Annotated in this window: 53 protein-coding genes (2 of these 53 cut by a window edge); 29 read left to right on the top strand and 24 right to left on the bottom strand. The window is 68.0% G+C overall.

What is annotated here, in order from left to right; genetic code table 11:
- Window positions 1-308 carry the 3' portion of a hypothetical protein gene (locus QTI45_RS24630; RefSeq protein ID WP_286374446.1) on the top strand. 61 nt of this gene lie to the left of the window's left edge, so the window shows 308 of its 369 coding nt (coding positions 62-369); its start codon lies beyond the left edge, outside the window; it ends in the stop codon at window positions 306-308.
- Window positions 309-312: 4 nt separating this feature from the next.
- Here QTI45_RS24630 and lolA read toward each other — a convergent pair whose 3' ends face one another.
- The 3 genes from lolA to QTI45_RS24615 all read right to left on the bottom strand — a co-directional run bounded on the left by lolA (window position 313) and on the right by QTI45_RS24615 (window position 4152).
- Complete coding sequence (gene lolA / locus QTI45_RS24625) at window positions 313-945, bottom strand: outer membrane lipoprotein periplasmic chaperone LolA (RefSeq protein ID WP_286656160.1); 633 nt, start codon at window positions 943-945, stop codon at window positions 313-315.
- 17 nt (window positions 946-962) lie between these two features.
- The gene (locus QTI45_RS24620) at window positions 963-3350 is read right to left on the bottom strand and encodes a DNA translocase FtsK (RefSeq protein ID WP_286656145.1); all 2388 of its coding nucleotides are present in this window, start codon (window positions 3348-3350) and stop codon (window positions 963-965) included.
- Window positions 3351-3477: 127 nt separating this feature from the next.
- Window positions 3478-4152 carry a Crp/Fnr family transcriptional regulator gene (locus QTI45_RS24615; RefSeq protein WP_286374444.1) on the bottom strand — a complete coding sequence of 225 codons (675 nt, stop codon included), beginning with the start codon at window positions 4150-4152 and terminating at the stop codon, window positions 3478-3480.
- 166 nt (window positions 4153-4318) lie between these two features.
- On the opposite strand from QTI45_RS24615, the gene trxB reads away from it, so the two are divergent.
- The 3 genes from trxB (at window position 4319) to rpmG (ending at window position 5880) form a co-directional block, all read left to right on the top strand.
- Window positions 4319-5269 (top strand): thioredoxin-disulfide reductase, encoded by a 951-nt coding sequence (trxB, locus tag QTI45_RS24610; RefSeq protein WP_286374443.1) that lies wholly within the window; start codon window positions 4319-4321, stop codon window positions 5267-5269.
- A gap of 192 nt (window positions 5270-5461) precedes the next feature.
- Window positions 5462-5695 carry a 50S ribosomal protein L28 gene (rpmB, locus tag QTI45_RS24605; RefSeq protein ID WP_028251282.1) on the top strand — a complete coding sequence of 78 codons (234 nt, stop codon included), beginning with the start codon at window positions 5462-5464 and terminating at the stop codon, window positions 5693-5695.
- A gap of 11 nt (window positions 5696-5706) precedes the next feature.
- Window positions 5707-5880, top strand: a complete 174-nt coding sequence (gene rpmG / locus QTI45_RS24600; RefSeq protein ID WP_007830291.1) for a 50S ribosomal protein L33 — start codon at window positions 5707-5709, stop codon at window positions 5878-5880.
- Between the two features lie 118 nt (window positions 5881-5998).
- On the opposite strand, the gene QTI45_RS24595 is transcribed toward rpmG, so the two are convergent.
- The 3 genes from QTI45_RS24595 to QTI45_RS24585 form a co-directional block, all read right to left on the bottom strand.
- Window positions 5999-7213: a DesA family fatty acid desaturase gene (locus tag QTI45_RS24595; RefSeq protein WP_286656144.1), complete on the bottom strand. Its 1215-nt coding sequence runs from the start codon at window positions 7211-7213 to the stop codon at window positions 5999-6001.
- 130 nt (window positions 7214-7343) lie between these two features.
- Window positions 7344-8615: an RsmB/NOP family class I SAM-dependent RNA methyltransferase gene (locus tag QTI45_RS24590; RefSeq protein WP_286369788.1), complete on the bottom strand. Its 1272-nt coding sequence runs from the start codon at window positions 8613-8615 to the stop codon at window positions 7344-7346.
- A gap of 12 nt (window positions 8616-8627) precedes the next feature.
- Window positions 8628-10484, bottom strand: coding sequence for a M48 family metallopeptidase (locus tag QTI45_RS24585; RefSeq protein ID WP_286369789.1), 1857 nt, complete (start codon window positions 10482-10484; stop codon window positions 8628-8630).
- A 35-nt stretch (window positions 10485-10519) separates the two neighbouring features.
- Between QTI45_RS24585 and QTI45_RS24580 the strand changes: the two genes are divergently transcribed.
- Entirely contained in the window at window positions 10520-10762 is a 243-nt protein-coding gene (locus tag QTI45_RS24580; RefSeq protein ID WP_286369790.1) for a DUF1653 domain-containing protein, read from the top strand.
- 19 nt (window positions 10763-10781) lie between these two features.
- On the opposite strand, the gene purN is transcribed toward QTI45_RS24580, so the two are convergent.
- Window positions 10782-11366: a phosphoribosylglycinamide formyltransferase gene (gene purN, locus QTI45_RS24575; protein WP_286369791.1), complete on the bottom strand. Its 585-nt coding sequence runs from the start codon at window positions 11364-11366 to the stop codon at window positions 10782-10784.
- A gap of 142 nt (window positions 11367-11508) precedes the next feature.
- Here purN and QTI45_RS24570 point away from each other — a divergent pair, with 142 nt between their 5' ends.
- The 3 genes from QTI45_RS24570 (at window position 11509) to QTI45_RS24560 (ending at window position 15300) form a co-directional block, all read left to right on the top strand.
- On the top strand, window positions 11509-12690 hold the full coding sequence (locus tag QTI45_RS24570) for an acyl-CoA dehydrogenase family protein (RefSeq protein WP_286656143.1): 1182 nt from the start codon (window positions 11509-11511) through the stop codon (window positions 12688-12690).
- A 25-nt stretch (window positions 12691-12715) separates the two neighbouring features.
- Window positions 12716-13831: an acyl-CoA dehydrogenase family protein gene (locus tag QTI45_RS24565; protein ID WP_286656142.1), complete on the top strand. Its 1116-nt coding sequence runs from the start codon at window positions 12716-12718 to the stop codon at window positions 13829-13831.
- 89 nt (window positions 13832-13920) lie between these two features.
- Window positions 13921-15300, top strand: coding sequence for an alpha/beta fold hydrolase (locus QTI45_RS24560; RefSeq protein ID WP_286369794.1), 1380 nt, complete (start codon window positions 13921-13923; stop codon window positions 15298-15300).
- Between the two features lie 14 nt (window positions 15301-15314).
- Here QTI45_RS24560 and QTI45_RS24555 read toward each other — a convergent pair whose 3' ends face one another.
- Window positions 15315-15872, bottom strand: a complete 558-nt coding sequence (locus QTI45_RS24555) for an HNH endonuclease (protein WP_286369795.1) — start codon at window positions 15870-15872, stop codon at window positions 15315-15317.
- 164 nt (window positions 15873-16036) lie between these two features.
- Here QTI45_RS24555 and QTI45_RS24550 point away from each other — a divergent pair, with 164 nt between their 5' ends.
- The 4 genes from QTI45_RS24550 to QTI45_RS24535 all read left to right on the top strand — a co-directional run bounded on the left by QTI45_RS24550 (window position 16037) and on the right by QTI45_RS24535 (window position 22238).
- Window positions 16037-17074, top strand: coding sequence for a bifunctional riboflavin kinase/FAD synthetase (locus QTI45_RS24550; protein ID WP_286369796.1), 1038 nt, complete (start codon window positions 16037-16039; stop codon window positions 17072-17074).
- Window positions 17075-17184: 110 nt separating this feature from the next.
- The gene (ileS, locus tag QTI45_RS24545; RefSeq protein WP_286369797.1) at window positions 17185-20028 is read left to right on the top strand and encodes an isoleucine--tRNA ligase; all 2844 of its coding nucleotides are present in this window, start codon (window positions 17185-17187) and stop codon (window positions 20026-20028) included.
- Window positions 20028-20525, top strand: a complete 498-nt coding sequence (gene lspA / locus QTI45_RS24540; protein ID WP_286369798.1) for a signal peptidase II — start codon at window positions 20028-20030, stop codon at window positions 20523-20525. The genes ileS and lspA overlap by 1 nt, the downstream gene beginning before the upstream one ends.
- Window positions 20526-20582: 57 nt before the next feature.
- Window positions 20583-22238, top strand: a complete 1656-nt coding sequence (locus QTI45_RS24535; RefSeq protein ID WP_286369799.1) for a Na/Pi cotransporter family protein — start codon at window positions 20583-20585, stop codon at window positions 22236-22238.
- Window positions 22239-22255: 17 nt separating this feature from the next.
- On the opposite strand, the gene QTI45_RS24530 is transcribed toward QTI45_RS24535, so the two are convergent.
- Window positions 22256-23236, bottom strand: a complete 981-nt coding sequence (locus QTI45_RS24530) for a quinone oxidoreductase family protein (protein WP_286369800.1) — start codon at window positions 23234-23236, stop codon at window positions 22256-22258.
- A 123-nt stretch (window positions 23237-23359) separates the two neighbouring features.
- Between QTI45_RS24530 and QTI45_RS24525 the strand changes: the two genes are divergently transcribed.
- Window positions 23360-24259: a DMT family transporter gene (locus QTI45_RS24525; protein ID WP_286369801.1), complete on the top strand. Its 900-nt coding sequence runs from the start codon at window positions 23360-23362 to the stop codon at window positions 24257-24259.
- 22 nt (window positions 24260-24281) lie between these two features.
- On the opposite strand, the gene QTI45_RS24520 is transcribed toward QTI45_RS24525, so the two are convergent.
- The 4 genes from QTI45_RS24520 to QTI45_RS24505 all read right to left on the bottom strand — a co-directional run bounded on the left by QTI45_RS24520 (window position 24282) and on the right by QTI45_RS24505 (window position 28702).
- Window positions 24282-25079, bottom strand: a complete 798-nt coding sequence (locus QTI45_RS24520) for an SDR family oxidoreductase (RefSeq protein WP_286369802.1) — start codon at window positions 25077-25079, stop codon at window positions 24282-24284.
- A 17-nt stretch (window positions 25080-25096) separates the two neighbouring features.
- Entirely contained in the window at window positions 25097-26014 is a 918-nt protein-coding gene (locus QTI45_RS24515; RefSeq protein ID WP_286656141.1) for a DMT family transporter, read from the bottom strand.
- Window positions 26015-26115: 101 nt separating this feature from the next.
- Window positions 26116-27729, bottom strand: a complete 1614-nt coding sequence (locus tag QTI45_RS24510) for a gamma-glutamyltransferase family protein (protein ID WP_286369804.1) — start codon at window positions 27727-27729, stop codon at window positions 26116-26118.
- A 1-nt stretch (window position 27730) separates the two neighbouring features.
- On the bottom strand, window positions 27731-28702 hold the full coding sequence (locus tag QTI45_RS24505) for a Bug family tripartite tricarboxylate transporter substrate binding protein (protein WP_286656140.1): 972 nt from the start codon (window positions 28700-28702) through the stop codon (window positions 27731-27733).
- A 97-nt stretch (window positions 28703-28799) separates the two neighbouring features.
- Here QTI45_RS24505 and QTI45_RS24500 point away from each other — a divergent pair, with 97 nt between their 5' ends.
- Window positions 28800-29726, top strand: coding sequence for a LysR family transcriptional regulator (locus QTI45_RS24500; protein ID WP_286656139.1), 927 nt, complete (start codon window positions 28800-28802; stop codon window positions 29724-29726).
- A 52-nt stretch (window positions 29727-29778) separates the two neighbouring features.
- Here the strand turns inward: QTI45_RS24500 and QTI45_RS24495 are convergent, their stop codons facing one another.
- From QTI45_RS24495 to QTI45_RS24475, 5 genes are all read right to left on the bottom strand, one after another.
- A complete protein-coding gene (locus tag QTI45_RS24495; RefSeq protein WP_286656138.1) occupies window positions 29779-31290 on the bottom strand; it encodes a tripartite tricarboxylate transporter permease in 1512 nt (503 codons plus the stop codon).
- A 10-nt stretch (window positions 31291-31300) separates the two neighbouring features.
- Window positions 31301-31789 carry a tripartite tricarboxylate transporter TctB family protein gene (locus QTI45_RS24490; RefSeq protein WP_286369808.1) on the bottom strand — a complete coding sequence of 163 codons (489 nt, stop codon included), beginning with the start codon at window positions 31787-31789 and terminating at the stop codon, window positions 31301-31303.
- A gap of 104 nt (window positions 31790-31893) precedes the next feature.
- Window positions 31894-33684 (bottom strand): type IV pilus assembly ATPase TfpB, encoded by a 1791-nt coding sequence (gene tfpB, locus QTI45_RS24485; protein WP_286656137.1) that lies wholly within the window; start codon window positions 33682-33684, stop codon window positions 31894-31896.
- A gap of 28 nt (window positions 33685-33712) precedes the next feature.
- Window positions 33713-34456 carry a class I SAM-dependent methyltransferase gene (locus QTI45_RS24480; protein ID WP_286369810.1) on the bottom strand — a complete coding sequence of 248 codons (744 nt, stop codon included), beginning with the start codon at window positions 34454-34456 and terminating at the stop codon, window positions 33713-33715.
- Window positions 34453-34986, bottom strand: coding sequence for a DNA-deoxyinosine glycosylase (locus QTI45_RS24475; RefSeq protein WP_286656136.1), 534 nt, complete (start codon window positions 34984-34986; stop codon window positions 34453-34455). Before QTI45_RS24475 ends, QTI45_RS24480 begins: the two co-directional genes overlap by 4 nt.
- A gap of 50 nt (window positions 34987-35036) precedes the next feature.
- Between QTI45_RS24475 and QTI45_RS24470 the strand changes: the two genes are divergently transcribed.
- Entirely contained in the window at window positions 35037-35867 is an 831-nt protein-coding gene (locus tag QTI45_RS24470; protein WP_286369812.1) for a mechanosensitive ion channel family protein, read from the top strand.
- A gap of 64 nt (window positions 35868-35931) precedes the next feature.
- Here QTI45_RS24470 and QTI45_RS24465 read toward each other — a convergent pair whose 3' ends face one another.
- Window positions 35932-36276, bottom strand: a complete 345-nt coding sequence (locus QTI45_RS24465; RefSeq protein WP_286656135.1) for a hypothetical protein — start codon at window positions 36274-36276, stop codon at window positions 35932-35934.
- A 124-nt stretch (window positions 36277-36400) separates the two neighbouring features.
- Window positions 36401-37261, bottom strand: coding sequence for a TatD family hydrolase (locus tag QTI45_RS24460; protein ID WP_286656134.1), 861 nt, complete (start codon window positions 37259-37261; stop codon window positions 36401-36403).
- 88 nt (window positions 37262-37349) lie between these two features.
- On the opposite strand from QTI45_RS24460, the gene QTI45_RS24455 reads away from it, so the two are divergent.
- The 10 genes from QTI45_RS24455 (at window position 37350) to QTI45_RS24410 (ending at window position 49388) form a co-directional block, all read left to right on the top strand.
- On the top strand, window positions 37350-38327 hold the full coding sequence (locus QTI45_RS24455) for a S1C family serine protease (RefSeq protein ID WP_286369815.1): 978 nt from the start codon (window positions 37350-37352) through the stop codon (window positions 38325-38327).
- Between the two features lie 25 nt (window positions 38328-38352).
- Window positions 38353-39363 (top strand): AAA family ATPase, encoded by a 1011-nt coding sequence (locus QTI45_RS24450; RefSeq protein ID WP_286369816.1) that lies wholly within the window; start codon window positions 38353-38355, stop codon window positions 39361-39363.
- The gene (locus QTI45_RS24445; protein ID WP_286369817.1) at window positions 39344-40336 is read left to right on the top strand and encodes a DUF58 domain-containing protein; all 993 of its coding nucleotides are present in this window, start codon (window positions 39344-39346) and stop codon (window positions 40334-40336) included. Before QTI45_RS24450 ends, QTI45_RS24445 begins: the two co-directional genes overlap by 20 nt.
- A gap of 55 nt (window positions 40337-40391) precedes the next feature.
- Entirely contained in the window at window positions 40392-41432 is a 1041-nt protein-coding gene (locus QTI45_RS24440; RefSeq protein ID WP_286369818.1) for a VWA domain-containing protein, read from the top strand.
- A 188-nt stretch (window positions 41433-41620) separates the two neighbouring features.
- The gene (gene aspT / locus QTI45_RS24435; protein WP_286656133.1) at window positions 41621-43333 is read left to right on the top strand and encodes an aspartate-alanine antiporter; all 1713 of its coding nucleotides are present in this window, start codon (window positions 41621-41623) and stop codon (window positions 43331-43333) included.
- Between the two features lie 90 nt (window positions 43334-43423).
- Window positions 43424-45112 (top strand): aspartate-alanine antiporter, encoded by a 1689-nt coding sequence (gene aspT, locus QTI45_RS24430; RefSeq protein ID WP_286656132.1) that lies wholly within the window; start codon window positions 43424-43426, stop codon window positions 45110-45112.
- Between the two features lie 93 nt (window positions 45113-45205).
- Window positions 45206-46837 carry a bifunctional aspartate transaminase/aspartate 4-decarboxylase gene (locus tag QTI45_RS24425; RefSeq protein ID WP_286656131.1) on the top strand — a complete coding sequence of 544 codons (1632 nt, stop codon included), beginning with the start codon at window positions 45206-45208 and terminating at the stop codon, window positions 46835-46837.
- Window positions 46838-46852: 15 nt separating this feature from the next.
- Window positions 46853-47611: an SDR family NAD(P)-dependent oxidoreductase gene (locus tag QTI45_RS24420; protein ID WP_286369822.1), complete on the top strand. Its 759-nt coding sequence runs from the start codon at window positions 46853-46855 to the stop codon at window positions 47609-47611.
- A gap of 131 nt (window positions 47612-47742) precedes the next feature.
- Window positions 47743-48549 carry a maleate cis-trans isomerase family protein gene (locus QTI45_RS24415; protein WP_286656130.1) on the top strand — a complete coding sequence of 269 codons (807 nt, stop codon included), beginning with the start codon at window positions 47743-47745 and terminating at the stop codon, window positions 48547-48549.
- Window positions 48550-48599: 50 nt separating this feature from the next.
- Window positions 48600-49388 carry a transporter substrate-binding domain-containing protein gene (locus QTI45_RS24410; RefSeq protein ID WP_286369824.1) on the top strand — a complete coding sequence of 263 codons (789 nt, stop codon included), beginning with the start codon at window positions 48600-48602 and terminating at the stop codon, window positions 49386-49388.
- 25 nt (window positions 49389-49413) lie between these two features.
- Here the strand turns inward: QTI45_RS24410 and QTI45_RS24405 are convergent, their stop codons facing one another.
- Window positions 49414-49806, bottom strand: coding sequence for a VOC family protein (locus QTI45_RS24405; protein ID WP_286369825.1), 393 nt, complete (start codon window positions 49804-49806; stop codon window positions 49414-49416).
- 160 nt (window positions 49807-49966) lie between these two features.
- On the opposite strand from QTI45_RS24405, the gene QTI45_RS24400 reads away from it, so the two are divergent.
- On the top strand, window positions 49967-50605 hold the full coding sequence (locus QTI45_RS24400; RefSeq protein WP_286656129.1) for a dioxygenase family protein: 639 nt from the start codon (window positions 49967-49969) through the stop codon (window positions 50603-50605).
- A 40-nt stretch (window positions 50606-50645) separates the two neighbouring features.
- On the opposite strand, the gene lolD is transcribed toward QTI45_RS24400, so the two are convergent.
- Both lolD and QTI45_RS24390 read right to left on the bottom strand, forming a co-directional pair.
- Complete coding sequence (gene lolD / locus QTI45_RS24395; RefSeq protein ID WP_286369826.1) at window positions 50646-51323, bottom strand: lipoprotein-releasing ABC transporter ATP-binding protein LolD; 678 nt, start codon at window positions 51321-51323, stop codon at window positions 50646-50648.
- The gene (locus QTI45_RS24390) at window positions 51316-52572 is read right to left on the bottom strand and encodes a lipoprotein-releasing ABC transporter permease subunit (protein ID WP_286369827.1); all 1257 of its coding nucleotides are present in this window, start codon (window positions 52570-52572) and stop codon (window positions 51316-51318) included. Before QTI45_RS24390 ends, lolD begins: the two co-directional genes overlap by 8 nt.
- 36 nt (window positions 52573-52608) lie before the next feature.
- Between QTI45_RS24390 and QTI45_RS24385 the strand changes: the two genes are divergently transcribed.
- From QTI45_RS24385 to QTI45_RS24375, 3 genes are all read left to right on the top strand, one after another.
- Window positions 52609-53574, top strand: a complete 966-nt coding sequence (locus tag QTI45_RS24385) for a hypothetical protein (protein WP_286369828.1) — start codon at window positions 52609-52611, stop codon at window positions 53572-53574.
- 2 nt (window positions 53575-53576) lie between these two features.
- Window positions 53577-55286, top strand: coding sequence for a single-stranded-DNA-specific exonuclease RecJ (gene recJ / locus QTI45_RS24380; RefSeq protein ID WP_286369829.1), 1710 nt, complete (start codon window positions 53577-53579; stop codon window positions 55284-55286).
- A gap of 122 nt (window positions 55287-55408) precedes the next feature.
- Window positions 55409-55759 (top strand): alpha/beta hydrolase, encoded by a 351-nt coding sequence (locus tag QTI45_RS24375; protein WP_286369830.1) that lies wholly within the window; start codon window positions 55409-55411, stop codon window positions 55757-55759.
- Between the two features lie 4 nt (window positions 55760-55763).
- Here QTI45_RS24375 and QTI45_RS24370 read toward each other — a convergent pair whose 3' ends face one another.
- Window positions 55764-55996, bottom strand: partial view of a PA4824 family protein gene (locus tag QTI45_RS24370; RefSeq protein ID WP_286656128.1) — the 3' portion only. It continues 433 nt past the right edge of the window; the window shows 233 of its 666 coding nt (coding positions 434-666); its start codon lies off the right edge, out of view; its stop codon occupies window positions 55764-55766.

Here is a 55996-nt window from a genome sequence, read left to right as displayed (position 1 = left end):
GCTACGGCCTGCTCTTCTCGGTCAATGGCGGCGCCTTCGCGATCGCCAAGCTGCTGACCGACGCGAAGGCCGTCGCGGTGCTGGGCGCGCTGACGCTGCAGCACCTGTCGGTGGGCATGATCCTGTTCACGCTGCTGATGACGCTCGACATCTTCCTGTTCGGCCGCAACCTTCGCAGCACGCTGCCCGCCGACGCCTTCGAGGAAAACGGCAGCACCGTGGCGATCTTCGGCCTGCCCGGGCAGTGCGTGCTGGCCCTGACCGGCCTGCTGATCTGCGCCGGCTGGTACCTGGTTGCCTGGGGCTGACGCCCTACTGGCGGACCAGGTCGGCGCCGCTCGGCACCTTGAACTGGAAGGTCGACGCAGGCAGCGACGGGTTGACCTCGACCTTGCCGAACTTGAGCACCGAGCGCTGCCCGAAGCTGTCGAGGATCTCAAGGGCGGACAGCGCGTCGCCCTGGAAGCCGACCTGCACGCTCTGCAGCTGGCCGTCCTTGCTCTTGGGCGTCGCCTTCACCCACTGCAGCCCGTCGCGCTCGGGCGCGGCCTCGAGCGTGAAGTCGGCCTGCAGGGCGCGAAGATCGGGCGCCGCGGCGATCAGCGCGGCGGGCGTGGAGCCCAGCGCCTGCGCCTGCTTGCGTTGCGTCACCTGGTTCAGGTCGGCGTCGTAGAGCCACAGCGTCTCGCCGTCGGCGACGATGCTCTGGACGAAAGGCTTCTTGTAGTCGAACCTGAATCGGCCCGGCCGCTGGAACTCGAAGCTGCCGGTCGAGACCTTGGCGCGCGACTCCTGGCCATCCTTCGGCGGCGCCGTCACCGTCTGGGTGAATTCAGCCCGGCCCGACTTCACGCCCTTCACGAAGGCTTCGAGGCTCTCCATGCCGCCGGCCGACGCGGCAACCGCGGCCAGGCCGAGCACGGCACCCGCGAACAGCTTCTTCATCGTCATCCTCGAATCGTTCATTCAGTCCTTGCAGGAACCAGGATCTCGCGCTGCCCGCTGCCGCTCATGGCACTCACCAGTCCCGCGTTCTCCATGTCCTCGACCAGCCGCGCGGCGCGGTTGTAGCCGATCTTCAAATGGCGCTGCACCAGGGAGATGCTGGCCTTGCGGTGCTTCAGAACCACCTCGACCGCCTGGTCGTACATCGGGTCCTTCTCGCCGCCGCCATCGCCGCCGCCATCGCCCAGCAGATCGCCGTCGCCATCGACCGTACCGCCTTCCAGCACGCCTTCGATGTAGTCCGGCTCCCCTTGCGACTTGAGGTAGGCGACCACACGGTGCACCTCCTCGTCGCTCACGAAGGCGCCGTGCACCCGCACCGGCAGGCCGGTGCCGCTCGGCATGTAGAGCATGTCGCCCATGCCCAGCAGCGCCTCGGCGCCCATCTGGTCGAGGATGGTGCGCGAGTCGATCTTGCTCGACACCTGGAAGGCGATGCGGGTCGGGATGTTGGCCTTGATCAGGCCGGTGATCACATCGACGCTGGGCCGCTGGGTCGCCAGGATCAGGTGGATGCCGGCCGCCCGCGCCTTCTGCGCCAGGCGGGCGATCAGCTCCTCGATCTTCTTGCCGACCACCATCATCAGGTCGGCCAGTTCGTCGATCACGACCACGATGTGCGGCTCGCGCGCCAGCGGCTCGGGGCTGTCGGGCGTCAGGCTGAAGGGGTTGTAGATGAACTCCTCGCGCGCCTTGGCCTCGTCGATCTTGGTGTTGTAGCCGGCCAGGTTGCGCACGCCGAGCTTGCTCATGAGCTTGTAGCGCCGCTCCATCTCGGCGACGCACCAGTTGAGGCCGTGGGCCGCCTGGCGCATGTCGGTGACCACCGGCGCCAGCAGGTGCGGAATGCCCTCGTAGACCGACATCTCGAGCATCTTCGGGTCGATCATGAGCAGGCGCACGTCGCGCGCCTCGGCCTTGTACAAGAGGCTCAGGATCATCGCGTTGATGCCGACCGACTTGCCCGAGCCGGTGGTGCCGGCCACCAGCACGTGCGGCATCTTGGCCAGGTCAGCCACCACCGGATTGCCGATGATGTCCTTGCCCAGGCCCATCGTGAGCATCGACTTGCCCTCGTTGTAGACCTGCGATCCGAGGATCTCGCTGAGCCTGATCGACTGCCGCTTGGCATTCGGCAACTCGAGCGCCATGTAGTTCTTGCCGGGAATGGTCTCGACCACGCGGATCGACACCAGCGACAGCGAACGCGCCAGGTCCTTCGCGAGGCCCACGATCTGCGAGCCCTTGACGCCGGTGGCCGGCTCGATCTCGTAGCGCGTGATCACCGGGCCCGGCGAAGCCAGCACCACCCGCACCTCGACGCCGAAATCCTTGAGCTTCTTCTCGATCATTCGAGAGGTCATCTCGAGCGTGTCGGCGGACACCGTTTCCTGGCGCGCCTGCGCGGCATCGAGCAGGTCGACCTGCGGCAGCTTGCTGTCGGGCAGCTCGCGGAACAGCGGCTTCTGGCGTTCCTTGGCGACCCGGTCGCTCTTCGGCACCTCGGCCAGCGCCGGCTCGATCTGGACCGGCGGCGATGGCGCTCGCCGCTTGGGCCGCGGCAGGATGCGCAGCTCTTCGTCGGGCACCTCGGGCTCGGGCCCGCTGTCGAACGCGGACACCTCTTCACGCTCGCGCACCGCCTGCTTGCCCATCGCGATGTCCTGGGCGATCTCGCGCTTTTCGCGCCGCGACTCGAACAGCGAATAGAGACGCGTGCCGATCCGTTCGGCGATCTGGCCCCACGAGAAGCGGAACACCAGTGCCGAGCCGATCACGCCGCCGGCGATCGCGATCAGCGCCGAGCCGGTGAAGCCCATCCACTTGACGCTGGCCGGCCCGACCAGGTAGCCCAGCACCCCGCCCCCATGCCCGGGCAGCCGGAATTCGAGCCGGTAGAGCCGCGACCATTCGAGCACCGCGCTGGCACACAACAGCAGGATCAGTCCGAACCAGAAGGCCAGCCGGCTGCGATTGAACGGGCCGCGCGGGGTCGGCTCGCCGGCCGCGGGCTCGCTGCCGCGCATCCAGCCGGCCAGTGAGGACAGCCATACGCGCAGGCCGGCCGCCAGGCACCACCAGACCGAATAGCCGGCCAGGAAATAGCTGGCGTCGGCCACCCAGGCGCCGATGCGGCCGCCCCAGTTCTTGACCTCGCCGCCGGTGCCCGAGGTCGACCAGGCGGCGTCCGAGGGCGTGAAGCTCAGCATCGCGAGCAGCCAGAACAGCAGCACCACGAAGCCGGCGATCAGCGTGATCTCGTGCGCAAAGCGCATCGCGCGCAAGCGCACCGGCTGCGCCTCGCCGGGCGCGGCGTTTTGAAGTGTATTGAGCGAATAGGTCATGAAAGGCAAGCCGTCCAGCCCGCACGGGCGGGCTGGAGATCCGGCAAAACTACAACGAAAACGCCCCCTGCCGCGTTGTCAGCGCCAGCGACGTCGTGGCCGGCCCGCGACGCCGCCGGCCTGGCGGTCAGGTGAGCGATGAGAGTCGTTCCTTGACGATCATCGAGCCATCGGTCTGGGTCTGGACGAAGCCGCGCTCCTCGAGATCCTTCATGACGCGGCTGACCATCTCGCGCGAAGCGCCGACCATCTTGGCCAGATCCTGGCGCGAGATCTTGTCGCGCACCTTGAGGTTGCCTTCGCCGTCGTCGACCGCGAACTCGAGCAGCGAACGCGCCACGCGGCCATAGACGTCCATCAGCGCCAGCGATTCGATCTTGCGGTCGGCATGGCGCAGGCGCGCCACCAGGCCGCGCATGATGTTGTACGACATCGACGAGTTCTCGGGCAGGCAGCGCGCGAAGGCTTCGCGGTCGAGCATCAGCACGTCGGTCTGGATCTCGGTGCGCACGGTCGCCGAATGCGGTTCGTCGTCGATCATGCTCATTTCGCCGACGTAGTCGCCTGGATGCAGGGTCGCGAGGATCACCTCGCGGCCGCGGCTGTCGGTGCTCATGACGCGGGCCCGCCCGGTCAGGATGATGTAGAGCGCATCGGACTTCTTGCCCTGCTCGACCACCACCTCGGCACGCTTGAAGCGCTTCTTGACGATCGCGTCGGCGATGCTCGCGGACTGGGAGGGTGTCAGCGCAGCAAACAAAGGCACGCGACGGAGCAACTCAAGATTGGACAGCATCGACATTCATCAATCCCCGATTCGACGCGATTGCACTACCGATGGATTCATACAATCGCGCCCATTGAAAGGAGTCGCCGGCCGGGCTTGAACCGAACGGTGATACTCCATATCTATCAAACACCCCGAAAATGTACACGCTGCTGTAGCGTCAATCCTAGGTTTTCTACTCATGTCCACCACTTCGCACGCTAAGGTTCTCATTCTCGGCTCCGGGCCGGCCGGCTATACCGCTGCAGTCTACGCGGCGCGCGCCAACCTCGAACCCATGCTGATCACCGGGATGGCCCAGGGCGGCCAGCTGATGACGACCACCGAGGTGGACAACTGGCCGGCCGACGTCCACGGCGTGCAGGGCCCCGACCTCATGCAACGCTTCCTGGAGCATGCCGAGCGCTTCAAGACGAAGATCGTCTTCGACCACATCAGCAAGGTCGACTTCAGCAAGCGTCCCTTCACGCTGACCGGCGACAGCGGCACCTACACCTGCGATGCGCTGATCATCGCCACCGGCGCCTCGGCCAAATACCTGGGGCTCGAGTCCGAGCAGCACTTCATGGGCCGCGGCGTCTCGGGCTGCGCCACCTGCGACGGCTTCTTCTACCGCGAGCAGGAAGTCTGCGTGGTCGGCGGCGGCAACACGGCGGTCGAGGAGGCGCTTTACCTGTCGAACATCGCGAGCAAGGTCACGCTGGTGCATCGGCGCGACAAGTTCCGCGCCGAACCGATCCTGATCGACAAGCTGCACGCCAAGGTGGCCGAGGGCAAGATCGAGCTCAAGACCCACAACACGCTGGACCAGGTGCTGGGCGACGATTCGGGCGTGACCGGCATCCGGCTCAAGAACACCCAGACCGGCGCCACCGAGGACCTGCAACTGAAGGGCTGTTTCATCGCGATCGGCCATCACCCGAACACCGACATCTTCCAGGGCCAGCTCGAGATGAAGGACGGCTACATCCTGACCCGCTCGGGCCTGCAGGGCTTCGCGACCATGACCAGCGTGCCGGGCGTGTTCGCTGCCGGCGACGTGCAGGACCATGTCTACCGCCAGGCGATCACCAGCGCCGGGACCGGCTGCATGGCGGCCTTGGACGCACAGCGCTTCCTCGAGCAGGAGTAAGCGCCAAGCGGGCTCGCTGGAGCCTGGGTGGTGTTTGGGCTATAATCCAAGGCTTTGCCGAAATTGACCCATGCGGTCGGGGCGGCAAGCCGGGGTACCGCCACCCGTTTTCTGGCGAGGTCAAGCTGCAAACCACCCACGCAACCCTGCTGCGTTGCCTTGGTGCCAGCTGTTCAAGAAAGAGTGTCCAACATGGCACGCGTCTGCGAAGTCACGGGCAAAGGCCCGATGGTCGGAAACAATGTTTCCCACGCCAACAACAAAACCAAGCGCCGGTTCCTGCCGAACCTGCAATACCGTCGTTTCTGGGTCGAAACGGAAAACCGCTGGGTTCGCCTGCGGGTTTCGAGCGCTGCCCTGCGCCTGATCGACAAGAACGGCATCGACGCCGTGCTCGCAGACCTGCGTGCACGCGGCCAAGCTTAAGGAGCTGAATCATGGCAACGAGCAAAGGCGGACGCGAAAAGATCAAGCTGGAATCCACCGCGGGTACCGGCCATTTCTACACGACCAGCAAGAACAAGAAGACGATGCCTGAAAAGATGTCGATCATGAAGTTCGACCCGAAGGCGCGCAAGCACGTCGAATACAAGGAAATCAAGCTGAAGTAATTCGGCGCTTTCCCATAAAAAACCCGCTGCGATCCAGCGGGTTTTTTGTCGCCTGTCAATTCGTGCAGGCAAGGAAAAGCCGGCTCGAAAGCCGGCTTTCAGTTGGGGCGCCGCGGCGTCAGGTGCGGGCGGCGCGCAGGCGGGTGGAGAACTCGCGCAGGCCGGCGATGCCGCTGGCCTCGGCGCGGTGGCACCAGGCAGCCAGGTCGGCCGCCAGCTGCTCGCGCGACTGCGAGGTGTTGAGCCACAGCTGGCGCAGCTCTTCGCGCATGGTGACCATCTTGTCGAGCACCGGGTGGGCGGCACGCGCCTGCACCAGGTTCGAGCGCGCAGCAGCGGGCACCTTGTCATCGTCGCGGTGCAGCCAGTTCTTGGCTGCCTTGAGCACCGACAGGTCGGCGCCCTTGGCCTTGAGCTGGTCGAGTTCGTCGCGGGTGGCACGGCGCATTTCGCGCGCATAGCCGGCCATCACTTCGTAGCGGTTGGCGATCACGGCCTCGAGGGTCTTCTCGTTGGCCACCGGCACCACGTCGCCCAGCTGCATCTTGGGCGGCAGCTTCTTGACCTTGGCCCAGCCGATCTTCTGCATCAGGCTGATGTAGACCCAGCCGATGTCGAACTCGTACTTCTTGACCGAGAACTTGGCCGAAGTCGGGTAGGTGTGGTGGTTGTTGTGCAGCTCCTCGCCGCCGATGATGATGCCCCACGGGATCAGGTTGGTGCTGGCATCGGTGGCTTCGAAGTTGCGATAGCCCCAGAAGTGGCCGATGCCGTTGACGACGCCGGCGGCCCAGAACGGGATCCAGAGCATCTGCACCGCCCACACGGTCAGGCCCAGCATGCCGAACAGCGCGACGTTGATGATCAGCATCAGGCCCACGCCCTGCCAGCTGTAGCGCGTGTACAGATTGCGTTCGATCCAGTCGTCGGGCGTGCCGTGGCCGAAACGCTCCATCGTTTCCTTGTTCTTCGATTCCTTGCGGTACAGCTCGGCGCCGCGCCACATGACTTCGTCGATGCCCTTGACCTGCGGGCTGTGGGGATCGTCCACGGTCTCGCACTTGGCGTGGTGCTTGCGGTGGATGGCGACCCATTCCTTGGTCACCATGCCGGTGCCCAGCCACAGCCAGAAGCGGAAGAAATGCGAGGGGATCGGACCCAGATCCATGGCCCGGTGCGTTTGCGTCCGGTGCAGGAAGATCGTGACCGCCGCGATCGTGATGTGCGTGGTGACGAGCGTGTACAACACGACTTGCCACCATGTGAGGTCCCACAAGCCGTTTCCGAGCCAGTCGATGGCCGCGCTCAGTACGGCAGAGTCAGGAAGCAACATTGAAATCAGTACTCCATGGCCACACGAAGGTGCAGCCTCCAGGTAACCCGCGATTTTAAAGGTTGGGGCCTGAAAAGGGGCCTAAATCCTTGATTTGTCGCAAGTTTTCCTATGCTTTGGAGCCTGCCGCCTATTTTCGGTTCCACACGGCGGCAAAAAAGCCGTCCGTGGCGTGCCGATGGGGCCACAGGCGGAGGTAGCGCGTCCCGTTTTCGCCTCCCGCGCAGAGCGTCTCGGCGCCCGCCACCTTGAGGCCGGCCAGCAGTTCCGAGGCGTCCTGCAGCTCGAAATCCGGGTTGGCGGCGCCAAAGGCTTCGGCGATGGCCTCGTTTTCTTCCGGCAGCACGCTGCAGGTGGCGTAGACCAGCCGGCCGCCTGATTTCACCAGCCGGGCCGCGCTTTGCAGGATCGCCGCCTGCTTGACAGTCAGCTCCTGCACCGATTGCAGCGACTGACGCCATTTCAGGTCGGGATTGCGCCGCAGGGTGCCGAGGCCCGAACAGGGCGCGTCGACCAGCACCCGGTCGATCTTGCCGGCCAGGCGCTTGATGCGGTCGTCGCGCTCGTGGGCGATCGCCGCGGGATGCACGTTCGACAGGCCGCTGCGGGCCAGCCGCGGCTTGAGCGCGTCCAGCCGGTGGGCCGAGGTGTCGAAGGCGTAGAGGCGCCCGGTGTTGCGCATGGTGGCCCCGATGGCCAGGGTCTTGCCGCCGGCGCCGGCGCAGAAATCGACCACCATCTCGCCACGCTTGGCGTCCAGCAGCAGGGCCAGCAGCTGGGAGCCCTCGTCCTGCACCTCGACCGCGCCGCGGGTGAAGGCCTCGAGCTTGTTCAGGGCCGGCTTGCCATCGACGCGCAGGCCCCAGGGCGAGAACGGCGTGGGCAGCGCCTTGATCGACGCCTTGGCCAGTTCTTTCTGCACCTCGGGCCGCTTGTCGCTGAGCGCATTGACCCGCAGGTCGAGCGGCGCCGGCTGCTGCAGGCTTTCCGCCAGGGGCCAGAACTGGTCGCCGAGCTGCGCCTTGAGCGGCGCCACCAGCCATTCGGGCAGGTTGTGGCGATGCCGCTCGAGCAGGTCGTCGGTCTTGACGGCGTCGCAGTTGTCGAGCCAGCGCTTCTCGGTGTCATTGAGGGCGCTCTTGAGGAAGTCGCGCGGGCCGTGGAAGCCGAGGATCGCCATCCGGCGCTCCTTCGGCCCGCTGCCGGAGGGCGAGAGATGGTCGAACAGCAGCTTCTTGCGCAGCACCGTATAGACCGTCTCGGCCAGGGTGGCGCGCTCGCGCGGCCCGAACTCGCGGTGGTCGCGGAAAAAGCGCGAAACGACCTGGTCGGCCGGGTGATCGAATTTCAGGACCAAGCCGACCAGGTCGGCAGTGGCGTCAAGCAGGGCTTTGGGGTGCATGCCCCCATTGTCTCAGGCAGCCCGGCTCCAGATCTCGCCGAAGGCCTGGCGCTCGATCTGCTCCAGCGTCGGCGAATGGCCGCCCCACAACACCAGCGCGGCGCCCGGCAGGCTCAGGGTCTGCTCGAGCTGCCGGCAGAGCTGCCAGCGCTCGTCGTCGCTCATCTGCGGCAGGTCGAGGAACACCACGTAGGCCCGGCGCCACGGGAACTCGCGCAGGTTCTTGCGCACCAGCCAGGCCCGCGAGACCGGCGCGCAGCGCACCAGGTCCGCCCGCAGTTCGCCGAGCTCGAACTCGCTCAGGTCGTGGCGCGTGATCTGGCTGAAGAAGGGCGTCGCGGTGATCTCTTCCCAGGCGCGCTGCTCGGCCTCCTCCGCGGTCCGGGCCCGTTCACGCCACAGCTTGAGCGCGCGCTCGTCGTGCCCGCCGCCGTCGGGGTCCTCGAGCAGGCCGACCGCCGTCTTGGCGGCCCACCACCGGCTGGCCATGCTCGATTCGTGCAGGCGTTCCAGCACAGCGAGCCGGGCGCCGCGATCCCGCACCGGCAGCAGCTGCGCCAGGCCTCGCAGGGCGCCCGCATGGTTTTCGGTCAGCTGCAAGGCGCGCTCGTAGTGGCCGCGGACGTCGGCGGCGGCATCGAGCCGGCGGCTGCAGTCGGCCCACTCGACCATCTCGTCGGCGTTGTTGCGGCCGGCGCTGGCCGCCAGCGAGGCGACCCGTTCGCGCACCCGCACGAGATAGGCGTGGTGCTGCTTCCAGTCGTTGGCGTGGTTGCGGCGCCATTCGTTGTCGAAATGCGCCGTCCATCGGGAGGGATCGGCGAGCAGGCCGAGCGACGATTTCGACGACCACGACGGCAGGGCCGCCTTTTCATCCAGGGCTTCGAGCCGGTCGCGCAGCACCGGATGGGTGTCGTCGACATCGCTGACGCTGCGCAGCGCCCCGCGCAGCGCCGCCCGGGCGAAGTCGGGCGCCATCGGTGCGCTGAGCTGCGGCGCCATGGCGGAGAAAGGCCCGGCCGGAATGGGCTCGTCGACCGCCCGCGCCCAATGGGAAGGCCAGAAGGTCTCGGCATACCAGGCGCTCTTGACCACGATCTCGGTCAACGCGCCGGCCACCACCCGCGTGCCGAGCAGGCGGGCCGCGACGCGGTCGGCTTCGTATTCGTCCTGCCGCGCCAGCGCGAAGGTCTTGGCGGCGAAACGCGGGAAGTACCAGCGGAAGAAGGCCTGCGAAGCGAAGGCCATCACGCCTTCGTCGCGCTGGAAACTGGCGTCCAGCTTGAGCCAGGACATCCGCGTCCGGTAGATCCAGGCGCTCAGCTTGCCGTGGTTGCCGCGCAGGTGCCCGTACTCGTGGGCCAGCACCGACAGCAGGCGCCGGCGGTCCAGCGCCATCAACAGCGGCAGGCCGATGCTGAGATGGTTGACCGCGCCGCCGAACAGCCCGAACCGGGGCAACTGCCGGATGCTGGCGTTGAATTCGCTGTCGAGGTAGATGCGGTGCACCGGAGGGCCGTCGATGCGCTGCCGGATGCGCTCCAGCGCCTCGAACAGCGCCGGCGCGTCCTCGCGCTCCAGCGCCTCGCCCTCGGGTTCGTCGAAGCTCACCCAAAGCGCGCGCAGCGTGGCCCAGAGCAGGCCCAGTGCGAACAGGAGCAGCCAGCCGCGGCCGAAACTGAAGCGCCCGCCCTGGCCGAGCGCGCCGGCCACCCAGGCGATGATGCCGATCGCCAGGCCCAGGCATCCGATCACCCAGAGGTAGCCCAGTGCGGCGAAGAAGGCGACGCCGCGCCGGTAGCCACCGCTGTCGTCGGCGCTGGCATGCTCGCTCATTCGCACGAGATGAACAAAATCCGCCCTATTCATCCCGACCTTTCAAGCCCTTGAAGGAAGTAACCCGCGTGAACGACGACGACCTGCCACCCCTGATCGAGACGCCTCCCGGACGCTACCGCCACTACAAGGGCGGCGAGTACGAAGTCCTCGGCACCGTGCGGCACAGCGAGACGCTGGAGCCGATGACGCTCTACCGCGCGCTCTACGGCGAGCGCGGGCTCTGGGTGCGCCCGGCCGCCATGTTCGGCGGCCTCGTAGAGATCGACGGCTCGTCACGGTTGCGCTTCGCAAAAATCGAAGAGTTGTAATCAGACTCTTCGGATTGTGTCATTTTGCTTCTCTCAACCATGCGGCAATCGCTTGCGGGTAAACCCGGTGTTCGTGCACAAGAACACGTTCCGCCAGGCTCTCGGCCGTGTCGTCGGGCAGGATCGGCACCACCGCTTGCGCCAGGATCGGCCCGTGGTCGAGTTCGACCGTCACCTGGTGCACCGTGAGCCCTGCCACCTTGCAGCCCGCCTCGATCGCGCGCTGATGCGTGTGCAGCCCCGGAAAGGCGGGCAGCAATGACGGATGGATGTTGAGCAGCCGTCCTGCATAGCGGGTCACGAAGCCCGGCGTCAGGATGCGCATGAAGCCGGCCAGCACGACCAGCGCCGGCGCGTGCGCATCGACGGCAGCGGCCAGCGCGGCGTCGAAGTCCTCGCGGCTGGCGAAGTCCTTGTGCGGGACCACCGCGGTCGCGATGCCGGCCGCGCGCGCGAGGGCCAGGCCCGCCGCGTCCGGCTTGTTGCTGATGACGGCGGCGATGCGGGCATCGAAACGGGCGGCCCAGCGCTCCTGCTCGGCGGCCCGCACGATGGCCGCCATGTTCGACCCGCCGCCGGAGATAAGGATCACAATATTCTTCATCGGACGCGGGATTATCCGTCGCGCATTTCCGCCGCCCGCGTTGTCGCGGCGCGGACACCCCGGAAGCGCACGACCGTGCTAAAACCGGCGGTCCGGAGACACGCCGCGTCCGCGGCGGATCGATCAACACAGCGAGGCACGCATGGATTTGAGCTTCACGCCCGAAGAACAGAAGTTCCGCGAAGATATTCGCGCCTGGGTCAAAGAAAACCTTCCCCAAGACATCTCGCACAAGGTGCACAACGCGCTCGAACTGACGCGCGACGACCTTCAGCGATGGGCGAAGATCCTCGGCAAGAAGGGCTGGCTGGGCTATGGCTGGCCGAAGGAATTCGGCGGCCCCGGCTGGACCGCGGTCGAGAAGCACCTGTTCGAGGAAGAGGCCGCGCTGGCCGGCGCGCCGCGCATCATCCCCTTCGGCCCCGTGATGGTGGCGCCGGTGATCATGGCCTACGGCAACCCCGAGCAGCACAAGCGCTTCCTGCCCGGGATCGCGAGCGGCGAGGTCTGGTGGAGCCAGGGCTACAGCGAACCGGGTTCCGGTTCGGACCTGGCCTCGGTCAAGACCAAGGCCGAACGGCAGGGCGACAAGTACATCGTCAACGGCCAGAAGACCTGGACCACGCTGGGCCAGTACGGCGAATGGATCTTCTGCCTGGTCCGCACCAGCAACGAGGGCAAGCCCCAGACCGGCATCAGCTTCCTGCTGGTCGACATGAAGTCCAAGGGCGTCACGGTGCGTCCGATCAAGCTGCTCGACGGCGGCTACGAGGTCAACGAGGTCTTCTTCGACAACGTCGAGGTGCCGGCCGAGAACCTGATCGGCGAGGAGAACAAGGGCTGGACCTACGCCAAGCACCTGCTCTCCCACGAACGCACCAACATTGCCGACGTCAACCGCGCCAAGCGCGAGCTGGAGCGCCTCAAGCGCCTGGCCAAGAGCGAGGGCGTCTGGGAAGACGCCCGCTTCCGCGACGAGATCGCCAAGCTCGAGGTCGACGTGGTCGCGCTCGAGATGCTGGTGCTGCGGGTGCTGTCGGCCGCCACCTCGGGCAAGAACTCGCTCGACATCGCGGGCCTGCTCAAGATCAAGGGCAGCGAGATCCAGCAGCGCTACTCCGAGCTGATGATGCTGGCCGGCGGCCCCTACGCGCTGCCGCTGATCCGCGACGCCATGGAAGCCGGCTGGCAGGGCAACTTCCCGGGCGGCCATCCGCAGCTGGCGCCGCTGACCTCGACCTACTTCAACATGCGCAAGACCACCATCTACGGCGGCAGCAACGAAGTGCAACGCAACATCGTCGCCCAGACGGTGCTGGGTTGAAAGCGAACTGACAAGGATCAAGCACATGGACTTCAATTTCAGCGACGACCAGCAGCAGCTTCGCGACGCGGTCGCCAAGTGGGTCGAAAAGGGCTATGGCTTCGAGCGCCGCCGCGGCATCGAGGCCGCCGGCGGCTTCTCGCGCGAAACCTGGGACGAACTGGCCGAACTCGGGCTGGGCGGCCTTTACATTCCGGAAGACGAAGGCGGCCTGGGCATGGGCCCGGTCGAAGGCATGGTGGTGATGGAAGAGCTGGGCCGCGGCATCGTGCTCGAGCCGCTGGCGCAATCCTTCATCGCCGGTGCCCTGCTGGCCGGCCATGCCGACGCCGACACCAAGGACAGCTGGCTGCCGCGCATCGCCGGCGGCCAGGCCCTGGTGGTGCTGGCCTACCAGGAGCGCAAGGCGCGCTACCGGCTCGATGTGTGCGACGCCAAGGCGCAGAAGGCCGGCGACGGCTTCACGCTGCACGGCACCAAGAGCCTGGTGCCGGCCGGCGACGAGGCCGATGCCTTCCTGGTGCCGGCGCAGCTCGACGGCAAGATCGCGCTGTTCCTGGTCGAGCGCGCCGCCGATGGCGTCGCCGCCCGCGGCTACGGCACCCAGGACGGCAGCCGCGCGGCCGAAGTCGTCTTCGACGGCGCCGCCGCCACGCTGCTCACGCGCGACGGCCTGGCTGCACTCGAACACGGCGTCGACATCGGCATCGCCTCGACCTGCGCCGAAGCGGTCGGCGTGATGGACCAGACGCTCGCGGTGACGGTCGACTACATGAACACGCGCAAGCAGTTCGGCGTCGCCATTGCGAGCTTCCAGGCCCTGCGCCACCGCGTCGCCGACATGAAGATGCAGGTCGAGCTGGCGCGCTCGATGAGCTACTACGCGAGCCTGAAGCTCAACGCCCCGGCCGCCGAACGGCGCCAGGCGATGGCCCGCGCCAAGTACCAGCTCGGCGTCTCGATGCGCTTCGTGAGCCAGCAGTCGGTGCAGCTGCACGGCGGCATCGGCGTGACCGACGAATACATCGGCAGCCATTACTTCCGCAAGCTCACGCAGCTGGAGATGACCTTCGGCGACAGCATGCATCACCTGGGCGAAGTGTCGGCCCGCATGCAGGATACGGCGGGGGTGTTCGCCTGACCGTCGATCGCTGTCCGGCCCGATAAGCCATCCGCGCCCGCCGGCTTTGCCCGCGGGCGCTTTCATTTTCAATCGAGACCCGTCATTCCATGCACACTCGCCGTCGCCTGATCGCACTCGGTTGCGCAACTGCCTTGCTCGCCGCCTGCTCTACGCCTGTGCCGACGGGCGAGCGGCCGCCGATCCTGTTCGTCCACGGCAACGGCGACTCGGCCGCGCTGTGGCAGACCACGATCTGGCGCTTCGAATCGAACGGCTGGCCGCGCGACCGCCTGTTCGCAGCCGACCAGCCCTTCCCGCTGGCGCGCGACGACGACGGCGTGGCCCAGCCGGGACGAAGCTCGACCGCCGAATCGATGGCCTTTCTGAAGGCCGAGGTGGACCGGGTCCTGAAAAGCACCGGTGCCACCCAGGTCGTGCTGATCGGCAACTCGCGCGGCGGCAACACGATCCGCAACTATGTGCAGAACGGCGGCGGCGACCGGGTCGTGAGCCACGTGGTGCTGGGCGGCAATCCGGCGCACGGCATCTGGGCCGTGAAAGGGCGCGCCGAGGGCAGCGAGTTTTCCGGCTTGAGCGCTTTCCTGCAGCGGCTCAACGCACCGAAGAACGCCGAGGGCCACGAGGTGACGCCGGGCGTGAAATGGCTCACGCTGCGCTCGGACAACAATGACAAGTACGCCCAGCCGGACGGCCTGTGGATCGGCAGCAAGGGCCAACCGACGCTGATCGGCTTCGATGGGCCGGCGCTCAAAGGCGCGACCAACCTGGTGCTGCCGCGGGTCGATCACCGCGAGACATCCTTCTCGCCGGCCGCCTTCGAGGCGACCTGGCGCTTTCTCACCGGCGAGGCGCCGCGCACCCTGCAGCCGATCCCCGAGGATTCGGTGGCGCTGTCCGGCAAGGTCACGGGCCTGGGCCTCGATCCGACGGACCCCGCGAGCGGCAATTTTCCCGACAACCTGCCACTGGCGGGCGCCCGCCTGTCGATGTTCGCGGTCGACCCGGCCAGCGGAACCCGGCGCGGCCCCGCGGCCTGGGAGCAGACGATCGGGACGGACGGCCGATGGGGACCGTTCGCCGGCCGCCCCGACACCGCCTACGAGTTCGTGCTGGCGGCGCCCGGCTACGCCACGACGCACATCTACCGCAACGCCTTCCCGCGCTCGAGCGGCATCGTCCAGCTGCGTCCGGAGCGCATCGCGGAGGCCGATCGCGACGCCCGGGCCCTGGTGATCTTCACGCGGCCGCGCGGCTATTTCGATGCCGAGCGCGACCGCATGCGCTTCGATGGCCAATCGACGCCGCCGGGCGTCCCGCCGAAGGGTGCCGGCGTGTCGAGCTCGAAGATCAAGCTGGGCAGCGACGCGCCGCGGCCGGTGGAAGCCGAGTTCAACGGCGAACGCGTGGTGGGGCGCACCTGGCCGCTGGCGCAGGGAGAGGTCAGCGTGCTCGAGTTGACCTACTGACGGCTGCGGTTCGCCTATCCGTGGAGCCTCGAACTCTGCGGCAGGTGGGCCATCAGGAACTCCATCTGGTCCGCCAGGATGCGGCGGTTGCGCAGGATGAAGTCCTCCCACAGGCTGGGCACGTAGGGCGCGTACAGCAGCGCCATGCCGGCCTGCTCGGGCGTGCGGCTGCTCTTGCGATGGTTGCAGGGGCGGCAGGCCGTGACCACGTTCATCCAGGTGTCGATGCCCTTCTGGGCGAACGGAATGATGTGCTCGCGCGTGAGTTCGTCTTCGTGGAAGTGGCCGCCGCAATAGGCGCAGACGTTGCGGTCGCGGGCGAACAGCTTGCTGTTGGTGAGTCCCGGACGCTGCGTGAAGGGGTTGATGCGCGGCACGCCCTTGGTGCCGATGATGCTGTTGATCGCGATCTGCGACTGCTGGCCCGTGACCGCGTTGTGGCCGCCCCTGAACACCGCCACCTGCGCGCCCACTTCCCAGCGGACCTCGTCGGAGGCGTAGTGGATCACCGCCTGCTCGAGCGAAATCCACGATTGGGGCAGCCCTTGGGCCGACAGCTTCAAGACCTTCACCAGACGCCTCCTCGATCAAAGAGAACCACGGAAAGACCAGGACACGGCGCTCGCCCGAGGGGCTTGCGCATGACGCAGTGCGTCACAATATACCGGCTTTGTGACAAAAAGGCCTTCACGTGCCCATTCCATGGGCGCAAAGTGCTATCAAAAAGATACTGACAATGCAGGTTTTCCGGGGTTTCAGGCATCCGGGCGTGGCTCCGGCCTGTGCCCTGACCATTGGCAATTTCGACGGTGTGCACCGTGGTCACCAGGCCATGCTGGGGCTGCTCAACACCGAGGCCCGCCTGCGCGGACTGCCCAGCTGCGTGCTGACCTTCGAGCCCCACCCGCGCGACTATTTCGCGGCCCTCACCAAGCGGCCTGAGCTGGCGCCGGCGCGCATCGGCACCCTGCGCGACAAGCTCGGCGAGCTCGCGGCCGGCGGCGTGGCGCAAACCATCGTGCTGCCCTTCGATGCCCGGCTGGCCTCGCAGACGCCGGAAGAATTCATCCAGCACGTGCTGATCGAAGGCCTGGGCGCACGCTACGTGCTGGTCGGCGACGACTTCCGCTTCGGCGCCAAGCGCGCCGGCGACTACGCGATGCTCGACCGCGCCGGCGAAGCGCACGGCTTCGATGTCGCCCGCATGAACAGCTACGAGGTGCACGGCCTGCGGGTGTCCAGCTCGGCGGTGCGCGAAGCACTGGCCGAAGGGCGGATGGCCGACGTCCAGGCGCTGCTGGGCCGGCCCTATGCGATCTCGGGCCACGTGGTCCACGGGCGCAAGCTGGGGCGGGCGCTGGGGGCCTCCAAACCGGGCCGCGACGACGGCTTCCGGACCCTCAACCTGCGCTTCAAGCACTGGAAACCGGCCGCCAGCGGCATCTTCGCGGTGCTGGTCCACGGGCTGGCCGCGACACCGCTGCCGGGGGTCGCCAACCTCGGCGTGCGCCCTTCGCTGGACGCCAACGACGTCAATGGCGGCCGGGTGCTGCTCGAGACGCATTGCCTCGATTGGCCGGCCGAACTCGGCAGCGAAGGGGCCTACGGTAAAATCGTCCGCGTGGAACTTCTGCACAAACTGCACGACGAATTGCGCTACACCAGCCTCGAGGCCCTGACAGCGGGCATCGCGAAGGATGGCCGCGACGCGCGCGCGTTCTTCGCCTCCACGCACGCCGAGACCCATCGCCAGACCACGCGCGACCGAATTTAGAGCGGGAACCGTCGCTTTCCGCCGCGTTCGGCCGCCCTTGGGATGCAAGGGGCCGCATGCTCCCCTCGATCCCCGAGCGCTGCCAGGCAGCGCAGATTTCTGGAACTTCCATGGCTGACAACAAGACCGATGGCGCCACCGACTACCGCGCCACCCTGAACCTGCCCGATACCCCCTTCCCGATGCGCGGCGACCTGCCCAAGCGCGAGCCCGGCTGGGTCAAGGAATGGAACGAGGAAGGCCTCTACCAGCGCCTGCGCGACGCCCGCCACGGCGCCCCCAAGTTCATCCTGCACGACGGCCCCCCGTACGCCAACGGCCAGATCCACATGGGCCACGCGGTGAACAAGATCCTGAAGGACATGATCACCAAGGCGCGCCAGCTCGAGGGCTTCGACGCGCTCTACGTGCCGGGCTGGGACTGCCACGGCCTGCCGATCGAGAACGCGATCGAGAAGAAGTACGGCCGCAACCTGAGCCGCGACGAGATGCAGGCCAAGAGCCGGGCCTACGCCACCGAGCAGATCGCGCAGCAGATGGCCGACTTCCAGCGCCTCGGCGTGCTGGGCGAATGGGAGCATCCGTACAAGACCATGGACTTCGCCAACGAAGCCGGCGAGATCCGCGCCTTCAAGCGCGTGATCGAGCGCGGCTTCGTCTACCGCGGGCTGAAGCCGGTGTACTGGTGCTTCGACTGCGGCTCCTCGCTGGCCGAGTTCGAGATCGAATACGCGGACAAGAAATCGCAGACGCTCGATGTCGCCTTCAAGGCACATGACCCGGTGAAGCTGGCCGCCGCCTTCGGGCTGCCCGGGCTGCACAAGGACGCCTTCGCGGTCATCTGGACCACCACCGCCTGGACCATCCCGGCCAACCAGGCGATCAACCTGAACCCCGAGCTCGACTATGCGCTGGTCGACACCGAGCGCGGCCTGCTGGTGCTGGCGGCCTCCCTGGTCGAGATGTGCATGAACCGCTATGCGCTCGACGGCAAGGTGCTGGCCACCGTCAAGGGCGAGCGGCTCGGCGGGCTCGAGTTCGAGCATCCGCTGTACGACGTCGACGCGGGCTTCCGCCGCCTGTCGCCGGTCTACCTGGCCGACTACGCGACGGCCGACGACGGCACCGGCCTGGTCCACTCCTCGCCGGCCTACGGCGTGGACGACTTCAACTCCTGCGTGGCTCACGGCCTCTCCTACGACGACATCCTGAATCCGGTGCAGGGCAACGGCTCCTACGCACCCGACTTCCCGCTGTTCGGCGGCCAGAACATCTGGAAGGCAGTGCCGGTGATCATCCAGGCCCTGCGCGACGCCGGCCGCCTGTTGACCACCGAAGTCATCAGCCACAGCTACCCGCACTGCTGGCGCCACAAGACGCCGGTGATCTACCGCGCCGCGGCCCAGTGGTTCATCCGCATGGACGAGGGCGAAGGCGTCTTCACCAAGGACAAGGCGCCGCAGACGCTGCGCCAGACCGCGCTGGCCGCGATCGAGCAGACCAGCTTCTACCCCGAGAACGGCAAGGCGCGGCTGCACGACATGATCGCCAACCGGCCCGACTGGTGCATCAGCCGCCAGCGCAGCTGGGGCGTGCCGATCCCGTTCTTCCTGCACAAGGATTCGGGCGAGCTGCACCCGCGCACGATGGAGATCCTCGACCAGGCCGCCGCCATCGTCGAGCAGGGCGGCATCGAGGCCTGGAGCCGCGTGACGACCGAGGAGATCCTCGGCGCCGCGGACGCGCCGCACTACACCAAGAGCACCGACATCCTCGAGGTCTGGTTCGATTCGGGCTCGACCTTCTGGCACGTGCTGCGCGGCACGCATCCGAACGTGCACCACGAGACCGGCCCCGAGGCCGACCTCTACCTCGAAGGCCACGACCAGCATCGCGGCTGGTTCCATTCCTCGCTGCTGCTCGCCAGCGCGCTGGAAGGTCGCGCGCCGTACCGCGGCCTGCTCACGCACGGCTTCACGGTCGACAGCCAGGGCCGCAAGATGAGCAAGTCGCTCGGCAACGGCATCGATCCGCAGGAGGTCAACAAGAAGCTCGGCGCCGAGATCACCCGCCTGTGGGTGGCCGCGAGCGACTACTCGGGCGACATCGCGGGCGATGACAAGATCCTGGCGCGGGTGGTCGACGCCTACCGCCGGATCCGCAACACGCTGCGCTTCCTGCTCGCCAACACCAGCGACTTCGACATCCGGAAGGACGCAGTGCCGCTCGGCGAGTTGCTCGAGATCGACCGCTACGCGCTCAGCCGCGCAGCGCAGTTCCAGGCCGAGATCCTCGCGCACTACAAGGTCTACGAGTTCCATCCGGTGGTGGCCAAGCTGCAGGTGTACTGCTCCGAGGACCTCGGCGCCTTCTACCTCGACGTGCTCAAGGACCGGCTCTACACCACCGCGCCGGGCTCGCTCGCGCGCCGCAGCGCCCAGACCGCGCTCTGGCACATCACGCAGGCGATGCTGCGCTGGATGGCGCCGTTCCTGAGCTTCACGGCTGAAGAGGCCTGGAAGTTCTGCGGCGACGGCCAGTCGATCTTCGTCCAGACCTACAGCGACCTCGGGACGCCCGACGCGGCGCTGCTGGCCAGGTGGACCCGCATCCGCGAGATCCGCGATGCGGTCAACAAGGAGATCGAGACCGTGCGCACCGCGGGCCAGGTCGGCTCGTCCCTGCAGGCCAACGTGACGATCACGGCGCCGGCCGACGACCACGCGCTGCTGGCCGCCCTCGGCGACGACCTGAAGTTCGTGCTGATCGCCTCGGCGGTCGCGCTGGCGGCGGGCGATGCGCTGGCGATCCAGGTCAATCCGAGCAGCGCGGCCAAGTGCGAGCGATGCTGGCACTGGCGCGAGGACGTCGGCCACGACTCTGCGCACCCGGGCCTCTGCGGCCGCTGCACCAGCAACCTGTACGGAGCCGGAGAGCAAAGGATCGTCGCCTGATGGCCCGCAAATCTTCGGGCAAGTCGGGCCTGGGCATCTGGCCCTGGCTCGGCCTCGCGCTGGTCATCGTGATCATCGACCAGTTCACCAAGACGCTGATCCTCGGCTACTACAAGCTCGGCGACGCCACCTACGTCACGAGCTTCTTCAATGTGGTCCGGGCCCACAACACCGGCGCGGCGTTCTCGTTCCTCGCCGATGCGGCCGGCTGGCAGCGCTGGTTCTTCACCGCCATCGGGATCGCAGCGGCGATCTTCATCATCTGGATGCTGAAGTCCCATGCGGGCCAGAAGCTGTTCTCGTTCTCGATGGCCGCCATCCTGGGCGGCGCCATCGGCAACGTGATCGACCGGATGATGCACGGCTATGTGGTCGACTTCCTCGACTTCCACATCGCCGGGCGCCACTTCCCGGCCTTCAACGTCGCCGACAGCGCGATCACCCTCGGCGCGATCTGCCTGATCCTCGACGAACTGCGGCGCGTCAGGCGCAAGTAGCCGCCTCGGCTCGACGCGAGGCGGGCCCGGAAGCTTGGTCTATAGTCCATCGCTTCCATGAAGCATCTGTTGAATCTACTTGCGGCGGTGGCGCTGCTGGTATGGGGCACCCATCTCGTTCGCACCGGCGTGCTGCGGGTCTTCGGCGCCAACCTGCGCCGGATCCTGGTCCACAGCATGCGCAACCGCTTCACGGCGGCCCTCTCGGGCATCGGCGTGACAGCCCTGGTGCAGTCCAGCACCGCGACCTCGCTGATGACCTCCTCCTTCGTCGGCCAGGGACTGGTGACGCTGCCGGCCGCGCTGGCGGTGATGCGCGGCGCCGACATCGGCACCGCGCTCATGTCGGTGCTGTTCTCGGCCGACCTGTCCTGGCTGTCGCCGCTCTTCATCTTCGTCGGCGTGGTGCTGTTCATCACGCGGCCTTCCAGCGTGGCCGGCCGGGTCGGGCGCGTGCTGATCGGGCTCGGCCTGATGCTGCTGGCGCTGCAGCTGGTGGTGGCGGCCACCGGGCCGCTGTTCGAGGGCCCCGCGATGCGCGAGCTGCTGGGCACGCTGGGCAGCGACGTGCTGCTCGAGATCACCATCGGCGCCGCGCTCGCGATCGTCGCCTACTCCAGCCTGGCGGTGGTGCTGCTGGTCGCCGCGATGGCCAGCTCCAACGTCGTGCCGCTGGACGTCGCGATGGGCCTGGTGCTCGGCGCCAACCTGGGCAGCGGCCTGCTGGCGGTTCTCACCACGGCCAAGTCCTCGGTCTCGGTGCGCCAGGTCACGGTCGGCAACCTGCTCTTCAAGCTGCTCGGCGTGGCGATCGCGGCGCCTTTCGTCGGCCTCTGGCTGCGCGAGGTCAGGCCCTATATCTCCGACGCGACGCAGTTCGTCGTGCTGTACCACCTGGCCTTCAACGTGCTCGTGAGCATCGGCTTCATCGGCCTCACCAACTGGGTCGCCAGGCTGGTCACGCGCATGCTGCCGGTGCCGGTCGAGCCGGCCGCCACGCGGCGGCCGCAGCACCTCGATCCCTCGGCCCTGTCGACGCCGACCCTGGCCATCTCGAATGCCGCGCGCGAGGCGCTGCACCAGGCCGATGTGGTCGAGACCATGCTGATCGGCGTGCTGGGCGTGATCCGCAACAACGACCTGCGGCTGGCCCAGGAGCTGCGCAAGCTCGACGACACGGTCGACGAGCTGTACTCGGCGATCAAGTACTACATGACGAAGATCTCGCGCGAGGCGCTCGGCGAGGAGGAAAGCCGGCGCTGGACCGACATCATCAGCTTCACGATCAACATGGAGCAGATCGGCGACATCATCGAGCGCGTGATCATCGACATCGAGGACAAGAAGATCAAGCCGCAGCGCAACTTCTCCGAGGCCGGCATGGCCGAGATCGTCGAGCTGCACGAGCGGCTGGTGGCCAACCTGCGGCTCAGCATGAGCGTGTTCCTGAACGGCAGCGTGCGCGACGCCCAGAAGCTGCTCGAGGAGAAGGCGCGCTTTCGCGACCTGGAGCGCGCCTATGCCACCACGCACCTGGGGCGCCTGTCGGACCAGACCGCGCTGAGCATCGAGACCAGTTCGCTGCACATCGACCTGATCAGCGACCTGAAGCGCATCAACTCGCACATCTGCTCGATCGCCTACCCGATCCTCGAGTCGGCCGGCGCGCTGGCGCCCACGCGCATGCGCGAATCGCGGCTGAATTCGCTTTAGGCTCGCCCCCAGCCGAGCTACAAGGTCAAGATCGTGCAGCCGGTGGTCTTGCGCGCCTCGAGATCCCGGTGCGCCTGCTGCACGTCGGTCAGCGCATAGCGCTGGTCGATCGGGATCTTCACCGCCCCGCTCTGGACCACCGCGAACAGTTCGTCGGCCATCGCCTGCGTGCTCTCGCGCGTGGCGATGTGCGTGAACAGCGTGGGACGCGTGACGTAGTAGGAGCCCTTGGCCAGCGTGCCGAGATTGAAGGCCGCCACCGGCCCCGAACCATTGCCGAAGACCGCCAGCAGGCCGAAGGGCCGCAGGCAGGCCAGCGAGCCTTCGAAAGTGTCTTTGCCGACCGAGTCGTACACCACCTTGACGCCCTTGCCGCCGGTGATCTCCTTGACCCGTTCGGCGAAGTTCTCGGTGCTGTAGTTGATGGCGTGCGCCGCTCCGTGGGCCAATGCCAATTGGCACTTGGCGTCGGTGCCGGCGGTGCCGATGAGCTGCAGCCCGAGTGCCTTGGCCCACTGGCAGGCGATCAGGCCGACGCCGCCGGCTGCCGCGTGAAAGACGATGAAGTCGCCCGGCTGCAGGCCCTCGGCCGGCAGCGTCTTCTTGAGCAGGTACTGCGTCGTCAGGCCCTTCAGCATCATCGCGGCGCCGGTCTCGAAGGAGATCGCGTCGGGCAGCCGGCAGACGTTCCTGGCCGGCATGACGCGCTGCTCGCAGTACGAGCCGGGCGGCGCACTGGCATAGGCGGCGCGATCGCCGGCCTTCAGGTGCGTGACGCCCTCGCCCACCGCCTCGACCACGCCGGAGGCCTCCATGCCGAGCTGCAGCGGCATCGGGAACGGATACAGCCCGCTGCGCTGGTAGGTATCGATGAAGTTGAGCCCGACCGCCTTGTGGCGGATGCGGATCTCGCCAGGCCCGGGGTCGCCGACTTCGACATCGACGATCTTCAATTCCTCGGGACCGCCGTTGCGGTCGATGCGGACGGCTTTGCTCATGAAGTGGCTCCTGGTCGTATGGTTTGAATGGATGGGCTGAAAGCGAGGCGCCTATGCTGCCACGGACTTCGATTCGAGGCAGGCGCCGAGGATTGCGGCGGCAGCCCGGTACAGTTCGAGCCCATGCAGCAGCGATTGACCCCGGGCACCGTCCTTCTTCTCACCCTGCCCCCGCTGCTGTGGGCCGGCAACGCGGTCGTCGGCCGCATGGTGCGCGAGCTGGTCTCGCCGATGACCCTGAACTTCATCCGCTGGCTGCTGGCCTTCATGGTGCTGCTGCCTTTCGCCGCCAGCCTGCTGCGCCGCGACAGCCCGCTGTGGGCTCACTGGAAGCGATTCACCGTGCTCGGCCTGCTGGGCATCGGCTGCTACAACGCCTTCCAGTACCTGGCGCTGCAGACCTCGACACCCGTCAACGTGACGCTCGTGGGCTCCAGCATGCCTTTGTGGATGTTGGCGACCGGCGCGCTGTTCTTCGGCGCCAGGGTGACGCGGCGGGAAGTCGTCGGGGCCGCGCTGTCGATGGCGGGCGTGTTGCTGGTGCTGAGCCGCGGCCGCTGGGAGCAGCTGGCCGCACTGAGGCTGGTGCCGGGCGATCTCTACATGATGCTGGCGACGATCTCGTGGGCGTTCTACAGCTGGATGCTGTCGCGCACCCGGGAGCCGGCAGAGGCACGCCGCGACTGGGCCAGCTTCCTGATGGCGCAGATGGTGTTCGGGCTCGCATGGTCCGGCGTCTTCGCCGCCGGCGAGTGGACGCTGGGCGATGCGCACGTGGACTGGGGATGGCCGCTGGCCGCGGCGCTGGTCTTCATCACGCTGGGACCGGCGCTGCTGGCCTATCGGTGCTGGGGACTGGGCGTGCAGCGCATCGGGCCGCAGGTCGCGGGCTTCTTCACCAACCTCACGCCGCTGTTCGCGGCGGTGCTCTCGGCCGCCTTCCTGGCGGAGGTGCCGCAGTGGTACCACGGCGTGGCGTTCGTCCTGATCGTGGGCGGCATCTGGGCCTCTTCGCCGCGCTGAGCGCCAGGGCGGCGCGTCGACGTCAGTAAGTGCCCGGATAGGCCCCGCCGTCGGCCAGCCAGTTCTGGCCCGTGACATAGCCGGCATGCACGCTGCACAGGAAGGCGCAGATGGCGCCGAACTCCGCGGGCGTGCCGAAGCGGCCGGCCGGGATGTTCTTCTGGCGGCTGGCGCGGATCGCATCGATGTCCTGGCCGGTCTTCTTGGCCGCGCCGGCCAGCGTGCCCTTGAGCCGGTCGGTGTCGAACGACCCCGGCAGCAGGTTGTTGAGGGTCACGCCCTTCGCGGCCAGCCCGGTGCGGGCGACGCCGGCCACGAAGCCGGTGAGGCCGCTGCGCGCGCCGTTGCTGAGGCCGAGGATGTCGATCGGCGCCTTGACCGAACTCGAGGTGATGTTCACGATGCGCCCGAATCCGCGTGCCGCCATGCCGTCGACCGTGGCCTTGATCAGCTCCACCGGTGTCAGCATGTTGGCGTCGAGCGCCTTGATCCAGGCCTCGCGATCCCAGTCGCGGAAATCGCCGGGCGGCGGGCCGCCGGCATTGGTGACCACGATGTCGTAGTCGGCATGCGCCGCGAAGGCCGCGGCACGGCCCTCCGCGGTCGTGATGTCGGCCGCGACCTGCTTGACGAAGGGCCGGCCCGCGCTGCCCGCCGCCGTGGCCTTCAGGCTGGCAGCCGCCGCGTCGAGCGCCTCGGCGCCGCGCGCCACGATCACCAGGTTCACGCCCTCGCGCACCAGCGCTTCGGCACAGCCGTAGCCCAGGCCCTTGCTGGCGCCGCACACCAGCGCCGTCCTGCCTGCGATTCCCAGATCCATTTCGAATTCCTTCGGGCTCAACGCCCCGTTCGTGTGAAGACAAAGATGCCGGCGATGACCAGCACGGTACCGGCCGCGATCCAGGCGGTGAAGGGCTCGCCGAGCAGCAGCACCCCCATCAGGATCGTCGACAACGGCCCGACCATACCCGTTTGCGCCGCCATCGCGGGGCCGATGCGCTCGATCGCCATCATGACGGCGAGGACAGGCACCGCGGTGCACAGCGTGGCGTTGAGCACCGACAGCCAGATCACCTCGGGCGCCACCTCGAAGGCTGCGCTCATCGGCCGCAGCAGCAGGAACTGGGCGATGCACAGCAGGCAGGCCACGCTGGTCGCCAGCCCGACCAGCCGCAGCGAGCCGAGCCGCTTGACGAACTCGCCGCTGGCGACCAGGTAGATCGCATAGCTCACCGCGCTCAGGAACACCAGGAAGGCGCCCCACACGGCGGCCGCGCTCTGGCCCAGGCTGACCTCGTGGCCGAACACCAGCAGCACGCCCGAATAGCTCACGGCCATGCCCGCCAGCTGCCAGCGCGTGATGCGCCGCCGGTAGGCGATCCAGCCGAACAGCAGCACCAGGGTCGGATTGAGATACAGGATCAGCCGCTCGAGGCTGGCCGTGATGTAGGCCAGGCCGGCGAAGTCGAGGAAGCTCGACAGGTAGTAGCCCGAGAAGCCGAGCCCCAGCACGCCGAACCAGTCGCGCCGCGTGAGCGGCGGCTTGCCGCGCCCGGCCCACCAGGCCATGACCGCGAACAGCGGCAGCGCGAACAGCATGCGCAGCATGATGAGCGTGACGGCATCGACGCCGTGCCGGTAGGCCAGCTTGACGATGATCGCCTTGCCGCTGAAGGCGATCGCGCCGAAGGTGGCGAGCGCCAGGCCTGGCGCGAGGCTCTTGCGTGCAGCGAGATGGCCCCCACGCTCCGTCACTGCGTGTACTCACTGCCCCCCGAGGGGGCCGCAGGCCGCCTTGGGAGCGGCCCGGCGGCGGCCTGAGCCTCGCTGTCGGAGGTCATCCCGTCGCAGGCCATCTAGAATCCGGCCGCGAGGCCGTCGCGGCGCGCGTCGCTGGCGGCCACGTAGCCCTCCACCGCCGGATCGCCGGCGCGCCAGATGAATTGGCCGGCGCCGAAGTCCTGGTAGGAGTCGTTGATGACGTCGACCTTGTGGCCGAGCGCCGACAGGCCCTGCACCGTGGCCGGCGCCATCGCCGCCTCGACGTTGATCTCGAGCCCGGCGTTGAAGCGCCAGCGCGGCGCATCGCAGGCCGCCTGCGGGTTCTGCCCGTAGTCGAGCATGCGCACCAGCGTCTGCATGTGGCCCTGGGGCTGCATGTTGCCGCCCATCACGCCGAAGCTCATCACCGGCGCGCCGTCCTTGGTGAGGAAGGCGGGAATGATGGTGTGGAAGGGGCGCTTGCCCGGCGCCACGAGGTTCGGGCTGCCGTCCTTCAGGCTGAAGCCGTGGCCGCGGTTCTGCAGGCTGATGCCGAACTCCGGCTCGACGCAACCCGAGCCGAAGCCCATGTAGTTGCTCTGGATGAAGCTCACCATCATGCCGCTCTCGTCGGCCGCGGTGAGGTAGATGGTGCCGCCCTTGACCGGGTTGCCCGCCTGGAAGTCCTGCGCCTTGTTCACGTCGATGAGTTTGGCACGCGAGGCGAGGTAGGCGCCATCGAGCATTTGCAGTGGTGTCACCTCCATCGACGATGGCTCCGACACGTAGCGATAGGTGTCGGCGAAGGCCAGCTTCATGGCCTCGATCTGCAGATGCTGGGAGCGCACCGAATCGACCGGGATCGAGCCGATGTCGAAGTGCTCGAGGATGCCCAGCGCGATCAGCGCCGCGATGCCCTGGCCGTTCGGCGGGATCTCGTGCAGCGTGTGGCCGCGGTAGTTCTGGGCGATCGGCTCGACCCATTCGGGCTTCCAGCCGGCCAGGTCGCTGGCCTTGAGGCTGCCGCCGTTCGCGTTCGAGAACTTCTCGAGCGCGGCGGCGATTTCACCGCCGTAGAAGGCATCGCCGCGGGTCGCCGCGATCGCCTTCAGAGCGCGCGCGGCCGCCGGGAAGCGGAACAGTTCGCCGACTTCGGGCGCGCGGCCCCAGGGCAGGAAGCTCTGCGCAAAGCCGGGCTGCGACTGCAGGATCGGCGTGGCGGCGGCCCACTTCTGCTGCACCACCGGCGGCATCAGGTAGCCGCGCTCGGCGATCTCGATCGCCGGCGCCATGAGGTCGGCGAAGGGCAGCTTGCCGAAGCGCTCCGACAGCGCGACCCAGCTGCCCACGGCGCCCGGCACCGTGACCGAGTCGATGCCGCGCATCGGCGGCGTCGCGGCGTCGGCGCCGTGCTTCTTACGGAAGTACTCGGGCGTCCACGCAGCGGGCGCGCAGCCCGAGGCGTTGAGGCCGTGCAGCTTCTTGCCGTCCCAGAGGATGCAGAAGGCATCGCTGCCGAGGCCGTTGCTGACCGGCTCGACCAGCGTCATGACCGCCGCGGTCGCCACCGCCGCGTCGACCGCGTTGCCGCCCTGCTGCAGGATGCGCAGGCCGGCCTGGGCGGCCAGCGGGTGAGAGGTCGAGACGACGTTGCGCGCGAAGACCGGGATGCGCGTCGAGGTGTAGGGGTTCGCGTAGTCGAATTTCATGTCAGTCGCCGGTGATCTTTCTGTCGATGATGATCTTCTTCCACTTGGCGGCATCGGCCGCCACCATGCTGGCCAACTGCGCCGGCGTGCTGGTGGTGGGTTCGATGCCCAGCCGTGCCAGCTTGTCGCGCACTTCCGGGTCGCTCAGCGACTGGTTGGCGGCCGTGTTGATGCGGGCCACCATGTCGGCCGGCAGGCCCTTCGGGCCGTAGAGGCCGAACCAGGTGTTGGATTCGAAGCCGGGCAGCACATCGGCGATCGGGGGCAGCTCGGGCGCCAGCGGGCTGCGCTTCTGCGTGGTCACGCCGAGCGCCCGCAAGCGGCCGTCGCGCACGTGCGGCATGCCGGTCGGCAGCGAGTCGAACAGCACGTCGACCTTGCCGGTGATCAGATCGGGAATCGCCAGCGCCGTGCCCTTGTAAGGGATGTGGGTCACGAACACGCCGGCCTGCGACTTGAAGAGCTCGGCCGTGAGCTGGACGATCGTGCCGTTGCCGCTCGAGGCGTAGTTGAGCTTGCCCGGGTTCTTCCTGGCGTAGTCGATCCACTCGCGCACCGTCTTGGCGGGCGAGTCGTTCGGCACCAGCATGATGCTGGGCGCATCGCCCACATGGGCGATCGGCGTGAAGTCGCGCACCGTGTCGTAGGGCAGCTTGGCGTTGATCGCCGGACCGATCGAGTGCGTGCTGGTGGTCGCCAGCAGCAGCGTGTAGCCGTCGGCCGGCGCCTTGGCCGCCATGTCGGAGCCGATCGCGCCGCCAGCGCCGGGCTTGTTGTCGATCACTACCGTGGTGCCCAGCTTCTCGCCCATCTTCTGCGACAGCGTGCGCGCGAACAGGTCGGTGGCGCCGCCGGCCGGGAAAGGCACGATCAGGCGGATCGGCTTGCTTGGATAGCCTTGTGCCAGGCTGGCGGGCGATGCGGCCACGCACAGCACGGCGGCGCAGGCCTGAAGGAACTGGATTCGTTTCATGGGCTGGATTCTGTCCCTGTGGAGAGGAATCCGAATGCTATGCAAGGGTGGGGCATCAAGCCAGATAATCCGGTTTATCGAACTATAAATACAGCTTATGACTCGAAACGCGGCGGAAGAAATATCCCTGCAACAGCTCAGGGCCCTGTCGGCGGTGGCCGAGACGGGCAGCTTCACCCTTGCGGCCGAAGCCTTGCAACTCACCCAGCCCGCGATCAGCCACCTGATCAAGCGCATGGAGCAGGAACTCGGGCAGCCGCTGGTGGTGCGCGGCCGCCGCATCCGGATCACCAATGCGGGCCAGATGATGGTCGACACCGCGGTGCGCGCACTGCGGCTGATCGACGAATCGGTCGACGCCTGCCGCTCGCAATCCCAGTTGCGCGAGGGGCGCGTGGTGCTGGCCGTGGGCCATCTCACGGCGGGCGCGCTGCTGCCGCCGTTGCTGGGCCGCTTCTCCCAGCAGCACCCTGCGCTGGCAACCGCACTGATGGACAGCACGGCCGAACAGATGATCTCGCGCATCCTCTCGCAGGAGGCGGACCTCGGCTTCGGCTCGGACATCGGCCAGAAGCACTCGGAACTGGCGACCGAGCCGCTGTTCAGCGAACGCATGGCGCTGTTCGTGCGCGACGACCATCCGCTGGCCCAGCGCGTGGTGATCGACGCCAGGCACCTCGATGCACTGCCTTTCATCCACGTCAATCCGGACGCCAACATCTGGCGCTCGGTCAGCCGCCAGTTGTCGAGCGTGGCCAACGTGTACCCGCGCGTGGTCCACCACGTGTCGATGCTGTCGACCGCGTTCGGCCTGATCCAGGCCGGCGCGGGTGTCGCGCTGCTGCCGCGCTATGTCGAGATCCTGATGCCCGGCAACCTGCGCGCGGTGGCGGTGACGCGGCCGACGCTGGAGTACCCGGTGGTCGCGGTGCGGCTGGCCAAGCATCCGCTCAATCCGGCCGCCATGGCTTTCCTCGCCATGGCCCGGCAGCACATGAAGCCGCCGCGCGTCCTCAAGGCCTGAACGAAAAAACGGCAGCCGAGGCTGCCGTTTTCTTGCGAGGGTCCGGGAAGGATCAGTCTTCGACGAAGGCCTCTTGACGCTTCGACTTGACGGCCGGAAGCAGCACGATGATCAGCAGCAGCAGCGCCGCCGCCAGCAGGCCGGCCGAGATCGGCCGCGAGACGAAGACGATCCAGTCGCCGCGCGAGAGCAGCAGGGCGCGGCGCAGGTTCTCTTCCATCATCGGGCCCAGGATGAAGCCCAGCAGCAGCGGCGCCGGCTCGCAGCCGAGCTTGAAGAAGGCATAGCCGATGAAGCCGAAGGCCGCCACCATCCAGATGTCGAAGGTGTTGTTGTTGGTCGAGTACACGCCGATCGCGCAGAACAGCACGATCGCCGGGAACAGGTACTTGTAGGGCACCGACAGCAGCTTGATCCACATGCCGATCAGCGGCAGGTTCAGGACGATCAGCATCGCGTTGCCGAGCCACATCGAGGCGATCAGGCCCCAGAACAGCTCGGGGTTGCTGGTCATCACCTGCGGGCCGGGCTGGATGTTGTGGATCGTCATCGCACCGACCATCAGCGCCATCACGGCGTTGGGCGGGATGCCCAGGGTCAGCAGCGGGATGAAGGAGGTCTGCGCGCCGGCGTTGTTGGCCGACTCGGGAGCCGCCACGCCGCGGATGTTGCCCTTGCCGAAGGGCACTTCGCCCGGATGCAGCTTGGTCTTCTTCTCGATCGTGTAGGCAGCGAAGGCGGCCAGCAGCGCACCGCCACCCGGCAGGATGCCGAGCGCGGCGCCGAGCGTGGTGCCGCGCAGCACCGCCGGCAGCATGCGCTTGAAGTCTTCCTTGGTCGGGAACAGGCCGGACACCTTGGCGGTGAACACTTCGCGGTCTTCTTCGGGGCGCGACAGGTTGGCGATGATTTCGCCGTAGCCGAACACGCCCATGGCGATGGCGACGAAGCCGATGCCGTCGGTGAGTTCAGGGATGTCGAAGCTGAAGCGCGCCACGCCCGAGTTCACGTCGGTGCCGACCAGGCCCAGCAAGAGGCCCAGCACGATCATCGCGATCGCCTTGAGCAGCGAGCCCGAGGCCAGCACCACGGCGCCGATCAGGCCCAGGATCATCAGCGAGAAATACTCGGCCGGGCCGAACTTGAAGGCCAGCTCGGTCAGCGGCGGCGCGAAGGCGGCCAGGATCAGCGTGCCCACGCAGCCGGCGAAGAAGGAGCCCAGGCCGGCGGCAGCCAGCGCCGGACCGGCCCGCCCCTTGCGCGCCATCTGGTAGCCGTCGATGACGGTCACGACCGAGGACGACTCGCCGGGCAGGTTGACCAGGATGGCGGTGGTGGAACCGCCGTACTGGGCGCCGTAGTAGATGCCGGCCAGCATGATCAGGGCCGACACCGGCGGCAGCGCGTAGGTGGCCGGCAGCAGCATCGCGATGGTGGCGACCGGGCCGATGCCCGGCAGCACGCCGATCAGCGTGCCGAGAATACAGCCGACCAGGCAGTACAGCAGGTTGGTGAAGGTGAACGCGACACCGAAACCGAGGGAGAGATTGTTTAGGAGTTCCATTTGTCGGTCCTCAGCCCGTGATGAAGGTAGGCCAGACCTGGATCTGCAGCTTGAGCGCCCAGATGAAGGCGATGTAGCTGCCGATCGCGAGCACCGTCGCGAGGATCAGCACCTTGGGCAGCTCGAAGTGGGCGCCGGCCAGGCTGGAGATGATGACCAGGGCATAGATCGCGATGATCAGACCCATGGCCGGCACGCCGACGCTGGGCAGTCCGCCGAGCAGCACGCCGAAGGCCAGGTTGGCGCCGAGGATGTAGGCCACCTGCTTCCAGGCCCATTTGCCGATCAGTTCGCCGTCCTCGGTCTCGACCGTGAGGCCGGTGAACATGATCACGAGGCCGATCACGGCCATCAGGATGCCCAGCATCAGCGGGAAGTAGCCGGGGCCCATGCGGGCACCGCTGCCGACGTTGTAGGTCGTCGCCCCCCAAGCGAAGGCGACTCCGACGACGGCGAACATCACCCCCGAGAAGAAGTCTTTCTGACTCTTGATTTTCACGAACAGTCTCCACGAAAAAACTCGATCGGAGATTGTGTGGTCAGCTGCGAGTCAGCTCGATGTGGATTCCACCTATCGAGAATTCAGGGTAATCCCTGCTTGAATCATTCCAAAGGCGGCGTTGCGCTGAGCACTTCCTCGATGGTGGTGACGCCCTCGGCGACCCGCAGCGCGCCGGCCAGCCGCAGGGGCCGCATGCCGTCGACCACCGCCTGGCGGCGCAGTCCGACCGTGTTCGGCTCCTTCGTGACCAGGGCCTTGAACTCCTCGCTCACGCTGAGCAGTTCGTACAGTCCCATGCGCCCCATGTAGCCGGTCATGCGGCAGTCGACGCAGCCGACCGGCTTGTAGGCCCGCACCGAGCCGTTGATCTGCCAGGGCTTGACGAACTCGGCCAGCTTCTCGCGCGTGATCGATTCGTCCAGCTCCTTGCAATGCGGGCACAGCGTGCGCACCAGACGCTGGGCCAGCACGCCGAGCATCACCGCGTTGATCAGGTAGGACGGCACGCCCAGTTCCATCAGCCGCGTGATCGCGCTCGGCGCGTCATTGGTGTGCAGGGTGCTGAAGACCAGGTGGCCCGTGAGCGCCGCCTGCACCGCCATCTCGGCGGTGGGGAGGTCGCGGATCTCGCCCACCATGATGATGTCCGGGTCCTGCCGCATCAGCGCCCGCAGCCCTTCGGTGAAGCCGAAGTCGAGCTGGTGCTGAACCTGCGTCTGGTTGAACGAGGGCTCGATCATCTCGATCGGATCCTCGACGGTGCTGACGTTGACCTGCTCGGTCGCCACCCGCTTGAGGGTCGAATAGAGCGTGGTGGTCTTGCCCGAGCCGGTCGGTCCGGTCACCAGGATGATGCCGTGCGGCCGCGTCACGAGCTTCTCCCAGCGCTGCGCGTCATGCTGGGCGAAGCCGAGCGCATCGAGGTCCTTGACGGCGGTGTCGGGATCGAAGATCCGCATCACCATCTTCTCGCCGAAGGCCGTGGGCAAGGTCGACAGGCGCATCTCGACCTCGTCGCCGCGCAGGTTGCGGGTCTTGATGCGGCCGTCGAGCGGACGCCGCTTCTCGACCACGTCCATGCGGCCCAGGAGCTTGATGCGCGCCACCATCGCGTTCATCACGCCCATCGGCATCTGGTAGGCCGGATGCAGCACGCCGTCGATGCGAAAGCGGATCACGCCCTGGTCGCGCCGCGGCTCGAGGTGGATGTCGCTGGCGCGCTGATCGAAGGCGTACTGCCAGAGCCAGTCGACCACCTGCACCACGCTCTGGTCGTTGGCGTCGAGCTGCTTGTTGCTCTTGCCGAGCTCGACCAGCTGCTCGAAGCTGGCGCCGCCGGCACCGCCGCCGGCCTTCTGCGCCGCCCGCACCGACTTGGCGAGCGCGAAGAACTCGGCCGTGTAGCGCTGGATGTCGGTCGGATTGGCGACCACCCGGCGCACCGCGCGGCGCGACTGGCGCTCCACCTCGGCGATCCAGTCGGTCAGGAAGGGCTCGGCAGTCGCCACCACCACCTCGCTCGGCGTCACCTGCACCGGCAGCACCTTGTGCCGCTCGGCGTAGGCGGCGCTCATGGTGTCGGCCACCTTGCCCACGTCGACCTTGAGCGGATCGATGCGCAGGTACGCGAGCCCGGCCCGGCCGGCCAGCCATTGGGTGAGCATCTCGAGATCGAGCGGCTTGCCGTCGCTCTCGCGCGTCATCGCGACATTGGCGAGGCGCACCAGCGGCGCCTGCCGGCTCTCCGCCTGGGCGCAGCGCGCCAGCGTGCGCTTGGCCTCGACCGGCGAGATCAGGCCGTCCTTGGCCAGCCATTCGATCAGCTGGCGCAGCACCAGCGGGCCTTCGTGGCCGGAAGGAGAAGACGAGGAAGAAGTCAGTACAGCGTTCATTTCCAACCCAAAGCGACCCGGGGCGAATTCATTCTTGCGGTTTGAACACCCGCAGCCACTTCGGCGCAGGCAGGCTCCAGCGAGTCTGGATGCTTTGGGCACGGTCGGCAAGCGCGGGACGCTTCGGCCGGCTGGCGACGGCCTGGGCCAGCACCACCGTGTTGCCTTCGCGCGTCGGCTTGAAGGCCCAGACCGCATCGGCGCCGAAGGCGGCCGTGATCTTCTCGAGGCTGCGCTCGTAGCTGGACGAGCGGCCGAAGAGATTGACCGTCATCACGCCGTCCTCGGTCAGCAGGGCACGGCAGTCGGCGTAGAAAGCCTCGCTGTCGAGCACCGGCGCCGCCGCCTCGTGGTCGTAGAGGTCGACCTGCAGCGCGTCGACCGTGCCGAGCCAGCGCGGCTTGCGGATCTCGGTCGCGGCATCGGCGACCACGACTTCGAGCTTGGCATCGTCGGCCGGCAGCTTGAACCAGCCGCGGCAGGCCGCGACCACCTGCGGATTCAGCTCGATCGCGGTGGTGCGCATGCGCAGCGTCTTGCGGCAGAACTTGGTCAGGCTGGCCGCACCCAGGCCGAGTTGCATCGCATGCCGCTTCGCGACGCTGGCGGGGTCGACGAACAACAGCCAGGCCATCATGCGCTGCACGTATTCGAGTTCGATCTCGAAGGGCGCATCGAGCTTCATCGACCCCTGCACCCATTCGGTGCCCAGGTGCAGGTAGCGAATATCGCCCCAGTCGGAGAAATTGACTTCGGGAAGGGAGAGCTTCATGGGAGGTCCAGATACCTTGCAAAGACTTCGCGCCAGGCCTGGACCTTGCGTTCGAAACTCCAGCTCGCGTTGGCGGGGCTGGAGGACGGCAACCGGTGCACCGGCACCCCGAGCGCCTGCGTATGGCGCGCATGCCGGAAGCTCTCGCCGCCGTTGTGCGCGATCGCCGCCAGCCGGGGCAGGCGCAAGCTCGCGATGTCGTTCGCCACCGGGTCGCGGATCGCCGCATCGAGGCTGCCCTCGCGCTCGCAGCTGGCATACACGTCCCACACGCCGAGGCCGTGGTCGAGCAGCCAGCTGCTACGTTTTTCATAGCTGCCTTCGCCCACTGGAAGCGGGTTTCCGGGCCACAGCGTCTGCAAAATTCTCCAGAACTGATTCTGCGGGTGCGCATAATACTGCTGCTGCGCGATCGACCGGGCGCCAGGAAAACTGCCGAGTATCAACAAGGCGGTGTTCCCGGAAACGATTGGCGCGAGCCCCGTGAGCACGGCCTTGACGTCGCCAGGGCGCGAAGCCGGCTTATTCATAACGAACGCTGCACGGCCTGCCGGCACATCGGCACCTGCGAGGAGAAGAAATGAATACGGAAGCGATCTGGATTTTCCTGACGACGCAAGGCGTGGATTTTGGCCTGAAAGTGATCGGCGCCCTGATCGCCTGGGCGGTCGGCCGCTGGCTGATCGGCCTGGCGCAGCGCCTGGTCGCCACGGCCCTCGAGCGCGGCAAGCGCATGGACCCGACCCTGAGCCACTACCTGGTCTCGATCCTCGGCGTGCTGCTCAACATCGTCCTGATCCTCTCGATCCTCGACATGTTCGGCGTCCGCACCACCTCGTTCGCGGTGCTCCTGGCCGGTGCCGGACTGGCGATCGGCACGGCCTGGGGCGGCCTGCTGACGCACTTCGCCGCCGGCGTGTTCCTGCAGGTGCTGCGGCCCTACAAGGTCGGCGACTACGTCACGGTCGGCGGCGGCATCAACGGCACGGTCAAGGAACTGGGCCTGTTCGGCACCACGATCATCACGCCCGACAACGTGGTCACCACGGTCGGCAACAACAAGGTGCTGTCGGACCCGATCCAGAACTTCAGCCAGCTCGCCTTCCGGCGGGTCGACGTCACGGCCAAGGTCGCCAACGGCGTCGACGTCAACCAGGCGATCGAATTGCTCAAGGCCGCGGTGAGCCAGATCCCGAACGTCTCGACCGAGCAGCCGCCGGATGTCGAGATCCTGCAGTTCACGCCCGAGGGGCCGCTGCTCGCCGTGCGTCCCTACACCCACACCGACCACTACTGGCAGGTGTACTTCGACACCCACAAGGCGGTGGTAAGGACTTTCGGCAGCGCCGGCTACCCGACGCCCGAGACGCCTCTGGTGCACCGGAACATCACGCCACCCGCGGTCGCCTAAAGAAAAAACCCGCCGCGGCGGGTTTTTCTTCGGGGCCGGGCGCCGTCGTGCGGCGCGCTCCGGGCTACTTCTTGACGGCTTCGTTCTGGGCCGTGCCCGGGATCTTCTCGCCGATCTTGTCGCCCACCTTGCGCGTGCCGTCGGCGGCATCGGTGGCCACGTTGTCGATCGCCTTGCCGGTCTTCTTGGCGCCCTTCTCGGTCGCCTTCACGGCCTTCTTGGTGCCGCTCTTGGTGGCGTCCCAGGCCTTCTCGGTTCCTTCCTTGGTCTTGTCCCAGGCCTTCTCGCCCGCGTTCTCCACCTTCTGGGTGGTGCTCGGGGCGGTGGTCTGTGCGACCGCCGAGAAGCCGATGCCGGCGAGGGCGAACGCCAGGGCGGCGGGGAGGGTGCGAACGATGGACTGGTTCATGGGAAAGCTCCTTGTATGAGTTGGAGTGACTGGCTCGCCACATTGATGCAACGAGTGCACGGGGTCGAAGGATGACACCAAAACCCCCGCTCACGCCAGCACGCACCCAACTCGGGCACTTGGCCTACGCGCCCCGCGGGCGGTCGGCCGACAGGCCGATCAGCGCCTGCAGACGAGGCAAGGCGTGCGCGGCGTTGCGCGTGGTCGCCTCGGCCAGCGACGCCGCCTCGATGCCGCGAAGGCCGGCCACCACCTCGGCGATGCGCGGCAGCTCGGACGGCTCGTTGCGCCCCTGCGGCTCGCCCGCCGCCCGCTGCGCCTGGGTCCGGTAGAGCCAATGCGGCTGGATGTCGGGCGAATCGGTCTCCATCACGATCGCTTCGAGCGGCAGCAAGGCGGCGAGCCGGCGCAGCTGCAGGGCGCGCTCGAAGGTCACGGCGCCGCCGAAGCCGAGCTTGAGCCCGAGGTCGATGCAGGCCTGCGCCTGCTGCTCGCTGCCGTTGAACGCATGCGCGATGCCCTCCCAGCGCTGGCCCGGCGCCACCTGGCGCAGGTGCTTCAGCACCTTGTCCACCGATCGGCGCACATGGATGATGACCGGCAGCGCGTGCTTGCGCGCCAGTTGCAACTGAGTGTGAAAAAAGCGCTCCTGCCGGTCGGCATCCAGTCCCTCCACAAAGTAGTCGAGGCCGATTTCGCCGACGGCCACCAGCCGCGGGTCGTCGCGCCGGCGGGCCAGTGCGTCGTCGAGCAGCGCGAGATCCTCGTCGCGTGCGTCGCCGGTGCACAGCGGATGGATGCCGAGCGCATAGGCATCGCCCTGCCGGTGTGCGAGTTCGCGCACCGTGTCGAAGTTGAAGGCGGCAACTGCCGGGATGACGCAGAACCCGACGCCGGCGCTCCTGGCGCGGGCACGGATCTGGGGCATCTCCGATCCGAATTCGGGCGCGTCAAGGTGGCAGTGGGTGTCGACGAAGAAGGCCATCGCACGATGATGCCCGAAGGGATGCAAGGCCGCGGAAAGCGTGCTACCGTGCCTCCCACAGCGACTCTCTTTTGCCCGGAGGTGCCCGATGCGCAGGCCAGCTTTCTACAGCCGCTCGCCCCGAGGGCCGCAGGATGCGGCCGAGCCCGGCACGCCTGCCGAGGCCGCTGGGGCCGAAGCGGCCGCGCAGCCTCCCGCCCCACCCTGGCAGCCGGGCCGACGCAGCTTCGGCCTGCTGCTGGCCATGGTCGTCGCCATGGGTGCCACCGGCGCCTACTTCTGGCCGCGCCAGGGGGCCCAGGCCCTGACCCAGAAGGACATCGACGCTGCCGTGCTGCGCACGCTGCAGACCCAGGTCCTGCCCTCGCCCGCGGCCCGTGCCGCCGAGATCATCCGCCCCTCCGTGGTGCGCGTGGTCGGCTACGGCACCGAAAAGTCCACGCCCGAGGCCAAGACCGAGAAGCGCGGCCGCAACATGGCCAAGGGCAAGCCGGCCGAGGCCACCGACGAAGTGCCGGGCAAGCAGGTCGAGCGCGGCGTCGGCACCGGCGTGGTGATCGTCGACAAGGGCGTGATCCTGACCAATCTGCACGTGGTCGCCGGCGCCGAGACCATCAAGGTCACCTTCGCCGACGGCCTCGAGGCGCCCGCGACCATCACCGCCCTGCAGCCCGAGAACGACCTCGCCGTGCTGCAGGCCCAGAAGCTGCCCGACGACCTGATCCCGGCCACGATGCGCTCGACCGCCGACCTGATGCCGGGCGACCAGGTGGCCGCGGTCGGCTTCCCCTTCGGCATCGGTCCCTCGGTGTCGGCCGGCGTTGTCTCGGGCCTCAACCGCTCCTTCCGTTCGCCCGAAGGCAAGCAGGAACTCGGCAACCTGATCCAGTTCGATGCGGCCGCCAACCCCGGCAACTCGGGCGGCCCGCTGGTCAACATGAACGGCGAGGTGCTCGGCATCGTGACCGCCATCCTCAACCCGACCCAGCAGCGCACCTTCATCGGCATCGGCTTCGCGGTGCCGATCGAGAACGCCGCCACCGCCGCGGGCTCGCCGCCCTTCTGACCCACCACCGACGAAAGAAATCGCCATGAGCACAGAGTTCGAATCGCCCTCTCCGGTCACGGCCGAGCTGATGGAGCAGATCCTCTATCAGGTCAAGCGCGTGGTGGTCGGCCAGGACCGCTTTCTCGAACGTGTGATGGTGGCGATGCTGGCCGGCGGACACCTGCTGGTCGAAGGGGTGCCGGGCCTGGCCAAGACGCTCACGGTCAAGACCCTGGCCGACACCGTGCGCGGCCAGTTCAAGCGCATCCAGTTCACGCCCGACCTGGTGCCGGCCGACCTGGTCGGCACCCGCATCTACAACCAGAAGACTGGTGACTTCAGCACCTCGCTGGGGCCGGTGTTCGCGAACCTGCTGCTGGCCGACGAAATCAACCGGGCGCCGGCCAAGGTGCAGAGCGCGCTGCTCGAAGTGATGCAGGAGCGCCAGGTCACGATCGCCGGCGAGACGCACAAGGTGCCCCGGCCCTTCCTCGTGATGGCGACGCAGAACCCGATCGAGACCGAGGGCACCTACCCGCTGCCCGAGGCCCAGGTCGACCGCTTCATGATGAAGGTGCTGGTCGACTACCCGACCGACGAGGAAGAGTTCGTCATCGTCGAGCGCGTGATCGGCCCGCCGGTCGAGGCCGTGCCGGTGGCCACCACCGACCAGCTCGCGACCCTGCAGGCCGAGGCGCAACGCGTCTACGTCGATCCCTCGCTGATCCAGTACGCGGTCCGGCTGGTGTCGGCCACCCGCACGCCCGAGAAGCACGGCCTGAAGGACATGCGGCGCTTCATCACCTTCGGCGCCAGTCCGCGCGCCAGCATCAACCTGACCCAGGGCGCGCGCGCGCTGGCCCTGCTGCGCGGACGCAGCTATGCGCTGCCCGAGGACATGACCGCGCTGGTTCCCGACGTACTGCGGCACCGTGTCACGCTGTCCTACGAGGGCCTGTCCGAGGGCCTCACGCCCGACAGCCTGATCGACCGCATCATGCGGGCCGTACCCGCCCCTGCAAAACCCCTAGAGCATGAAAAGCTGGTGGCCTAAGCGCGCGAAAGCCGCCAACGACGAACGGCTCGCGGCCGTCGAATCCGCGGCCAGCGGCGTCGAGCGCGCGCTGCGCCGGCTCGAATGGACCGTGATCCGGCGCCTCGACGGCCTGCTGCAGGGCGACTACCGCACGCTGATGCGCGGCACCGGCCTCGACCTGGCCGACCTGCGCGAATACCAGCACCACGACGACGTGCGCCACATCGACTGGAACGTCACGGCCCGGCTGCAGACGCCGCACGTGCGCGTCTTCACCGAAGACCGCGAGATGGCGGCCTGGTTCGTGCTCGACCTGAGCCGTTCGGTCGACTTCGGCTCCGGCGTCAAGGCCAAGCGCGAGATCTCGGCCGGCTTCGTCGGCGTCCTGGCCCGCCTGCTGACCCGGCACGGCAACCGGGTCGGCGCGATGGTCTACGGCAACGACGTCGAAGCCGTGATCCCGCCGCGTACCGGACGGCGCCACGTGCTGCACCTGCTGCATGCGATGGAGCGCCGGCCCGCCGAACGCGCCCCCGACCAGAAAGGCATGACGCGGCTGGCCGACCTGCTCAAGTCGGCTGCGGTCCTGATGCCGCGCCGCTCGACCGTGTTCGTGGTCTCCGATTTCGTCTCCGAGCCGGGCTGGGAAAAGCCGCTGGCCCACCTCGTGCAGCGCCACGACGTCGTGGCGGTGCGCCTGTTCGATCCGCTCGAACTCGAGTTGCCCGATCTCGGCCTGGTGCCGCTGCGCGATGCCGAGACCGGCGAGCAGCTCTGGGTCGACACGCACGATGCCGGTTTCCGCAAGCGCTTCGCGCGCATCGCGGCGGAGCGCGAGACGCAGCTGCGCGAGGCGCTCGCGAAGATCGGCGTCGACGCCCTCGAACTCTCGACCGCGGACGACCTGGTCGAGGCCATCGTGCGCTTCGCCGACATGCGCAAACGCCGCGTGCGCGGCGGACAATCCAGCTCCAAGATGGTGGCCGCATGAGACGCCCGGCCGTCCCGAAGGCAAATACCGCAGCGCGCAGCGCGAAGGTTGCTCTATGAACTTTCTCTGGCCTCAGTTCCTCTGGCTGTTGCTCGCAGTGCCGCTGCTGGTGCTGCTGTACCTCTGGCTGATGCGGCGCAAGAAGAAGCTGGCGCTGCGCTATGCCAGCCTGTCGATCGTGCGCGAGGCGATGGGCGCCGGGCAGACCGTGCGGCGCCACATCCCGCCGTTCCTGTTCCTGCTGGCGCTGACCGCGATGCTGATCGCCGCCGCGCGGCCGATGGCGGTGGTGGTGCTGCCGTCGAACCAGCAGACCATCATCCTCGCGATGGACGTCTCGGGCAGCATGCGGGCGGCCGACGTGCAACCGAACCGGCTGGTCGCCGCGCAGGAGGCGGCCAAGAGCTTCCTGAAGGAACTGCCGCGCACCGTCAAGGTCGGCATCGTCGCCTTCGCGGGCAGCGCGCAGGTGGCGCAGCTCCCCACCACCAACCGCGACGACCTGGTCACCGCGATCGACTCCTTCCAGTTGCAGCGCGCGACCGCCACCGGCAACGCGATCGTGGTCTCGCTGGCCACGCTGTTCCCCGACGCGGGCATCGACATCTCCGACTTCGGCCCGAAGACCCGCCAAACCGGGGTGCCGATCGAGCGCGCCGGCAAGCCGCCGCCGAAGGAATTCACGCCGGTCGCCCCGGGCTCCTACACCTCGGCCGCGATCATCATGCTGACCGACGGCCAGCGCACCACCGGCGTCGATCCGCTCGATGCCGCCAAGGTGGCGGCCGAACGCGGCGTGCGCGTCTACACGGTCGGCATCGGCACGGTCGACGGCGAGACCATCGGCTTCGAGGGCTGGTCGATGCGGGTGCGGCTCGACGAAGAGACGCTCAAGGCGATCGCCAACAAGACCAACGCCGAGTACTTCTATGCCGGCACCGCGACCGACCTCAAGAAGGTCTACAACACGCTGAGCTCGCGGCTCACGGTCGAGAAGAAGGAAACCGAGATCTCGGCCCTGTTCGCGATGGGCGCCGCCGCGCTGGCGCTGCTCTCGGCCGGCCTGTCGCTGCTCTGGTTCAACCGCATCCTGTAGCGCCGCGGCGCCTGCCGCTTGCACCTTGGTGCATCGCGGCCTGCCCCTTGGGCGGCTTGCGCCCATGTTGTCGATCGCAATAATTCAAGGCGCCCGGGCGGGCGCCTTCGCAATGCTGCGCGGCCGAACACGTCCCGGTCAGGGGAGCCAAGGCCGCAACGAGGCGGTGGCACAGAAGGGTCCGCCACGTGTTCAATCAGCTTGTCGACATCCTGCGCGCTCATCCGGAGATCGCTCTCTTCGGCGTGCTCGCACTGGGCTATGCCGTCGGCCAGATCCGCTTCGGTCCGATCCAGCTCGGCGGCGTCTGCGGCACCCTGATCGTCGCCCTGCTGGTCGGCCAGCTGGACATCACGCTCGCCGACGGTGTCAAGAACACCTTCTTCATGCTCTTCATCTTCGCGCTCGGCTATGCCGGCGGGCCGCAGTTCTTCGCCAATCTCGATGCCAAGGGCCTTCGAATGGGCTTGCTCTGCCTGGTCGAGGTGGTGGTGGTGATCGCGCTGGTGGTCGGCGCCAGCAGCATCTTCGGCTTCGACCAGGGCACGGCGGCGGGCCTCATGGCCGGCGCCGCGACCGAGTCCGCGGTGGTCGGCACCGCCACCGACGCGATCTCCAAGCTGGCGCTGCCGGCCGAGGCGATCCGCCAGCTGCAGGCCAACGTGGTGACCGCCTATTCGATCACCTACGTGTTCGGGCTGATCGCGATCGTGGTCACCACCAGCCAGGTCTTTCCGCTGGTGCTGCGCATCGACCTGCGCGCCGAGGCCGACAAGCTCTGGCGCTCGATGGGCGGCGGCAGCGACGACGCAGACACCGCACCGGCCACGCCCGGGATCGTCGGCCGCGTGTTCGAGGTCGATGCGGCAGCCGGCCGCACCGTGGCCGAGCTGATGGACCCCTTCGAGCGCCGGGCCGGCATCGAGCGCGTGCTGCGCGGCACCCAGGCGCTGGCGATCACGCCCACGCTGCGCCTGGAGGCCGGCGACCAGGTGCTGGTCATCGGGCAGCGCAGCGCGATGGTGGAGATCGGCGTGCTGCTCGGCCGCGAGTCGGCCCAGACCCACGGCTTCGACGTCGTGGTCGAGACCGCCGAGGTGGTGCTGAACCAGCCGCAGTGGTTCGACCGCGACCTGGGCGAACTCAAGACGCATGGCCCCGGGACACCGGGCACGCTGCCGCGCCTGCCGCAGAACCTGCACGTCGTCGGCGTGATCCGCGACGGTCATGCCATGCCGCTGCTGCCCGATCTGAAGCTCAAGAAGCGCGACGTGCTGAAGCTCCACGGCCCGGCCGCCGACATCACGAAGGTGCTGCCGCTGTTCGGCGACCGCGTGATGCGCTCGGCCCGGACCAACATCAGCTACATGGCGACCGGCATCCTGCTGGGCGTCTTCATCGGCCACTTCAGCATCAAGCTGGGCGGCATCCCGTTCTCGCTCGGCACCGGCGGCGGCGCGCTGCTGACCGGCCTGGCCTTCGGCTGGTACCAGGCGAAGAACCCGCACCGGCTGAGCATTCCGGACGACGCGCTGGCCCTGATGAAAGACATCGGCCTGGCCACCTTCATCGCCTGCGTCGGTCTGGCGTCGGGCCCGCAGGCGCTGACGCTGATCAAGAAGTTCGGCATCGCACTGCCGCTGCTGGGCGTCGCGATCGCGGTCGTCCCTGCCTGCTTCTCGCTGTTCATCGGCCGCAAGCTGCTGAAGATCGAGGCCCCGGTGCTGCTGGGCGCGATCGCCGGCCAGCAGTGCAGCACGCCGGCCTTGAGCGCCATCCAGAACGCGGCCGGCAACACCACGCCGCTGCTGGGCTACACGATCACCTACGCGATCTCGAACGTGATCCTGCCGTTGATGGGGCCGCTGATCGTGGGGATCGTGAGTGCGATGCAAAAGTGAGACCTTGCGGGAACAGATGCCCTTGCGGGACAGACCAGGAACTGCGAAGCAGTTCTGCTCTGTCCTCAACTGACTAAAAGGATTTGATCCATGGAATGGCTGCACGACCTCTTCAAGCGCTCGCCCGAAATGGCGCTCTTCCTCTCGCTCGCGGTCGGCTACTGGATCGGCAAGCTGAAGTTCGGCAAGTTCCAGCTCGGCGGCGTGGCGGGCTCGCTGCTGGTCGCGGTGGTGGTCAGCCAGGTCGGCGTGACCGTGGACGATGGCGTCAAGGCGGTGCTGTTCGCGCTCTTCATCTATGCCGTCGGCTTCGAGAGCGGGCCCCAGTTCTTCAGCTCGCTCGGCAGGCGCACGGTGAAGGAGATCGTGCTGGCCGCCGTGATGGCGCTGACGGGGCTCGCCACCGTGGTCATCATGGCCAGGCTGTTCGGCCTCGACAAGGGACTGGCAGCCGGCGTCGCGGCCGGCGGGTTGACCCAGTCGGCGATCATCGGCACCGCCGGCGACGCGATCGCCAAGCTCGGGCTGGCGGCCGACGAGACCTCCCGTCTGCAGGCCAATGTCGCCATCGGCTATGCCGTGACCTACGTCTTCGGGTCCTTCGGCGCGATCATCGTCTGCGTCAACATCCTGCCGAAGTTCATGGGCCGCTCGATCCGCGACGACGCGATCGCCGAGGAGACCCGGCAGCAGGCCGGCGCCGCCGCACTGGGACCGGACCAGCAGGCGGCCGCGCCGCCGCTGGTGGGCCGCATCTACGAGCTGACCACCGATCCCATGCGCACGGTCGCCGACATCGAGTATGCGAATCCGGCCACCACGATCACCATCGAGCGGGTCAAGCGCGGCGGCAAGTTCATCGAGGTCGGACCGGACCTCAAGCTGCAGCAGGGCGACCTGGTGCTGGTGGTCGGCCGCCGCGATGCAGTGGTCGCCAGCGCACCGCTGATGGGCAAGGAGCTCTACGACGTCGACGGCATGGAGCTCACGATGCAAAAGCGCGAGGTCGTGCTGACCAACAAGGAGTTCGACCACAAGACCATCGAGCAGATCCGCCAGGAGACCGCGGGCGGCGCCCGCCACGGCATCTTCGTGGTGCAGATCAGCCGCATGGGCAAGCCCCTGCCGATGAAGGGCGACACCGTGGTGCAGGTCGGCGACCTGGTCTCGATCTTCGGCGCCGAGCAGGACGTGCGGCGCGTCTCGGCGCACATCGGCGAAGTCATCGTCAGCAGCATCAAGACCGACTTCGTCTACCTCGGCGCCGGCCTGGTGGTCGGCCTGCTGATCGGGCTGCTTAGCGTGAAGCTCGGCGACATCCCGCTGACGCTCGGCAGCGGCGGCGGCGCCCTGCTGTCGGGCCTGCTGTTCGGCTGGTACCGCGCCAAGCGGCAAACCTTCGGAGAGCTGCCTGCCGGCGCGGTGCAATTGCTCAAGGACCTCGGGCTGGCGGGCTTCGTGGTGGTGGTGGGCCTGTCGTCCGGCCTGCAGGCCGTGAAGACCATCCAGCAGCTCGGCCTGACGATCTTCGGCGTCGGCGTGGTGGTCACCATCGTCCCGATGCTGATCACGATGGTCTTCGGCCGCTACGTGCTGCGCTATGACAACGTGGCCAGCTTCGCCGGCGCCCTGTCGGGATCGCGCAGCGCCAACCCGGCCTTCGGCGAAGTCCTCGACAAGGCCGAGAACTCGATCCCGACGGTGCCGTTCGCAATCACCTACGCACTGGCCAATGTCTTCCTCACCTTGCTCGGGCCGCTGATCGTGGCCCTTGTCTAGACCTCGCGGGACAGACCAAGAAACTGCAAAGCAGTTTTTGCTCTGTCCCCGACTGATCAACCGGACAGATCGAATTCAACCAAGGAGCACCCAATGGATTTCAGTGAAGTTGAAAAGATGGCCAACCTGAGCCCCTTCGAACTCAAGGACGCGCTGATCAAGGTGGCCAGTGAAAGCGACCGGCTGATGCTGAATGCCGGCCGCGGCAACCCGAACTTCCTGGCGACCACGCCGCGGCACGGATTCTTCCAGTTCGGCCTGTTCGCGATGAGCGAGTCCGAGCGCTCCTACGTCTACATGGAGGACGTGGGCGGCTTTCCGCAGCGCGAAGGCATCGAGGCGCGCTTCGAGATCTTCACGCGCACGCACCGCAGCGTGCCTGGCGTGCGCTTCATCGAGGCCGCGGTGTCCTATGTGCGCGACCAGCTCGGCCTCTCGGCGGGCGACTTCATCTACGAGATGTGCGAGGCCATCCTGGGTTGCAACTACCCGGTGCCCGACCGCATGCTGCGCCTCTCGGAGATCATCGTCGGCCAGTACATCCACCGCGAGATGATCGGCACCCATCCCTTCGTGGGCAAGTTCGACATGTACGCGGTCGAGGGCGGCACCGCGGCCATGACCTACCTGTTCAACAGCCTGCGCGAGAACCACCTGATCGAGCCCGGCGACACGATCGCGCTGGGCATGCCGATCTTCACGCCCTACATCGAGATCCCCCATCTCAACGACTACCGCCTGGTCGAGCTGAACATCGATGCCGAGCCCGAGAACAACTGGCAGTACACCAAGAAGGAACTGCAGAAGCTGCTCGACCCGAAGGTCAAGGCCTTCTTCCTGTGCAACCCGAGCAATCCGCCCTCGGTGAAGATGAGCGACGAGGTGCTGAACAACATCGTCGAGATCGTCCGACAGCGGCCCGACCTGATCATCCTCACCGACGACGTCTACGGTACCTTCGCCGACGACTTCGTCTCGCTGTTCGCGATGTGCCCGCAGAACACGATCCTGGTCTATTCCTTCTCCAAGTACTTCGGCGCCACCGGCTGGCGCATGGGCGTGGTCGCCACCCACGAGGACAACGTGCTCGACCGCAAGATCGCGGCGCTGCCCGAGGCCCAGCGCAAGGAGCTCGACGAGCGCTACGGCTCCATCACCACCGATCCGCGCAAGCTCAAGTTCATCGACCGGCTGGTGGCCGACAGCCGCACCGTGGCACTCAACCACACGGCGGGCCTCTCGACACCGGTGCAGGCGCAGATGGTGATGTTCTCGCTGTTCTCGCTGATGGACGAACCGCAGGCCTACAAGCAGGCGATGAAGCGCATCGTGCTGCGCCGCAAGCAGGCGCTCTATCGCGAACTCGGCATCCCGATGGTGTTCGATCCGAACTCGGTGCGCTACTACCACCTGCTCGACATGGAGGACATCGCGACGCAGATGCACGGCCCCGCCTTCGGCAAGTGGCTGCTGACCCAGTTGAAGCCCAACGAGGCGCTGTTCCGGCTCGCACAGGAGACCGGCGTCGTCCTGCTGCCGGGCCGCGGCTTCGGCGGCACGCATGCATCGGGACGGGTGTCGCTGGCCAACCTCAACGAGTACGACTATGCCAACATCGGCAAGTCCATCCGCGGCATGGCCTCGGAGTACTTCGCGCGCTTCGAGCAGCAAGCCGGCGGTGCGAAGGCCGCCAGGCCGAAGCCCCCCAAGAAGGGGAAGAAATAACTGCAAAGGAATTCAATGTTCGATCTGAAGGGAAAAGTCGCGCTCGTGACCGGCGGCAACGGCGGCATCGGCCTGGGCATGGCCAAGGGCCTGGCCGAAGCCGGGGCGCGGGTCGTGATCGCGGCGCGCAATCCGCAGAAGTCGGCCGACGCGGTCGAGGCGCTCAAGGCGCTCGGCAGCGACAGCTTCGCGCTGGCCGCCGACGTGACCGACGAGGACGCGGTGAAGGCCCTGTTCGACGAAGCCGCGACGCGCTGCGGCCGGCTCGACATCCTGGTCAACAACGCCGGCAGCACGGTGCGCAAGCCGGTCGACCAGCTCTCGCTGGCCGAGTGGCATCAGGTGATGGACACCAACCTCACGAGCGCCTTCCTGTGCTGCCGCGCCGCCCATCCGCACCTGAAGGCGGCGGGCGGCGGCAAGATCATCAACATCGGCTCGATGATGTCGATCTTCGGCGCGCCCTATGCGCCGGCCTACGGCGCCAGCAAGGGCGGCATCGTGCAGCTGAGCCGCGCGATGGCGACCTCCTGGGCAGCGGACGGCATCCAGGTCAACGCGGTGCTGCCGGGCTGGATCCAGACCGAGCTGACCGACGGCGCCCGCGCGCAGGTGCCCGGACTCAGCGAGCGGGTGGTGGCGCGCACCGCGGCCGGCCGCTGGGGCAGGCCCGAGGACCTGGCGGGCATCGCGGTGTTCCTGGCCAGCGCGGCGTCGGACTTCGTCACGGGCACGGCGATCCCGGTGGACGGCGGCTACTCGATCGCCGGTTGAAGGCCCGGCCCGCCGCCCTCGCGGCCCGCCATCGGAAAAGCCGACGCAGCGCCAAGGAAAAGGCGACTTTGTAGCGCAGCGCCCCGCCCACATCATCGACTCCATCGCATCAAGCAATGGAGTTGGACGAGATGATTCGAACGGGCGAACAACAAGCGAACGCCTTCGCGCCCCCTGCAACGCCCTCTTTTCGATTTGACGGCTCGGGCACGCTGTGCCGCCTGGGGCTGATCTACATCGCCTCGAGCATCGTCATGGACGCCGAATGGGCCGCCATGGCAGCGCCCGGCGTTTCGGTCCACACCACGCGCATCAAGCTGCCCAAGGTGACGGTGGAGGGCATCGAGCAGATGATGGATTCGCCCGAGCTGGCGCAGGCCGCGCGCCTGGTGGGCTCGGCACCCATCGACCTGCTGTGCTTCGGCGGCACCAGCGCCTCGTTCCTGCACGGCACCGCCTACGACCACGCGCTGATCGCCAAGATGAAGCAGTGGGTGCCCAGGCCGCTGATCAACACGGCATCGACCGCCACGCTGGCGGCGCTCAGGAAGGTCGCGGCCGGCAAGGTCGCGCTCGCCACGCCCTATGTGGATGCGGTGCACGCCAAGGCGATACGATTCCTGGAAGAGAACGGACACCCCGTCGTGCGCCATGCCAACCTGCGCATCGACGAGGACCGCGCGCTGGCCGAGGTGCCGCTCTCGCAGGTCTACGACCTGGTGCGCTCGGTGGACCATCCCGAAGCCAGCGCGATCTTCATCAGCTGCACCAATTTCCGCTCGGTCGGCGCCATCGAGGCGCTGGAGCAGGCGCTCGGCAAGCCGGTCATCTCGGCCGTGCAGGCCTCGTTCTGGCACTGCCTCGAACTGCTGCAGGTCGCCGGCGCCCGACCCGGCTACGGGCAGCTCTTCGACGGCCGCATCGCGCCCGGCGCCTGACATTCCGCTTCGTCTCCACCCGCTTCCAACTCTCCGAGGATCCCCGCTCCATGCAACCCTTCCGACGTCTTCTCTGCACCGCGGCCTGCGCCTTGCTGGCCACCGGCGGCGCCCAGGCACAGACCGCGCTCGACAACATCGTCAAGTCCGGCGTGATCCGCATCGCGGTGCCCACCGACTACCCGCCCTACGGCTTCGTCGGCACCGACCTGCAGCCGCAGGGACTGGACATCGACATGGCGCGCTACGTGGCCGGCAAGCTCGGCGTGAAGGCCGAGCTGGTGCCGGTGACCAGCACCAACCGCGTGCCCTACCTGCAGACGCGCAAGGTCGACATCGTGATCTCGACGCTGGCGCGCAACGCCGAGCGCGAGAAGGTGGTCGACTTCACGACCGCCGCCTACTCGCCCTTCATCAGCGCCGTGTTCGCGCCCAAGACGCTGGCGGTCAAGAGCTTCGCCGATCTCGACGGCAAGTCGGTGGGCGTGACGCGCGGCACCATCGAGGACCAGGAGCTGACCAAGGTGCTGCCCAAGGGGGCCAACCTGATGCGCTTCGAGGACCATGCCGCCACCATCACCGCGATGGGCGCCGGACAGGTGGCGGCGGTGGGCAGCAGCCAGCCGGCGGTCTCCAAGCTGATCCAGAACCAGCCGCAGCTGGGCCTGGAGAACAAGCTGATGCTGAGCCAGAGCCCCAACTACATCGGCGTGCCGAAGGGCGAGGACAAGCTGCGCGAGCGCATCAACGAGATCGTGATCGAGGCCCGCAAGTCGGGCGAGTCGGACAAGATGTCGACCCGGTGGCTGGGCCGCGCGGTGGGCGACATCCCGATGTGAGCCTTGGCGGCCGCGGCAGCGCCCGTCAAGCCGGCGATTGGCGCAGCTGGAAGACGTTGCCCTCGGGATCGATGCCGTCGCAGTGCACCAGGCCCTGGAAGGTCCAGGCCTGGTCCGCCGGGACCAGCGAGCCGCCGTGCAGCGCCGCTTCGCGCCGGGCATCGTCGAGGCTGGACACGGACAGCACGAGCTTCAAGGGCGTGTTCTCGCGCCGGACCGGCGGCTGCTCGACCACGATCCGCTGCGCGATGAGCGGGGCCGGAGCGACGATGAAGAGCTGGAAGCCCTCGGCGCGCAGATCGATGAAGTCGGCCGTGGCCTCCTCGATCTCGAATCCGGCCACCGCGGCATAGAAGGCGCCCACGCGCGCGATGTCCTTGGCGTAGATGACGGCAGCCGGGGCCGGATGACGAGGCATGGCGTGTGCTCCTTGGCGATGCAAAGCCGGCATTCTGGCTCGTCCGGCGCCGCCGCACGACGCGCCTGCAAACCGGAGCGCCTGGCGCGACGAGCGTCGTGAGGCCAGTCGGTTTAGCATGCCGTCGGAACTCCTCCAGGCCGCCGCCGCTCGAAGAGCCATGAACACCACGCCCAGCCCCCGGGGCCTGCCCCGACGCAGCATTGCCGCCGCCGCGGCGATCGCCTTGCCGGCCTTCTGGATCGGCGCTCGCGCGCAGCCCGCGGCGCCCCGGCGCCCGACGCCTGCGCAGACCGAAGGGCCGTTCTATCCGGTGGCCCTGCCGGCGGATTCGGACGCCGACCTGCTGCGCAACGGTGCCTTGAACTACGCCACCACTCAGCCGGCCTGGGTCGACGGCACGGTGACCGACCTCGACGGCCGCCCGCTGCGCGGTGCGCTGGTCGAGATCTGGCAATGCGACGAAGCCGGCCACTACCACCACCCCGGCGACGGCAACCGTGCCGACCGCGCCTTCCAGGGCTTCGGCCGGGTGGCGGTCGATGCCGAAGGACGCTATCGCTTCCGCACCATCCGGCCGGTGCCGTACACGGGCCGCACGCCCCACATCCACGTCAAGGTCAGGCTGGCCAGCCGCGAACTGCTGACCACCCAGCTCTACGTGGAAGGTGCGCCGGGCAATGCCCGGGACGGCCTCTGGCGCAGCCTGCCGGAAGAAGCGCGCGCCGCCCTCACGGTGCCCTTCGAGCGCGCTCCGGACGGCTGGAAGGCCAGCTTTCCGATCGTTGTCAGGGCCTGAGGGCCCCAGGCTCACTCGCTTCGCGGGCTCGCTCGCTGCCTCAATCCGCCAGCCGCCCCGCTGTGAGCCGCAGCACGCGGTCGCAGCGCGCCGCCAGGCCCTCGTCGTGCGTCACCATCACGAAGGCGGTGCCGCGCTCGCGCGCCAGCTGAAGCATCAGCGCGAAGACGCCGTCGGCCGTCGCGCGGTCGAGGTTGCCGGTGGGCTCGTCGGCCAGCACGCAGTCGGGCTGCGTCACCAGCGCACGCGCGATCGCCACCCGCTGGCGCTCGCCGCCCGACAGCTCCGCCGGCCGGTGCTGCACGCGTTCGCCGAGGCCCACGGCCGTCAGCATCGCGACCGCCGAAGCGCTCGCCTCGGCCGGCTCGGTGCGCCGGATCTTCAGCGGCATCGCCACGTTGTCGAGCGCGCTGAACTCCGGCAGCAGGTGATGGAACTGATAGACGAAACCCAAGTGCCGGTTGCGCAGCCGGCCCTGCTCGGCGGCGTCGACATGGGCGATGTTCTCTCCGTGCAGCTCGACGCTGCCCGCGGTCGGCGCGTCGAGCCCGCCCATCAGGTGCAGCAGCGTGCTCTTGCCCGAGCCGGAGGCGCCGACGATGGCCAGCGTCTCGCCGGCATGCACATCCAGATCGACGCCATGCAGCACCGTGAGGTCGATGCGGCCCTCGTGGAAGCGCTTGGTCAGCCCGCGGACCTTCAACACCACGTCATTCATAGCGCAGGGCCTCCGCCGGATTGACGCGGCTGGCGCGCCAGCTCGGATAGAGGGTGGCGACGAAGGCCAGCACCAGCGAGATGACGGTGATCGGCAGGATGTCGCCGCGCTGCGGGTCGCTCGGCATCTTGCTGATCAGGTAGATGTCCTTGGGCAGGAAGCTGGCATGGAACAGGCGTTCGAGCGCCGGCACGATGACATCGATGTTGTAGGCGATGCCCAGGCCCAGCAGCAAGCCGCCCAGGGTGCCGATGACGCCCACCATCGCGCCCTGCACCACGAAGATGCCCATGATGCTCTTCGGGCTGGAGCCCAGCGTGCGCAGGATCGCGATGTCGGCGCGCTTGTCGGTGACGGTCATCACCAGCGTCGAGACCAGGTTGAAGGCCGCCACTGCGACGATCAGCGTGAGGATGATGAACATCATGCGTTTCTCGACCTGCACCGCCGCGAACCAGGTCTTGTTGGCGCGGGTCCAGTCGCGGATCAGGAACTGGCCCGGCAGCGTGGCGGCGAGCTGGTCGGCCACTTCGCGCGCCTGGTGCAGGTCCTTGAGCTTGAGGCGCACGCCGGTCGGGCCCTCGAGGCGGAACACGCGGGCCGCGTCCTCGGCGTGGATCATCGCCAGCGCCGAGTCGTACTCGTAGTGGCCCGAGTCGAAGGTGCCGACCACGGTGAAGGGCTTGAAGCGCGGCATCACGCCGGCCGGCGTGACCTGGCCGCCGGGTGCCACCAGCGTGACCTGGTCGCCGACCCGCACGAACATCGAGCGCGCCAGCTCGATCCCCAGCACGATGCCGAACTCGCCCGGCACCAGCTTGTCGAGCGCACCCTGCTGGGCGGTGGTCGAGATGTCGGTCACCTGCGGCTCGAGCTTCGGGTCGATGCCGCGGATCAGCGCACCCTTCATGTCCTCGCCGCGGGCCAGCAGCGCCTGCGCCGCGACGAAGGGCGCGACACCGGTCACCTCGGGGTTCTTGCGCGCGGCCGCCATGATGGCGTCGACGTCGGCCAGCGCCTGGCCGTCGCGCGAGAAGATCTCGATGTGCGAGATCACGCCGAGCATGCGGTCGGTGACTTCTTTCTGGAAACCGTTCATCACGCTCAGCACGATGATCAGCGCCGCCACGCCGAGCGCGATGCCGAACATCGAGACGCCGGAGATGAAGGAGATGAAGCCGTTGCGCCGCGTGGCCCGGCCGGCCCGGGTGTAACGCCAGCCGAGTTGCAGTTCGTAGGGGAGTCGCATAAGGAAACAATTGTGGCATCCCGGACAATAGGCCCTATGTCAGCACCCCCCAACGCCCGCCACCTGCTCATTCCTTTCGCCGGCCGGGGGTCGCCGGCCTGCCGCGAGGCGCTGGCCGGGCTGAGGCTGCCCAGGCTCGAAGCCCTGCTGGCCCGGCTCACGCTGGTCCACGAGGACACGCAGGACGACAGCACCCTTTCGCCGCCGCACGAGCGGGCCCTGGCCGAGGCCCTGGGCATCGCGGCCGCCGATGGCTGCATCCCCTGGGCTGCGCTGGAGGCCCGCCGGTCCGGCCTCCCGGCCGCCGGCCACGCGGCCTGGGGCGTCGCCACGCTGTGCCATTGGCAGGTCGGCATCGACGACGTGATGCTGGGCGATCCGTCCGCGATCGAGATCGACCGCGCCGAATCCGACGCCCTGCTGGCCGCCGCGCGCCCCTTCTTCGAGGAGGACGGCATCGCGCTGCACGCCTCGGCCACGCCCGGCCGCTGGCTGGCCCAGGGGCCGATCTTCGACGGCCTGGCGACGGCCTCGATCGACCGCGCCGTCGGCTTCCCGATCTCGCAGTGGTCGCCGCTGTCCGACGCCGGGCGGCCGCTGCGCCGGCTGCAGAACGAGATGCAGATGCTGCTCTACACCGAGCGCGTGAACGACGCCCGCACCGCGCGCGGCGTGCCGCCGATCAACTCCTTCTGGCTCAGCGGCACCGGCAGCCTGCCCGCCGCCTTCACGCCCGCGGCCGAGGCACCGGCCGTGGCCGATGCGCTGCGCACCCCCGCACTGCGCGACGATGGCGCCGGCTGGGCCTCGGCCTGGCAGGCGCTCGATGCCGGCCCGGTGGCCGAGCTGCTGGCGGCCGGTTCCCGCGGCGACGCCGTCATGCTGACCCTGTGCGGCGACCGCGGCGCCCAGCGCTTCGCGCTGCGGCCGCGCGGCTTCGCCGGCTGGGCCAGGGGGCTGTTCAGCCGCCCCTCCGCGGCCTCCTTCCTCGAGAGGCTTTGAGCATGAAGATCCTGGCCAGGGAGATCCCGCCGCGCAGCGCCTGGGTGCTCGAGCAGGCGGGCGTGCATCCGCTGCTGGCGCGGCTCTACGCCGCGCGCGGCGTGCTCGCCAAGGAAGAGCTCGACGACGGCCTCGCGCTGCTGCTGCCGCCGAACACGCTGCGCGGCGCCCGCGAGGCGGCCGTGCTGCTGGCCGACGCGATCCGCGACGACCAGCGCCTGTGCATCGTCGCCGACTACGACTGCGACGGCGCCACCGCCTGTGCCGTCGCGGTGCGCGGCCTGCGGCTGCTCGGCGCCCGCCACGTCGCCTATCTGGTGCCCGACCGGGTGGTCGACGGCTACGGCCTGACCCCGCCGATCGCCGAGCGCGTGGCCGACAGCGGTGCGCAGATGCTGATCACGGTCGACAACGGCATCGCCAGCGTCGAAGGCGTGGCGGCGGCCAAGGCGCGCGGCCTCGCGGTGCTGGTGACCGACCACCACCTGCCCGGCCCGGTGCTGCCCGGGGCCGACGTGCTGGTGAACCCGAACCAGCCCGGCTGCGCGTTCGACAGCAAGAGCATCGCCGGCGTCGGCGTGATGTTCTACGTGCTGCTGGCGCTGCGCACCGAGCTGCGCGCGCGCGGCGTGTTCGACCTCGGCAACCAGCCCAAGCTCGATGCCCTGCTGCCGCTGGTCGCGCTGGGCACCGTCGCCGACGTGGTGCGGCTCGATGCCAACAACCGGCGCCTGGTGGCGCAGGGCCTGCGCCGCATCCGTGCCGGCGCGATGCAGGCCGGCATCGCTGCGCTGTTCAAGGCCGCGGGACGCAATGCGGCCGCGGCCACCACCTTCGATTTCGGCTTCGCGCTCGGCCCCCGCATCAATGCCGCCGGGCGGCTCGCCGACATGACGCTGGGCATCGAATGCCTCTTGACCGACGACGCCGGCCGCGCCGACGAACTGGCACGCCTGCTCGACGGCATCAACCGCGAGCGGCGCGACATCGAGGGCGGCATGCGCGACAAGGCGCTGGCCCTGGCCGAAACCCTGTTCGACGACAGCCTGGCGCCGCCGGCGGCGATCAGCGTCTTCGGCGCCGACTTCCACGAAGGCGTGGTCGGCATCGTGGCCTCGCGCATCAAGGACCGCTTCCATCGGCCGAGCTTCGTCTTCGCGGCCAGCGGCGCCGACGGCAAGGCGCACGAACTCAAGGGCTCGGGCCGCTCGATCCCGGGCTTTCATCTGCGCGATGCGCTCGACCTGGTGGCCAAGCGCCATCCGGGCGTTCTGCTGCGCTTCGGCGGCCACGCGATGGCCGCCGGCTGCACCGTGGCGCGCGAGCACTTCCCGGTCTTCGAGCAGGCGCTGGCCCAGGTCGCGCAGGAGTGGCTCGACGCCGCCACGCTGACGCGCCGGCTCGACACCGACGGCCCACTCGCGCCCGAGTACCTGCGCGTCGACATGGTCGATACGCTGCACCGCGAGGTCTGGGGCCAGGGCTTCGCGCCGCCGACCTTCAGCGAAGAGGTGGAGGTGATCTCGCAGCGCCTGGTCGGCGAGAAGCACCTGGCGCTCAAGCTCAGGCATCGCGGCAAGCCGGTGGACGGCATCTGGTTCGGCCACACCGAGCCGCTGCCACCGAAGGTGGTGCTGGCCTGGCGGCTCGATGCCGACGAATGGCAGGGCGTGCGGCGGGTCCGCTTCCTGGTCGAGGGCGCCGAGATCTAGGCTGCGCAGGCCCTCCGGATTGTTTCCAGTCCGCTAACGCCGCGGTTCCGTTTGCCGCGGTTGTGCGAGGCGCTTCGGCACCAAACTTCCCTTCACCAACCAACCCTTGTGAAGGAACCGAAATGAAAGCCTCGAAAGTCATCGCCGCCGCTGCACTGTCCTTGCTGGCTGCCGCCAGCGCCAACGCGGAAACCTATGAAGGCGTGCATGCGCTGACCTCGTCGGCCAGCCGCTCCGAAGTCGCTGGCCAGGCCGTCGCCGCAGCACGCGCCGGCAACACCTATGGCGAAGGCGCCAGCGCCGGTGCGCAGGCCTTCACCTCCACCGCCAGCCGAAGCGCCGTGCGTGCCGAAGCTGTCGCGAAGGCCCACGACCCGTTCGCCAGCCTCGACCGCCGCGCGTTCTACCGTGACCAGGTGCCGGCTGCATACAGCAAGCCGAAGGTCTCGTTCACGCGCCAGGCCGCGCTTTGATCGGCTAGCGCTCGAAGACCTGATTGAGCCCGATCGCGTAGCCCCGGACCCGGTCCGGCCCGCTGCGCGCGGCGCTCAGGTCGACGCTCAGAGTCGGCGTCAGGTTGAAGCGCAGGCCGGCACGCGAGGTCCACACGTCGACCGCACGAAAGCGCTCGAAGACCAGCCACAGCTTGTCGTTGACTTCCCAGGCGCCCTGCTGGCCGCCGCGTCCGGTGCGCTCGCCGCTGCCGGGCG

The organism is Variovorax saccharolyticus (genome assembly GCF_030316765.1).
Classification (GTDB): domain Bacteria; phylum Pseudomonadota; class Gammaproteobacteria; order Burkholderiales; family Burkholderiaceae_C; genus Variovorax; species Variovorax saccharolyticus.
The sequence above is the reverse complement of the archived record's forward strand: the minus strand, read 5'-3'. Positions and strand labels throughout refer to the sequence as shown.

Coding starts and splice junctions, on each gene's coding strand:
- lolA (WP_286656160.1), bottom strand. CDS start 945: ATGAAGAAGCTGTTCGCGGGTGCCGTGCTCGGCCTGGCCGCGGTTGCC.
- QTI45_RS24620 (WP_286656145.1), bottom strand. CDS start 3,350: ATGACCTATTCGCTCAATACACTTCAAAACGCCGCGCCCGGCGAGGCG.
- QTI45_RS24615 (WP_286374444.1), bottom strand. CDS start 4,152: ATGTCGATGCTGTCCAATCTTGAGTTGCTCCGTCGCGTGCCTTTGTTT.
- trxB (WP_286374443.1), top strand. CDS start 4,319: ATGTCCACCACTTCGCACGCTAAGGTTCTCATTCTCGGCTCCGGGCCG.
- rpmB (WP_028251282.1), top strand. CDS start 5,462: ATGGCACGCGTCTGCGAAGTCACGGGCAAAGGCCCGATGGTCGGAAAC.
- rpmG (WP_007830291.1), top strand. CDS start 5,707: ATGGCAACGAGCAAAGGCGGACGCGAAAAGATCAAGCTGGAATCCACC.
- QTI45_RS24595 (WP_286656144.1), bottom strand. CDS start 7,213: ATGTTGCTTCCTGACTCTGCCGTACTGAGCGCGGCCATCGACTGGCTC.
- QTI45_RS24590 (WP_286369788.1), bottom strand. CDS start 8,615: ATGCACCCCAAAGCCCTGCTTGACGCCACTGCCGACCTGGTCGGCTTG.
- QTI45_RS24585 (WP_286369789.1), bottom strand. CDS start 10,484: ATGAATAGGGCGGATTTTGTTCATCTCGTGCGAATGAGCGAGCATGCC.
- purN (WP_286369791.1), bottom strand. CDS start 11,366: ATGAAGAATATTGTGATCCTTATCTCCGGCGGCGGGTCGAACATGGCG.
- QTI45_RS24570 (WP_286656143.1), top strand. CDS start 11,509: ATGGATTTGAGCTTCACGCCCGAAGAACAGAAGTTCCGCGAAGATATT.
- QTI45_RS24565 (WP_286656142.1), top strand. CDS start 12,716: ATGGACTTCAATTTCAGCGACGACCAGCAGCAGCTTCGCGACGCGGTC.
- QTI45_RS24560 (WP_286369794.1), top strand. CDS start 13,921: ATGCACACTCGCCGTCGCCTGATCGCACTCGGTTGCGCAACTGCCTTG.
- QTI45_RS24550 (WP_286369796.1), top strand. CDS start 16,037: ATGCAGGTTTTCCGGGGTTTCAGGCATCCGGGCGTGGCTCCGGCCTGT.
- ileS (WP_286369797.1), top strand. CDS start 17,185: ATGGCTGACAACAAGACCGATGGCGCCACCGACTACCGCGCCACCCTG.
- lspA (WP_286369798.1), top strand. CDS start 20,028: ATGGCCCGCAAATCTTCGGGCAAGTCGGGCCTGGGCATCTGGCCCTGG.
- QTI45_RS24535 (WP_286369799.1), top strand. CDS start 20,583: ATGAAGCATCTGTTGAATCTACTTGCGGCGGTGGCGCTGCTGGTATGG.
- QTI45_RS24530 (WP_286369800.1), bottom strand. CDS start 23,236: ATGAGCAAAGCCGTCCGCATCGACCGCAACGGCGGTCCCGAGGAATTG.
- QTI45_RS24525 (WP_286369801.1), top strand. CDS start 23,360: ATGCAGCAGCGATTGACCCCGGGCACCGTCCTTCTTCTCACCCTGCCC.
- QTI45_RS24520 (WP_286369802.1), bottom strand. CDS start 25,079: ATGGATCTGGGAATCGCAGGCAGGACGGCGCTGGTGTGCGGCGCCAGC.
- QTI45_RS24510 (WP_286369804.1), bottom strand. CDS start 27,729: ATGAAATTCGACTACGCGAACCCCTACACCTCGACGCGCATCCCGGTC.
- QTI45_RS24505 (WP_286656140.1), bottom strand. CDS start 28,702: ATGAAACGAATCCAGTTCCTTCAGGCCTGCGCCGCCGTGCTGTGCGTG.
- QTI45_RS24500 (WP_286656139.1), top strand. CDS start 28,800: ATGACTCGAAACGCGGCGGAAGAAATATCCCTGCAACAGCTCAGGGCC.
- QTI45_RS24495 (WP_286656138.1), bottom strand. CDS start 31,290: ATGGAACTCCTAAACAATCTCTCCCTCGGTTTCGGTGTCGCGTTCACC.
- tfpB (WP_286656137.1), bottom strand. CDS start 33,684: ATGAACGCTGTACTGACTTCTTCCTCGTCTTCTCCTTCCGGCCACGAA.
- QTI45_RS24480 (WP_286369810.1), bottom strand. CDS start 34,456: ATGAAGCTCTCCCTTCCCGAAGTCAATTTCTCCGACTGGGGCGATATT.
- QTI45_RS24475 (WP_286656136.1), bottom strand. CDS start 34,986: ATGAATAAGCCGGCTTCGCGCCCTGGCGACGTCAAGGCCGTGCTCACG.
- QTI45_RS24470 (WP_286369812.1), top strand. CDS start 35,037: ATGAATACGGAAGCGATCTGGATTTTCCTGACGACGCAAGGCGTGGAT.
- QTI45_RS24465 (WP_286656135.1), bottom strand. CDS start 36,276: ATGAACCAGTCCATCGTTCGCACCCTCCCCGCCGCCCTGGCGTTCGCC.
- QTI45_RS24460 (WP_286656134.1), bottom strand. CDS start 37,261: ATGGCCTTCTTCGTCGACACCCACTGCCACCTTGACGCGCCCGAATTC.
- QTI45_RS24455 (WP_286369815.1), top strand. CDS start 37,350: ATGCGCAGGCCAGCTTTCTACAGCCGCTCGCCCCGAGGGCCGCAGGAT.
- QTI45_RS24450 (WP_286369816.1), top strand. CDS start 38,353: ATGAGCACAGAGTTCGAATCGCCCTCTCCGGTCACGGCCGAGCTGATG.
- QTI45_RS24445 (WP_286369817.1), top strand. CDS start 39,344: ATGAAAAGCTGGTGGCCTAAGCGCGCGAAAGCCGCCAACGACGAACGG.
- QTI45_RS24440 (WP_286369818.1), top strand. CDS start 40,392: ATGAACTTTCTCTGGCCTCAGTTCCTCTGGCTGTTGCTCGCAGTGCCG.
- aspT (WP_286656132.1), top strand. CDS start 43,424: ATGGAATGGCTGCACGACCTCTTCAAGCGCTCGCCCGAAATGGCGCTC.
- QTI45_RS24425 (WP_286656131.1), top strand. CDS start 45,206: ATGGATTTCAGTGAAGTTGAAAAGATGGCCAACCTGAGCCCCTTCGAA.
- QTI45_RS24420 (WP_286369822.1), top strand. CDS start 46,853: ATGTTCGATCTGAAGGGAAAAGTCGCGCTCGTGACCGGCGGCAACGGC.
- QTI45_RS24415 (WP_286656130.1), top strand. CDS start 47,743: ATGATTCGAACGGGCGAACAACAAGCGAACGCCTTCGCGCCCCCTGCA.
- QTI45_RS24410 (WP_286369824.1), top strand. CDS start 48,600: ATGCAACCCTTCCGACGTCTTCTCTGCACCGCGGCCTGCGCCTTGCTG.
- QTI45_RS24405 (WP_286369825.1), bottom strand. CDS start 49,806: ATGCCTCGTCATCCGGCCCCGGCTGCCGTCATCTACGCCAAGGACATC.
- QTI45_RS24400 (WP_286656129.1), top strand. CDS start 49,967: ATGAACACCACGCCCAGCCCCCGGGGCCTGCCCCGACGCAGCATTGCC.
- lolD (WP_286369826.1), bottom strand. CDS start 51,323: ATGAATGACGTGGTGTTGAAGGTCCGCGGGCTGACCAAGCGCTTCCAC.
- QTI45_RS24390 (WP_286369827.1), bottom strand. CDS start 52,572: ATGCGACTCCCCTACGAACTGCAACTCGGCTGGCGTTACACCCGGGCC.
- QTI45_RS24385 (WP_286369828.1), top strand. CDS start 52,609: ATGTCAGCACCCCCCAACGCCCGCCACCTGCTCATTCCTTTCGCCGGC.
- recJ (WP_286369829.1), top strand. CDS start 53,577: ATGAAGATCCTGGCCAGGGAGATCCCGCCGCGCAGCGCCTGGGTGCTC.
- QTI45_RS24375 (WP_286369830.1), top strand. CDS start 55,409: ATGAAAGCCTCGAAAGTCATCGCCGCCGCTGCACTGTCCTTGCTGGCT.